59 protein-coding genes, 1 tRNA gene and 1 pseudogene (2 of these 61 running past the window's edge) are annotated in these 54,408 nt (G+C 64.2%); 25 read left to right on the forward strand and 36 right to left on the reverse strand.

Annotation, left to right across the window (positions count from 1 at the left end; genetic code table 11):
* Positions 1–284, forward strand: the final stretch of a protein-coding gene (locus AC1DQQ_RS07665) for a penicillin acylase family protein (RefSeq protein ID WP_478044764.1). Its footprint begins 2,110 nt before the window's first position; only the last 284 of its 2,394 coding nucleotides appear in the window; its start codon lies off the left edge, out of view; the stop codon is at positions 282–284.
* A 39-nt stretch (positions 285–323) separates the two neighbouring features.
* Here the strand turns inward: AC1DQQ_RS07665 and AC1DQQ_RS07670 are convergent, their stop codons facing one another.
* The 3 genes from AC1DQQ_RS07670 to pdxR all read right to left on the reverse strand — a co-directional run bounded on the left by AC1DQQ_RS07670 (position 324) and on the right by pdxR (position 5,047).
* Positions 324–2,393, reverse strand: coding sequence for a S9 family peptidase (locus tag AC1DQQ_RS07670; protein WP_478044765.1), 2,070 nt, complete (start codon positions 2,391–2,393; stop codon positions 324–326).
* Between the two features lie 165 nt (positions 2,394–2,558).
* On the reverse strand, positions 2,559–3,317 hold the full coding sequence (locus AC1DQQ_RS07675; protein WP_478044766.1) for a DUF3108 domain-containing protein: 759 nt from the start codon (positions 3,315–3,317) through the stop codon (positions 2,559–2,561).
* Positions 3,318–3,547: 230 nt separating this feature from the next.
* The gene (gene pdxR / locus AC1DQQ_RS07680; protein WP_478041626.1) at positions 3,548–5,047 is read right to left on the reverse strand and encodes a MocR-like pyridoxine biosynthesis transcription factor PdxR; all 1,500 of its coding nucleotides are present in this window, start codon (positions 5,045–5,047) and stop codon (positions 3,548–3,550) included.
* Positions 5,048–5,176: 129 nt separating this feature from the next.
* Here pdxR and AC1DQQ_RS07685 point away from each other — a divergent pair, with 129 nt between their 5' ends.
* On the forward strand, positions 5,177–5,965 hold the full coding sequence (locus tag AC1DQQ_RS07685) for a class I SAM-dependent methyltransferase (RefSeq protein ID WP_478044767.1): 789 nt from the start codon (positions 5,177–5,179) through the stop codon (positions 5,963–5,965).
* Between the two features lie 117 nt (positions 5,966–6,082).
* Positions 6,083–6,676, forward strand: coding sequence for a hypothetical protein (locus AC1DQQ_RS07690; RefSeq protein ID WP_478041624.1), 594 nt, complete (start codon positions 6,083–6,085; stop codon positions 6,674–6,676).
* 42 nt (positions 6,677–6,718) lie between these two features.
* On the opposite strand, the gene AC1DQQ_RS07695 is transcribed toward AC1DQQ_RS07690, so the two are convergent.
* The 5 genes from AC1DQQ_RS07695 to AC1DQQ_RS07715 all read right to left on the reverse strand — a co-directional run bounded on the left by AC1DQQ_RS07695 (position 6,719) and on the right by AC1DQQ_RS07715 (position 10,100).
* The gene (locus tag AC1DQQ_RS07695; RefSeq protein ID WP_478041623.1) at positions 6,719–7,303 is read right to left on the reverse strand and encodes a hypothetical protein; all 585 of its coding nucleotides are present in this window, start codon (positions 7,301–7,303) and stop codon (positions 6,719–6,721) included.
* Positions 7,304–7,449: 146 nt separating this feature from the next.
* A tRNA-Thr gene (locus AC1DQQ_RS07700) sits at positions 7,450–7,525 on the reverse strand.
* A 44-nt stretch (positions 7,526–7,569) separates the two neighbouring features.
* Positions 7,570–8,442, reverse strand: coding sequence for a hypothetical protein (locus AC1DQQ_RS07705; RefSeq protein ID WP_478044815.1), 873 nt, complete (start codon positions 8,440–8,442; stop codon positions 7,570–7,572).
* Entirely contained in the window at positions 8,432–8,785 is a 354-nt protein-coding gene (locus AC1DQQ_RS07710; protein WP_478044768.1) for an MmcQ/YjbR family DNA-binding protein, read from the reverse strand. The genes AC1DQQ_RS07705 and AC1DQQ_RS07710 overlap by 11 nt, the downstream gene beginning before the upstream one ends.
* Positions 8,778–10,100, reverse strand: coding sequence for a replication-associated recombination protein A (locus AC1DQQ_RS07715; RefSeq protein ID WP_478044769.1), 1,323 nt, complete (start codon positions 10,098–10,100; stop codon positions 8,778–8,780). Before AC1DQQ_RS07715 ends, AC1DQQ_RS07710 begins: the two co-directional genes overlap by 8 nt.
* A 195-nt stretch (positions 10,101–10,295) precedes the next feature.
* On the opposite strand from AC1DQQ_RS07715, the gene AC1DQQ_RS07720 reads away from it, so the two are divergent.
* The gene (locus AC1DQQ_RS07720) at positions 10,296–10,889 is read left to right on the forward strand and encodes a PadR family transcriptional regulator (protein ID WP_478044770.1); all 594 of its coding nucleotides are present in this window, start codon (positions 10,296–10,298) and stop codon (positions 10,887–10,889) included.
* Between the two features lie 85 nt (positions 10,890–10,974).
* Entirely contained in the window at positions 10,975–11,295 is a 321-nt protein-coding gene (locus AC1DQQ_RS07725) for a DUF2218 domain-containing protein (protein WP_478041618.1), read from the forward strand.
* A gap of 40 nt (positions 11,296–11,335) precedes the next feature.
* On the opposite strand, the gene AC1DQQ_RS07730 is transcribed toward AC1DQQ_RS07725, so the two are convergent.
* The 12 genes from AC1DQQ_RS07730 to AC1DQQ_RS07785 all read right to left on the reverse strand — a co-directional run bounded on the left by AC1DQQ_RS07730 (position 11,336) and on the right by AC1DQQ_RS07785 (position 15,426).
* A complete protein-coding gene (locus tag AC1DQQ_RS07730; RefSeq protein WP_478029112.1) occupies positions 11,336–11,509 on the reverse strand; it encodes a hypothetical protein in 174 nt (57 codons plus the stop codon).
* A 93-nt stretch (positions 11,510–11,602) separates the two neighbouring features.
* The gene (locus AC1DQQ_RS07735; protein WP_478041617.1) at positions 11,603–12,010 is read right to left on the reverse strand and encodes a SufE family protein; all 408 of its coding nucleotides are present in this window, start codon (positions 12,008–12,010) and stop codon (positions 11,603–11,605) included.
* 146 nt (positions 12,011–12,156) lie between these two features.
* Complete coding sequence (locus tag AC1DQQ_RS07740; protein WP_478029110.1) at positions 12,157–12,405, reverse strand: hypothetical protein; 249 nt, start codon at positions 12,403–12,405, stop codon at positions 12,157–12,159.
* Between the two features lie 34 nt (positions 12,406–12,439).
* Positions 12,440–12,730 carry a hypothetical protein gene (locus AC1DQQ_RS07745; protein WP_478029109.1) on the reverse strand — a complete coding sequence of 97 codons (291 nt, stop codon included), beginning with the start codon at positions 12,728–12,730 and terminating at the stop codon, positions 12,440–12,442.
* 27 nt (positions 12,731–12,757) lie between these two features.
* Positions 12,758–12,886 (reverse strand): hypothetical protein, encoded by a 129-nt coding sequence (locus tag AC1DQQ_RS07750; RefSeq protein ID WP_478029108.1) that lies wholly within the window; start codon positions 12,884–12,886, stop codon positions 12,758–12,760.
* 23 nt (positions 12,887–12,909) lie between these two features.
* The gene (locus AC1DQQ_RS07755; RefSeq protein ID WP_066806263.1) at positions 12,910–13,185 is read right to left on the reverse strand and encodes a hypothetical protein; all 276 of its coding nucleotides are present in this window, start codon (positions 13,183–13,185) and stop codon (positions 12,910–12,912) included.
* Between the two features lie 12 nt (positions 13,186–13,197).
* The gene (locus tag AC1DQQ_RS07760; protein ID WP_478043404.1) at positions 13,198–13,497 is read right to left on the reverse strand and encodes a hypothetical protein; all 300 of its coding nucleotides are present in this window, start codon (positions 13,495–13,497) and stop codon (positions 13,198–13,200) included.
* An 11-nt stretch (positions 13,498–13,508) separates the two neighbouring features.
* Entirely contained in the window at positions 13,509–13,826 is a 318-nt protein-coding gene (locus AC1DQQ_RS07765; protein WP_439646753.1) for a hypothetical protein, read from the reverse strand.
* Positions 13,827–13,854: 28 nt separating this feature from the next.
* Positions 13,855–14,232 (reverse strand): envelope stress response membrane protein PspC, encoded by a 378-nt coding sequence (gene pspC / locus AC1DQQ_RS07770; protein WP_478029107.1) that lies wholly within the window; start codon positions 14,230–14,232, stop codon positions 13,855–13,857.
* 1 nt (position 14,233) lies between these two features.
* Entirely contained in the window at positions 14,234–14,503 is a 270-nt protein-coding gene (pspB, locus tag AC1DQQ_RS07775; RefSeq protein ID WP_478029106.1) for an envelope stress response membrane protein PspB, read from the reverse strand.
* Positions 14,504–14,517: 14 nt separating this feature from the next.
* Positions 14,518–15,183: a phage shock protein PspA gene (pspA, locus tag AC1DQQ_RS07780; RefSeq protein WP_478029105.1), complete on the reverse strand. Its 666-nt coding sequence runs from the start codon at positions 15,181–15,183 to the stop codon at positions 14,518–14,520.
* 93 nt (positions 15,184–15,276) lie between these two features.
* Complete coding sequence (locus AC1DQQ_RS07785) at positions 15,277–15,426, reverse strand: hypothetical protein (RefSeq protein WP_157093879.1); 150 nt, start codon at positions 15,424–15,426, stop codon at positions 15,277–15,279.
* Positions 15,427–15,595: 169 nt separating this feature from the next.
* Here AC1DQQ_RS07785 and pspF point away from each other — a divergent pair, with 169 nt between their 5' ends.
* The gene (gene pspF / locus AC1DQQ_RS07790; protein WP_478029104.1) at positions 15,596–16,603 is read left to right on the forward strand and encodes a phage shock protein operon transcriptional activator; all 1,008 of its coding nucleotides are present in this window, start codon (positions 15,596–15,598) and stop codon (positions 16,601–16,603) included.
* 118 nt (positions 16,604–16,721) lie between these two features.
* On the forward strand, positions 16,722–17,333 hold the full coding sequence (locus AC1DQQ_RS07795; RefSeq protein WP_066806251.1) for a superoxide dismutase: 612 nt from the start codon (positions 16,722–16,724) through the stop codon (positions 17,331–17,333).
* A 64-nt stretch (positions 17,334–17,397) separates the two neighbouring features.
* Here the strand turns inward: AC1DQQ_RS07795 and AC1DQQ_RS07800 are convergent, their stop codons facing one another.
* The 6 genes from AC1DQQ_RS07800 to mtaB all read right to left on the reverse strand — a co-directional run bounded on the left by AC1DQQ_RS07800 (position 17,398) and on the right by mtaB (position 22,384).
* A complete protein-coding gene (locus AC1DQQ_RS07800; protein ID WP_478029103.1) occupies positions 17,398–17,991 on the reverse strand; it encodes a hypothetical protein in 594 nt (197 codons plus the stop codon).
* Positions 17,992–17,993: 2 nt separating this feature from the next.
* Positions 17,994–18,932: a cation diffusion facilitator family transporter gene (locus tag AC1DQQ_RS07805; protein WP_478029102.1), complete on the reverse strand. Its 939-nt coding sequence runs from the start codon at positions 18,930–18,932 to the stop codon at positions 17,994–17,996.
* A gap of 52 nt (positions 18,933–18,984) precedes the next feature.
* Positions 18,985–19,287 (reverse strand): hypothetical protein, encoded by a 303-nt coding sequence (locus tag AC1DQQ_RS07810; protein ID WP_478029101.1) that lies wholly within the window; start codon positions 19,285–19,287, stop codon positions 18,985–18,987.
* Positions 19,288–19,422: 135 nt separating this feature from the next.
* Positions 19,423–20,109 carry an inner membrane-spanning protein YciB gene (locus AC1DQQ_RS07815; protein ID WP_478029100.1) on the reverse strand — a complete coding sequence of 229 codons (687 nt, stop codon included), beginning with the start codon at positions 20,107–20,109 and terminating at the stop codon, positions 19,423–19,425.
* Positions 20,106–21,041 carry a signal recognition particle-docking protein FtsY gene (gene ftsY, locus AC1DQQ_RS07820; RefSeq protein WP_478041610.1) on the reverse strand — a complete coding sequence of 312 codons (936 nt, stop codon included), beginning with the start codon at positions 21,039–21,041 and terminating at the stop codon, positions 20,106–20,108. Before ftsY ends, AC1DQQ_RS07815 begins: the two co-directional genes overlap by 4 nt.
* Positions 21,038–22,384, reverse strand: a complete 1,347-nt coding sequence (gene mtaB, locus AC1DQQ_RS07825; RefSeq protein ID WP_478044771.1) for a tRNA (N(6)-L-threonylcarbamoyladenosine(37)-C(2))-methylthiotransferase MtaB — start codon at positions 22,382–22,384, stop codon at positions 21,038–21,040. The genes ftsY and mtaB overlap by 4 nt, the downstream gene beginning before the upstream one ends.
* On the opposite strand from mtaB, the gene AC1DQQ_RS07830 reads away from it, so the two are divergent.
* The gene (locus AC1DQQ_RS07830) at positions 22,383–22,961 is read left to right on the forward strand and encodes a DUF924 family protein (protein WP_478041608.1); all 579 of its coding nucleotides are present in this window, start codon (positions 22,383–22,385) and stop codon (positions 22,959–22,961) included. The genes mtaB and AC1DQQ_RS07830 overlap by 2 nt on opposite strands.
* Here the strand turns inward: AC1DQQ_RS07830 and AC1DQQ_RS07835 are convergent.
* A complete protein-coding gene (locus AC1DQQ_RS07835; RefSeq protein ID WP_478041607.1) occupies positions 22,936–24,546 on the reverse strand; it encodes a putative bifunctional diguanylate cyclase/phosphodiesterase in 1,611 nt (536 codons plus the stop codon). The two genes, AC1DQQ_RS07830 and AC1DQQ_RS07835, sit on opposite strands and share 26 nt — an antisense overlap.
* 245 nt (positions 24,547–24,791) lie before the next feature.
* Between AC1DQQ_RS07835 and ffh the strand changes: the two genes are divergently transcribed.
* From ffh to rimM, 3 genes and pseudogenes are all read left to right on the forward strand, one after another.
* Positions 24,792–26,297 (forward strand): signal recognition particle protein, encoded by a 1,506-nt coding sequence (gene ffh / locus AC1DQQ_RS07840; RefSeq protein ID WP_478029095.1) that lies wholly within the window; start codon positions 24,792–24,794, stop codon positions 26,295–26,297.
* 72 nt (positions 26,298–26,369) lie between these two features.
* Positions 26,370–27,023 (forward strand): 30S ribosomal protein S16, encoded by a 654-nt coding sequence (rpsP, locus tag AC1DQQ_RS07845; RefSeq protein ID WP_478041606.1) that lies wholly within the window; start codon positions 26,370–26,372, stop codon positions 27,021–27,023.
* Between the two features lie 110 nt (positions 27,024–27,133).
* Positions 27,134–27,625 (forward strand): annotated as a pseudogene (gene rimM / locus AC1DQQ_RS07850) (ribosome maturation factor RimM); the annotation flags it as partial.
* Between the two features lie 22 nt (positions 27,626–27,647).
* On the opposite strand, the gene AC1DQQ_RS07855 reads toward rimM, so the two are convergent.
* A complete protein-coding gene (locus tag AC1DQQ_RS07855) occupies positions 27,648–28,943 on the reverse strand; it encodes an Hsp70 family protein (protein WP_478044772.1) in 1,296 nt (431 codons plus the stop codon).
* Between the two features lie 197 nt (positions 28,944–29,140).
* On the opposite strand from AC1DQQ_RS07855, the gene AC1DQQ_RS07860 reads away from it, so the two are divergent.
* The 4 genes from AC1DQQ_RS07860 (at position 29,141) to AC1DQQ_RS07875 (ending at position 32,718) form a co-directional block, all read left to right on the forward strand.
* Positions 29,141–29,869 (forward strand): metallophosphoesterase family protein, encoded by a 729-nt coding sequence (locus AC1DQQ_RS07860; RefSeq protein WP_478041602.1) that lies wholly within the window; start codon positions 29,141–29,143, stop codon positions 29,867–29,869.
* Positions 29,866–30,597 (forward strand): tRNA (guanosine(37)-N1)-methyltransferase TrmD, encoded by a 732-nt coding sequence (gene trmD, locus AC1DQQ_RS07865; RefSeq protein WP_478041601.1) that lies wholly within the window; start codon positions 29,866–29,868, stop codon positions 30,595–30,597. Before AC1DQQ_RS07860 ends, trmD begins: the two co-directional genes overlap by 4 nt.
* A gap of 1 nt (position 30,598) precedes the next feature.
* Complete coding sequence (gene rplS, locus AC1DQQ_RS07870) at positions 30,599–30,979, forward strand: 50S ribosomal protein L19 (protein WP_066806226.1); 381 nt, start codon at positions 30,599–30,601, stop codon at positions 30,977–30,979.
* 191 nt (positions 30,980–31,170) lie between these two features.
* Positions 31,171–32,718, forward strand: a complete 1,548-nt coding sequence (locus tag AC1DQQ_RS07875; protein ID WP_478041600.1) for an N-acyl-D-amino-acid deacylase family protein — start codon at positions 31,171–31,173, stop codon at positions 32,716–32,718.
* A 143-nt stretch (positions 32,719–32,861) separates the two neighbouring features.
* Here AC1DQQ_RS07875 and AC1DQQ_RS07880 read toward each other — a convergent pair whose 3' ends face one another.
* The gene (locus tag AC1DQQ_RS07880) at positions 32,862–34,070 is read right to left on the reverse strand and encodes a serine hydrolase domain-containing protein (RefSeq protein WP_478044773.1); all 1,209 of its coding nucleotides are present in this window, start codon (positions 34,068–34,070) and stop codon (positions 32,862–32,864) included.
* Positions 34,071–34,204: 134 nt separating this feature from the next.
* Between AC1DQQ_RS07880 and AC1DQQ_RS07885 the strand changes: the two genes are divergently transcribed.
* Positions 34,205–34,756, forward strand: a complete 552-nt coding sequence (locus AC1DQQ_RS07885) for a DNA-3-methyladenine glycosylase I (RefSeq protein ID WP_478044774.1) — start codon at positions 34,205–34,207, stop codon at positions 34,754–34,756.
* A gap of 49 nt (positions 34,757–34,805) precedes the next feature.
* Here the strand turns inward: AC1DQQ_RS07885 and AC1DQQ_RS07890 are convergent, their stop codons facing one another.
* Positions 34,806–35,186: a VOC family protein gene (locus tag AC1DQQ_RS07890; protein WP_478044775.1), complete on the reverse strand. Its 381-nt coding sequence runs from the start codon at positions 35,184–35,186 to the stop codon at positions 34,806–34,808.
* A gap of 196 nt (positions 35,187–35,382) precedes the next feature.
* Here AC1DQQ_RS07890 and AC1DQQ_RS07895 point away from each other — a divergent pair, with 196 nt between their 5' ends.
* On the forward strand, positions 35,383–37,587 hold the full coding sequence (locus AC1DQQ_RS07895; protein ID WP_478044816.1) for a S9 family peptidase: 2,205 nt from the start codon (positions 35,383–35,385) through the stop codon (positions 37,585–37,587).
* Here the strand turns inward: AC1DQQ_RS07895 and AC1DQQ_RS07900 are convergent.
* The 6 genes from AC1DQQ_RS07900 to AC1DQQ_RS07925 all read right to left on the reverse strand — a co-directional run bounded on the left by AC1DQQ_RS07900 (position 37,548) and on the right by AC1DQQ_RS07925 (position 43,586).
* Complete coding sequence (locus AC1DQQ_RS07900) at positions 37,548–38,852, reverse strand: N-succinylarginine dihydrolase (protein ID WP_478044776.1); 1,305 nt, start codon at positions 38,850–38,852, stop codon at positions 37,548–37,550. The two genes, AC1DQQ_RS07895 and AC1DQQ_RS07900, sit on opposite strands and share 40 nt — an antisense overlap.
* Positions 38,852–39,868, reverse strand: coding sequence for an arginine N-succinyltransferase (locus AC1DQQ_RS07905; protein WP_478029085.1), 1,017 nt, complete (start codon positions 39,866–39,868; stop codon positions 38,852–38,854). The genes AC1DQQ_RS07900 and AC1DQQ_RS07905 overlap by 1 nt, the downstream gene beginning before the upstream one ends.
* On the reverse strand, positions 39,865–41,067 hold the full coding sequence (locus tag AC1DQQ_RS07910) for a hydrolase (protein ID WP_478029084.1): 1,203 nt from the start codon (positions 41,065–41,067) through the stop codon (positions 39,865–39,867). Before AC1DQQ_RS07910 ends, AC1DQQ_RS07905 begins: the two co-directional genes overlap by 4 nt.
* Positions 41,068–41,121: 54 nt before the next feature.
* Positions 41,122–42,018, reverse strand: a complete 897-nt coding sequence (locus tag AC1DQQ_RS07915) for a DUF481 domain-containing protein (RefSeq protein WP_478029083.1) — start codon at positions 42,016–42,018, stop codon at positions 41,122–41,124.
* A gap of 79 nt (positions 42,019–42,097) precedes the next feature.
* Positions 42,098–42,580 carry an RNA pyrophosphohydrolase gene (locus AC1DQQ_RS07920; protein ID WP_478044777.1) on the reverse strand — a complete coding sequence of 161 codons (483 nt, stop codon included), beginning with the start codon at positions 42,578–42,580 and terminating at the stop codon, positions 42,098–42,100.
* A 31-nt stretch (positions 42,581–42,611) separates the two neighbouring features.
* The gene (locus AC1DQQ_RS07925) at positions 42,612–43,586 is read right to left on the reverse strand and encodes an alpha/beta hydrolase (RefSeq protein ID WP_478044778.1); all 975 of its coding nucleotides are present in this window, start codon (positions 43,584–43,586) and stop codon (positions 42,612–42,614) included.
* Between the two features lie 52 nt (positions 43,587–43,638).
* On the opposite strand from AC1DQQ_RS07925, the gene AC1DQQ_RS07930 reads away from it, so the two are divergent.
* The 8 genes from AC1DQQ_RS07930 to AC1DQQ_RS07965 form a co-directional block, all read left to right on the forward strand.
* Positions 43,639–44,565: a histone deacetylase family protein gene (locus tag AC1DQQ_RS07930; RefSeq protein WP_478044779.1), complete on the forward strand. Its 927-nt coding sequence runs from the start codon at positions 43,639–43,641 to the stop codon at positions 44,563–44,565.
* Positions 44,566–44,763: 198 nt separating this feature from the next.
* Positions 44,764–47,082, forward strand: coding sequence for a TonB-dependent receptor (locus AC1DQQ_RS07935; protein ID WP_478041595.1), 2,319 nt, complete (start codon positions 44,764–44,766; stop codon positions 47,080–47,082).
* A 175-nt stretch (positions 47,083–47,257) separates the two neighbouring features.
* A complete protein-coding gene (locus AC1DQQ_RS07940; protein WP_478029078.1) occupies positions 47,258–49,126 on the forward strand; it encodes a 2-oxoacid:acceptor oxidoreductase subunit alpha in 1,869 nt (622 codons plus the stop codon).
* On the forward strand, positions 49,123–50,160 hold the full coding sequence (locus tag AC1DQQ_RS07945; protein WP_478029077.1) for a 2-oxoacid:ferredoxin oxidoreductase subunit beta: 1,038 nt from the start codon (positions 49,123–49,125) through the stop codon (positions 50,158–50,160). The genes AC1DQQ_RS07940 and AC1DQQ_RS07945 overlap by 4 nt, the downstream gene beginning before the upstream one ends.
* A gap of 173 nt (positions 50,161–50,333) precedes the next feature.
* Positions 50,334–51,707, forward strand: coding sequence for a cryptochrome/photolyase family protein (locus AC1DQQ_RS07950; protein WP_478044780.1), 1,374 nt, complete (start codon positions 50,334–50,336; stop codon positions 51,705–51,707).
* A 50-nt stretch (positions 51,708–51,757) separates the two neighbouring features.
* The gene (locus AC1DQQ_RS07955; RefSeq protein ID WP_478044781.1) at positions 51,758–52,984 is read left to right on the forward strand and encodes a class I SAM-dependent methyltransferase; all 1,227 of its coding nucleotides are present in this window, start codon (positions 51,758–51,760) and stop codon (positions 52,982–52,984) included.
* A complete protein-coding gene (locus AC1DQQ_RS07960; protein ID WP_478044782.1) occupies positions 52,984–54,141 on the forward strand; it encodes a serine hydrolase domain-containing protein in 1,158 nt (385 codons plus the stop codon). Before AC1DQQ_RS07955 ends, AC1DQQ_RS07960 begins: the two co-directional genes overlap by 1 nt.
* Positions 54,142–54,359: 218 nt before the next feature.
* Positions 54,360–54,408, forward strand: partial view of a hypothetical protein gene (locus AC1DQQ_RS07965; RefSeq protein WP_478029072.1) — the 5' end (the start) only. 254 nt of this gene lie beyond the right edge of the window; only the first 49 of its 303 coding nucleotides appear in the window; its start codon is at positions 54,360–54,362; its stop codon lies beyond the right edge, outside the window.

The raw sequence follows: 54,408 nt of genomic DNA on the forward strand, positions 1-54,408 counted from the left end.
CGGGCGGCGACGGCTACACCGTCATGGCGCGCGGCGTGAACCTGGGGCGCAAGACCTTCAACGTCATGCACGGCGCGAGCTATCTGCTCGTGGCGGACGTCGGCGCCTGGGACAATAGCCGCGTGTTGCTGCTCCCCGGTCAGTCCGGCGACCCACGCTCGCCACATTATCGCGACTGGTATCAGGACTGGCTGACCGCCAACACGCAGCCTCTATGGTTCAGCAAGGCCGCCGTCGATGCGCATGCGGTGACACGGACGACGATAGCGCCGGCGAAGCGATAAAAATCCTCCCCAGAACGGGAGGAGTTCTTGTCAGCCCCTCTACTTCCTGCCCTTCAGCGTCCGCGCGAAGAACGCCTCGGTCGTGCGATAGCTCGCCAGCCAGTCGCCATAACGGAAGAATTCGTGCCGCTCGTTGGGCAGGCTCAATTCCTCGAACGGCACGCCGCGCGCGGTCAGTTCGCGGGCGAGCAGCAGCGACTGGTCATGATCGACATTCTTGTCGTCGTCGCCATGGACGATGAGCACCGGCGAGCGCCAGCGCGAGATCGATCCCATCGGCGACGACTGCCATTGCAATTCGCGCGCCTTGATCTCGGCATTGGGCGACAGCGATGGATCGCCCGAACGGACTAGCGTGTGAACACCGTGAAAATCGGCACCCGCGGCGAACAGGTCGCTGTCGCGCGCCAGCGCCAGCGCGGTGAGATAGCCACCCCAGCTTCCGCCCCAGATGCCGATCCTCTTGGGATCGACGTCCGGTTGCTTCGCCAGCCAGCGCCCGCCGGCCAGCACGTCACGATATTCCGAGGCGCCGTCACGCCCGGTTTCGGGCGCTTCGCGGAACGCACGGCCATAATTGGTGCCGCTGCGATAATTGACCGACAGCACCGTATAGCCCAGCGCGGCGAACTGCTGATTGCGGACATAAGCGTTTGAATAATAATGCATCGGGTTGAATGCCGGCAGCATCTGGCGGCGCGGTCCGCCATGGACGAAGATCAGGGCAGGGTGGGGACCGGGGCCCTTGCCGCGAAACACTTGGCCATGGACCTTCATGCCGTCCGTGGCGGTGAAGACGATCGTCTCCGGCGTGGAATAGGAGGACGCGATCGCCACCGGGCCTAGCGGTTTCATGCCTTCGACGAGCACCACGTGCGCCGGACGCTGGGCATCGGTCGCTGTAGCCGCCAACCGGTCGCCGCCGAACACCGGGCGAAAAACGAAGGTGTCATCCTGCGTCAGCCGAGCCGGCTTGCCACCCTCAATTGCCGTGCGCCAGAGTTGGCGTGTGTCGAGATTGCCGGCATTGGCGGAATAGACGATCGCCTTGCCGTCCGGTGTCGGGGTGAAGGTCTCGACCTCGTTGGCGTCCGGCGTCAGGTCGCGCGGCGTGCCGCCGGTCGCAACCGGTAATGCATAGATGTGCATCCAGCCGGTGTGTTCCCATGGGAACAGCAGATGGCCAGACGCGGTCCAGAATAGATTGCGCCTGCGCGTCCCCGCGAATTGCCCACCTTCGCCGCCGGGCGCCGACCAGATCGTGCGGACGGCGCCGCTTGCCACGTCCGCTACGCGCACCGACCAGAACGAGGCGGTGCTGTCGGGCACGTCGGCAGGCGGATCGCGGAACTGCAGGAATGCGACTTGCCGGCCGTCGGGCGAGAAGATCGGATCGCTCGATTGACCCAAAGTCGGCCCGAGATAGCGGAGCGAGCGTCGCTCGACGTCGAGCAGGCCGATAAAGCTGTGGTCCTTGCGCTGTTCGGTGAACAGCACTTGCCCGCCGTCCGGTGACCATTGCAAATCCTCCACCGAGCCCGCAACAGTGGCGAGCCGACGCGCCGCGGCGTCGCCGCTCCACAGCCAGATCTCACCCTTGCGCGTAAAAGCGATGCGCGTGCCGTCCGGGTCGAACGCCGCACCATGGCCGAGCCCGATCTTGACCGGCGCCTGGCCTCCCGCGACGTCGGCGACGAACAGCGTCTGCTCGGGCGCTTCGAGCGCGATCCCGGTATTGGGGGCGTTCGCTTCGGGAAACTCGGCGTCGCCGCCGCGTACGAACAGCAGTCGGCGACCGTCCTGGCTCAGCTGCGGCTCGGAGAGTTCGACGCCGTCGTCGCCGGTAAAGGCGGTGCGCGCGTGAGCCGGGACACCCGGTCCGGCTACCCAGACATTGCGTGAACCGGCTTCATCCTCGATCCAGGCGAACACCCGGGCCTGGCGAGCGCCGGTAAGATCGCTGGCGAACGGCAGCGCGAGGTTGGCGGCCAGCGCGTCGGCCGGCCGGCTGTCGCCGGAGCTTGGAGAGGATGGCCCGCCAAGTGCCGGCGCACCGGCTAGGGAAAGAGCGAGCAGCGCGGAGGCCAGCCAGGCGGGATGCAGCGTCATGTGCACAGGCTAGAAACAGAAAAGCGCGCCGGGCAAGCATTCGATTCGGCGCTTATGCCAAGCGGTTATGGCTCTTCTTCCCCGACGCATACCCGCGATGTTGTCACCAAGCGGACTCGTTCAATCGACGAGCAGCTCGCCTCGATATCGCGGGTATTGGTGCGGTTAGGACTTTGCGTCTCCTGCCTCCTGCGGGAGCAATGTTTTGACCAGGGTCGCGCCGCCATCCATCGGCGCCTCTTCATGGATCAGCAGCTGGTTCGACTTGGCGAACCAGAAACGCGCGCCGATCTTGTCCTTGTTGTAATCGGCGGTGACCAGCCAGCAGTCGATCGGACGCCCATCGGGCCCGGGGATTGTCTCCGACCCCGCCACGACGAAATTATAGCGGCCGGGCTGACCGATACCGGCATCGTAGAAGGGCATGTTGAACGTCCGTCCGTTCGCCATCGGAAGGGTCTGAAACAACTCCATGTCGGTTTCGAAATTGTACGACGGCTCGGGCAGCGCCATGACGAAGTCCTTGCGGCTGTTATTGGCGAGGTCCGCCATGCCGACCACCTGAGCGGTGTCGAACCGGTACCCGGCATAGTCGTCCTTGCCGTCCTGTACGGTGTGACGGACGTGGGTGCTCGGCGTGAAGGTGCGTGCGTCGAACCAGCTGTCCTGGATCAATACCCTGCTGCCATCGGCCCGATCCCAGCGCTGCGCGATGTGCAGTGCGTTGGGCCGGCCTTGCGCGTCGGGGCCGAAGCTGACCGTGCGCTGCCAGATATCGATCGCTTTACGACTGCCATCCGCGCCGACCATATAGCGCACGTAGCGATGCACACCGGGACGCAGCTTGGCGAAACGGGCGAGCGGCTCGCCGACCTTGAGGCGCATCGTGTCGGCGTGCGCCGGCACCGAGAAGGCCGAGCTCATGACAAGGATGGTGAGAGCTTTCATCGCGCGCATATAGGCCTTTCCGCAGTTGGGAGGGGTGTTGTATAGAGGTGGTACACCACCAAGACATTGCGTCCGTGTCAAGATATTCGCGATGAAATCGAATGGGATGAGTGAAGGCTCGCGAGGCCCGCGCGACGATGCCCAGCGCGGGTTGCGGGAAAGTGCGCTGGGCCGCTTGTCGCGATCGGCCTTGTCGCTGCTCGCGCCTAGTGCGACCGGAGCAGCGCGTTATGCAGGAGCGACAGCCCGCGCTCGATCTCGGGAAGGTCGACCACGCCATAGCCAAGCACGATCCCGCGCCGCTTGGGCTGCCCAAGGTGATAGCGGTGGAGCGTGTGTATCTTGACGTCGCTCGTCAGCAGGCTGGCGGTCACCGCCTCCAGATCGGTGGTATCGCTCGCCAGTGCCGCGATGTGCATGCCGTAAGGTGGCGGGATGGGGTCGAGCCATTCGCCGAGATGCTGGGTCAGGAATGACATGATCAGTCGTCGCCGGCGGTCGTACACGCCGCGCATCTTGCGCACGTGGCGCGTCAGGTGCCCTTCGGCAATGAACCCTGAGACACCCAACTGGGTGGGTATCGGGCAATGCCAATCGAGACAGTTCTTGGCTGCGATGAGAGTCTGCATCGCCCAGGGCGGCGCGACGATGAAGCCCAGCCGCAGCGAGGGCAGCATGCATTTCGAAAAGGTGCCGACATAGAAGACGAGGTCGGCGGCATCGGCGGTCCTCAGCGCCTCGAGCGGGCTGCCTTCGTAGCGGAATTCGCCATCGTAATCGTCCTCGACAATTACCGCGCCATTGGCGCGTGCAAACGCCACCAGATCCGTGCGGCGCTGTGCCGACATCGTCACGCCGATCGGGAATTGATGCGACGGGCAGACGCAGATGATGTTGGTGTTCGCCGGCAGCTGATCGACGACCAGCCCTTCGTCATCGACCTCGACCGGAACGATCGTCGCGCCGGCCGCGGCAAACGCAACGCGCATCGGCGGATAGCCGGGATCTTCGATCGCCACGACGGTCTTGCCCGGCGTGACCAGCGTCCGGGCCAGGATATCGAACGCCTGTTGTGCGCCCGACGTGACGAGCGCGTCCTGCGGTCGGCATGGCACCGCCCGGGTCAGCGCGATGTGGCGGACGATGGCTTCGCGAAGCCGGAAGTTTCCCTGGTTGCCTTGCGCGCTCTTGAAGCTCGGCGGCTGGGTCTCGAGCTGCCGCAGTTGCTTGACGCTGATCTGTCGGAACAGATCCATCGGGAAGAGCCGTGTGTCGATCATCGCAGGACGAAAATCCACGGCGATGCCCTTGCTGGCACGCTTGCCGGTGGCGGGTTGGTCGCGCCAAAATCCGATTGCCGCGCGGGTCTCCTCGCTTAGCCAGAAGCCGTTGAGCCTCGGATCGTCGGTCGGGATATCCTCGTCCTGGTCGGAGGGGACCGCCTGCGGCAAGGCGTCGACGACATAGGTTCCCGAGCCCAGCCGGCTGATCGCATAGCCATCGTTGATCAGCCGTTCGTAAATGTCGGTCGCTGTATTGCGCGAAACACCGAAAAACTCGCTCGATTGCCGGGTGCCTGGCAGCCGCGCGCCCAGCGCGAGCCGGCCCTCGACGATCGCGGTCTTCAATTGCGCGTAGATGCTGCGGGCCGAATTGCGCGTGCCGTCACCGACACGTTCGAGCCGCAGCTCAAACAATGGATTCATTGCAGCCTTTTGCCGGACTTGGCCAAGTGGACCAACCAATTTTGTCCCGACCGGCCCTCAATTCCGATGCGCCGGCGGCATAGAGGCTTGGGCGAGATACTCGAAGACAATCGATCGGAGAATTTCCGGATGTTGGTGCAAGTTGTTCGGCGAATTGGATTCGCCGCCGGACTCGCGGTGATGATCGCTTCCGCTGCTGCGGTCGACGCACGTGAAGGTGGCGGGCCGCCGGCCTATATCGCTACAGCGGTCGCCGACCCTGCGCGCCCGGCGGCCGATGTCGACCGCGACGCGAACCGCAAGCCAGGAGAGGTGCTCGCCTTTGCCGGGGTCAAGCCTGGCGATCGGGTAGCGGACTATGCCGCGGGCAATGGCTATTTCACCCGGCTGTTTTGCGGGGTCGTGGGCGCGCAGGGGCATGTATATGCGAGCGTGCCGGCCAGCCTTTTCCAATATGAAAATATCGTCAAAGGGATTGCCGATATCCAGGCCTTTATCGTGACGCATCCCAACGTCTCGGTGACGGCGGGATCGGCGATCGACGTGGCGCGCTATCCAGAGAAGCTCGACCTGTTCTGGATTTCGCAAAACTATCACGATCTCCACGACTCCTTCATGGGCCCCGTCGACATGAAGGCGTTCAACCGCGCGGTGTATGCCGCGCTCAAGCCCGGCGGTGTCTATATCGTGCTCGATCATGTCGCCGCGACGGGATCGCCGGCCAATGTCACCGACACGCTGCATCGTATCGAGCCATCCACGGTGCGGCGTGAAGTCGAAGGCGCCGGCTTCGAATTCGTTGGGAGCAGCGACCTGCTCGCCAATCCCGCCGATCCGCATACCGCCGGCCCGTTCAACGCGGCCATCCGCGGGCACACCGATCAGTTCATCTTCAAGTTCAGGCGCCCACTGCGCTGACGGGAGCTGGTTTGGCAGCCATAGGCATCTGGGCATCCGGCATAATTTCTCCCATGATGTCAGGGATAAACGCCGAGCGAGAGCGGATTCGGTGGCGTGATCAGCGAGGAGAGGTCGATGTCGAAGCTTGGAATAGGTGTCGCCGCGATGCTCTGCGCCGCGACGCCGGGTTATGCGTCACCTGCCGATGCTACTGGCGAGTCCGATACGCGGCCGCCGGCGGTGACCGCGGCGGTGCTGACCGCGGGCGAACACGATTTCGACTTCGAAATTGGCGTGTGGAAGACGCATCTGACTCGCCGCCTTCGCCCGCTGACCGGGTCGCAGACCTGGGTCGATTATGACGGCACGACGACTGTCCGGCCGGTCTGGGGCGGCGCGGCCAATCTGGTCGAGCTGGTGGCCGATGGGCCGGCCGGCCATTTCGAGGGGCTGTCGTTGCGCCTCTACAACCCGCAGACCCGGCAATGGGGGTTGAACTTTTCCAACCGGGCCGACGGTCAGATGGTCGCACCGACAGTGGGTGGTTTCCGCGACGGTCGCGGCGAATTCTACCAGCAGGATACGCTGGGCGGCCGCGCGATTTTCGTGCGCTTCGTCATCACCATAAGATCGAAGGACGCGATCCATTTCGAACAGGCCTTTTCCGCCGACGGCGGCAAGACCTGGGAAGTGAACTGGATCGCCGACGACACGCGGACGGCTTCCTGACCTCGGCTCCGCTGGCGCGGTGGGCATTGTGCGGCCGCCGTGTCATTTGTCCGCCGGCGTCGCGCGGTCGAAGGTCATTATCCAGTTGGTTTCCCAGGTCTTGCCGCCATCGGCGGAAAAGGCCTGCTCGAAGCGCGACGAGTTCGCTTTGATGTCGTAAAAGCCGTTGCGCACGAGGATCGTCCGTCCGTTGAGCGTGTCCGGCCCGTAAAACTCGCCCCGGCCGTCGCGGAATTCGCCGACCATAGGGGCGTCGAGCTTTCCGGTACTACTGTTCGTCCAGTTGAGATTCCACTGACGAGCGGTCGGATCGTAAAGCCGCAAGCCGACGCCTTCGAGATGTCCGGCCGGCCCGCTGGCCTCGAGCTCGAACAGGCTGGCCTTGCCGTTCCACACCGACCGGACCGTCGACACGCCATCATAGGCCGTCCACTCCGACGACCCGCTCAACGGATGGATCAGCCGCGAGATATGCGTCTTCCACACGCCCATGTGGAAATCGAAGTCGCGCGTTCCGTCGTGCGGTGCAGGTGGCGCGACGACAATGTCGGCGGCGCGGCCGGCGTCGATCGGCAAACCGCCGAGCGTCAGGGCCAGGCCGAGGGCCAGCAGAGCGCGAATGTTCATGAAACCATCTCCCAAGTGCGAGCGCGATTACGCCGCGCCCGTCGGGATTTCGAAGAGCCGCTTGCGGGAAATCTGCCTGGGCCACCCATCGGAAGGCTCGCGCCCACGGGTACGCCGTGTCGGCTTGGTCGTGACGTAGATTGGGATGGTGCCGGTTGCAGGAATCGAACCCGCGACCTTCGGTTTACAAAACCGCTGCTCTACCAGCTGAGCTAAACCGGCCCTCGGGGCGCGACCCCGACAAATCAGCTGCGCGCTCCCATGCGTCAGGTGATGCCGAAGGTCCAGCCCTCTGTTCGCGCGATCTCGGGAGTCAGTCCGGCGGGCGACCATAATTCCGGGCGAGGCGCGTAGGCGCGCAGCCATGCCGCGGTCAGCAGCGCGTCGGCGCTATGGTCGTCGATCGCGCCGCTCCCCGCCACCGAAGCACTGCCGATTGCCTCCAGCGCGGTGTTGAGCGCCTCGATCGACGCCATCTTGGTACGTCCCTTCGCCCGCCCGGCGGCGATCGCGGCCAGGCTGGTGTAGATTTCGACGATCAGCGATCCTTGTGCCGGTGCCGCGTCGAACGGCCAGATCGGAAGCTTTCCTGCTAGCTGGTGCATCACGCGCATCCCCGTCAGGCTCGACTTCCCGACTTGCGCCGCGCCGACCAGGTTGAGGTTGCTGTACGGGTTCAGTCCCTGAAGCCGCTGCTCGACCTCGCTGAGGCGCAGCCGGCCACGGCCGCCGCCATATTGGTCGCCCTCGCGCCCGCCATGCCGGCGGAAATGGCGCGACGCCTGGGGGTGATCGACAAAGGTCGAGGCTGCCAGATGCGGGTCGTCGGCCGATATGCGGTCGACCAATGCCCACAAAGCCCGCGCATCCGCCGGGCTTTCCTCCCAACCGGGGAAAAACGCGCCGCGATCGGCGAACGGCAGCGACAGGCCGAGATCGAGCCCGACCAGTGTCCCGTCGGGCATCTCGCCGCGCAGCCAATGGAGGACGGCGGTTCGCGACCAGCCATCCGGCGCCGCGATCAGCTCCGGGGCACCGCCGTCAGGGGCGCAGATCGCCACCGCGATGCCGCGCTGCACCGGGCCGACCGCGCCCGACCAGTCGATCGCCGCATAATATTCGAAATGATCAGGGACGATCGCCAAACRCCGCTCGCTGCGCCTTGCTCGCGCGATCCCACCAGGCGCGGGTGATCACGGTGCGGACACGCTCGGGATCGTTCGACCCGTAGCGCACGAGCAAGCCCGGCCAGCCTTCGTAATGCGGTGTCTGCCAGAACGTGTCCGGGTCGGTGTCGAGCAACACCGCCTTTTCGTCGTGCGGACTCATCACGTGAAAGCTGTCCGCCTCGCGCGAAAGCGAGACGAACGCCTTCTTGTTCACCTTGGGGCTGGGAGTGCCGTAGAAGCTTTCCATGTAGCTGTCGGGCAGCGTCAGCGCGAAGGCGACGACCTCATCCCAGTTGTCGAGGCTCTCAGCCATCGTTCTTGCGCCTCAGGCTGTCCCAATAGTCGAGCCGCTCCTGAATCCGCTTTTCGAACCCACGATCGGTCGGCGTATAGAAGGTCTGCGGGCTCATTTCCTCGGGCCAATAGTTCGACCCCGAGAAACCTTCTTCGGTGTCATGGTCATAGGCATAGCCTTTGCCGTAGCCGATATCCTTCATCAGCTTCGTCGGCGCGTTGAGGATATTCTGTGGCGGCATCAGCGAGCCGGTTTCCTTCGCCGAGCGCCACGCCGCACCCATCGCCTTGTACGAGGCGTTCGACTTGGGCGCGGTCGCCAGATAGAGGCACGCCTGCACCAGCGCGAGTTCGCCCTCGGGCGAGCCGAGGAAATCGTAAGTATCCTTGGCGGCGATGCATTGGACCAGCGCTTGCGGATCGGCGAGGCCGATATCCTCGATCGCCATGCGCACCAGCCGGCGCAGCAGGTAGAGCGGTTCTTCGCCTGCAGTGAGCATCCGCGCGAGATAATAAAGCGACGCCTGGGGATCGCTGCCGCGCACCGCTTTGTGCAGTGCCGAGATCAGATTGTAATGGCCCTCGCGATCCTTGTCGTACACCGCGACGCGACGCTGCAGGAACGCCGACAGCCCGGCGGGACCGAGCGGTTCGGGAAGATCGACCGAATAGAGCGTCTCTGCCTGGTTGAGCAGGAAGCGCCCGTCGCCATCGGCGCTGGCGATCATCGCGGCGCGTGCATCGGGGGTGAGGGGTAGGGGGCGCTCCATCAGCTCGTCGGCGCGGTCGAGCAATTTGCCTAGTGCTGTGGCGTCGAGGCGATGGAGGATCAGCACCTGCGCCCGGCTGAGCACGGCGGCGTTGAGTTCGAAGCTGGGATTTTCGGTGGTCGCGCCGACGAGCGTAACGGTGCCGTCCTCGACATAAGGCAGGAAACCATCCTGCTGCGCGCGATTGAAGCGGTGGATCTCGTCAACGAACAGCAAGGTGCGCTTGCCGATCCGGGCATGCTCGCGCGCTTCGGCGAAGGCTTTCTTGAGGTCGGCGACGCCAGAGAATACCGCGGAGATCGCGACGAAGCGCAAGCCGACCGCGTCCGCCAGCAACCGCGCGATCGTCGTCTTGCCGGTGCCGGGTGGCCCCCACAGGATCATCGACGACAGTCGGCCGGCGGCGACCATTCGCCCGATCGCGCCTTCTGGCCCGGTCAGATGCTCCTGGCCGACGACATCCTCAAGGCGGCGCGGGCGCAGCCGGTCGGCGAGCGGCGCGTTCTCGCTCGGAATATCCTGGGAAGAGGCTTCGGGTTCGAAGCCAGCGAAGAGATCGGCCATAACGGGAACATAGGGCGGGACGGACGGAAATCCCAGTGCTTCGGCAAGCCAGCAGGGGGATGCGGCACGAGGCCGGCCTGACGATCGAGGGCGCATAAAGCCGTCGAGCAGAATAATTTCTAAGATATATCTTGACGTATTCTGCTTAAGATATATCTTGAGTTCATCATGAAACACCCGAGGAATCAAGAATCCATGTTTTTCCATCATCATCAAGGCGGCCGCGGCTGCCATCCCGGACATCACGCAATGCGCGGTGGCTGGGGGCATCGCGGCTGGCATGGCCGCGGTTTCGGCGGCGGTCGTGAGGGTCGCGGCGAAGGCCGCTCGCGGCGCATGTTCGACGGCGGCGAGCTTCGTCTCGTCCTGCTCAAGCTGATCGCCGACGAGCCGCGCCATGGCTATGACCTGATCCGCCAGATCGAAGAGTTGACCGGCGGTGCCTATGCGCCGAGCCCAGGCGTGGTCTATCCGACCATCACTCTGCTCGACGATATGGGTCTGATCGAGGCGCAACAGAGCGAGGGCGCCAAGAAGCTGTTCGCGGTCACCGAGGCCGGCACTGCCGAGCTCGAGGCCAATGCCGAGCAGGTTGCGGCGCTGATCGCCCGGCTGAGCGCGATCGGCGAAGAGCGGCAGAAGGTCGACGCCACCTCGATCCGCCGCGCCATGGGCAATCTTCGCGAGGTGCTGGTCAACCGCCTCGACTCTGGCGAGGTCGATGACGAGGTCTTGCACCAGGTCGTCGCCTTGCTCGACGAGGCGGCGCAGAAGATCGAGCGGCTGTAAGGCGTGAGCGGCATTACCCGCTTGCAGATCCTCCGCCGGCGGCTGGGCATCGACCCGGCCGCCGGCCCCTTATCGAAAGACTCCCATGACCGTTTCCGCGACCGTCAAGGTGCCGACCGCGAGCGCCAACAAATATCTCCAGCAATTGTGCAAACATTGGCAGCACAATCTGACGGTTGAATTCACTGCCGATCACGGCACCGTGACTTTTCCCAAAGATGCTCGCGGCGCCGACTGGCCGGGCGATGCGCTGGTCACGTTCGATGCATCGGCCGATGCGCTCGACGTCCGCATCGATGCCAGCGTCGATGGCCAGCTTGAAGGGTTGAAGGGCGCCGTCGCACGCCATCTCGATCGCTTCGCCTTCCGCGAAGCGCCGTTGAGTTTCGACTGGCAGGCGGCGTGAGGTTCCAAAAGTCCTCCCCGGGACGGGGAGGACTTTTTTATCAGCCCGCCAAGATCTTCTCCGCCACTTCCTCGATGCTGCCGACGACGAGTAGCGAGTCACCGCCGACCATGCCGACTTTGGTCTGGCCGTTCTCGTCGGCACGCAGATAGGCAATGTTGGCCGCGACCACGAGATAGTCGCCGCCGCGTGACTTGAGCAGAATGAATTTCACGATGGATCTCCCGGGTTCCCGGGCTCCCTAGATCGTCTTCATTGAAAATCCATCACGAGAATCCCGGCGTGAGCCGACGTCGGTCTGCCGCGTTCAACCCGCGTACCGCTCCGCCGTCGCCTTGATCAGCGCGATCATGTTCGGGATCCCTTGCGTGCGATTCGAGCTGAGCTGGTTGCGCAGATCGAACGGCGCCAGCGCGGCATCGATATCGATCGCCAGGATGTCGGCGGGCTGGCGGTCCTGCACGGTCAGCAGCACCAGCGCGATGATGCCCTTGGTGATCGCCGCGTTCGAATCCGCGAGGAAGTGCAGCGCGCCATCGTCGCGGATGGTAGGATAGACCCATACCGACGCCGAACATCCCCGCACCAGCGTAGCATCCGTCTTGAGCGGGTCGGGCATCGGTTCGAGCGCGCGGCCGAGATCGATCAGCAGGCGATAGCGATCGTCGGCGTCGAGGAATTCATATTCGTCGTGCAGGTCGGAAAGACTCGGCATGGTCCGCGCTATAGCGCTCCTGCCACTCAATCCAACCGTCGCCCTGAACTTGTTTCAAGGTCCGGGTCCTTCGCCGCGACCGCGCCGCGGCGATCTCCATCGGACCCGGGTCCTGAGACAAGCTCAGGGAGCCGGCGGGGCGGACCTCAGAGATCCACCCCGGACGCGATCGCCTCGAGCTTGCGGATCCGCTCCTTAAGGTCCGCGATCTCGATCCGCGCGCTGGCATTGGGAAGCGTGGGGCCGTCATGCCCGGCATGATCGGCATAAGCGTTGATCTCGCGCTCCTTGAGCGCCAGCCACCCGCGCCAACCGGCGAGCGAGGCCATGCAGATCATACCCAGACCGGCCAGGCCGGCACCCGCCATGGTGAAATAGAGATTGGGGTCGGTCATGATTGACGTCTCCATTCGATTATCCCGGCCGCCCTCAGCGGTCGCGGTTGCGCAGCGACTCGATCTCGCGGTCGAGGTTGGCACTGCTGCTGTTGGTGTCGGTGATCACCCGCTCGAGGACGGCGATGCGGTCCTTGAGGCCAGTGATCTCGTGGCGAAGCTGGCGATTTTCCTCGCCAAGGGCTGGATCACGCAGGGTGAATTCATTCCCCATCGTGTCGCGGCCGATGCCCATCCTGGCCCGGACGATGCTGCCGATCGTGACGACCAACACGATGCCGAAGACCATCAGGGCGAGGCCCAAGACCATATCAACGAAGACCATTTGAGGGGGCTCCCGTCAGACGTTGGGTTATTCGGCGGGCTGCAGGCCGGCCTCGCGCATGGCGCGGCGGCGTGGCCGGTCGACCCGCTCGGCGAGCCAGACACCGAGGCCGGTGGGGATCGCCAGGATCACGACGAAGATTGCTAAGCCGATCATTGTTCTTATCCTATCTCTTCTGTTCAGTTCAGCGGCTGGGGCTCGTCGCCCCGCAGCTTGTCGATTTCGTCGGCGACCGCGATGCCGCGGTCGGTCACGATCCGCTCCAGCACCCGCACCCGTTGTTCCAGGCGTTCGGTCTGGGCGGCATATTGTGCTGCCTTTTCGGCCACCTTGTCGGCTTCGAGTTCGAGCTGGCGTTCGCGCAGCTTGAGCCAGGGCTTGACGAAGACACCGCCGAAGATCGCGAGCAGGCCGCAGCTGATGCCCAGGATCGGAATGAGCAGAGGGTTGATCACCGCATTGGTTCCTTAGTTCAGCGGCTGCGACGGGGCGTCGCGCAGCTTTTCGATCTCTTCCGCGACATCCAGGCCGCGGTCGGTGACGATCCGCTCCATGACGCGCATCCGCTGCTCGAGTCGCTCGGTATGGGCGGCGTATTGCGCGGCCTTCTCGGCGGCCTGGGCATTCAGTGTCTCCGCCATTTTTTCGCGGTGCTGGGCCCAGGTCTTGAGCATCTCACTGCCGATGCCGAGCGCGGCGGGGATACCCACGACCACCAGGGCAAGCATGAAGATGGTGAAGCCGTTGGTGGCAAAAAACTCGGTCATCTCGTGCTTCCTCAGTCGCGGTTGCGAAGTTCGTCGATCTCGCGAGCGACACGCTCGCCGGGATCGGTTGCGATGCGTTCGAGGACGCGCAGGCGCTCCTCCAGGCGGCCGATCTGGCTGACGAGCTTGTCATTCTCGTTCGACAGCAGCTCGATCTTGCGCTGCGCTTCCAGGTCGCCGCTGGTATCCACGAAGCCCCGGCGCATGGCGCGGCGGTTATTGCGGTCTTCCAGCGGATAGCCGTGCTTTGCCTTGATCGACATCTTTATGATGCCGCCGATCGTCGCGATTGCGATGATCATCAGGACGAAGATCTGACCTTTATCCACGTAAATTCTCCCCTATCGTTCGGCCGGATCAGCGCAGTGCGTCGATCTCGTCGGCCAGGCGGGTGTTGCGGCTGGTGTAGAGCGTCTCGATGTCGGCGAGCCGGCGGTCGAGGTCGCGGAACTTCGAGCGGACCTCGGAAGCCGAGCGGCTCGGGTTCGATCGCACGCCTTGCCAGAACTTGGCATCCTCGGCGTCGTCATACAGGCCGAACGGCTTGCTCGGCGCCAGCCAGGCGGTGATGAAATAGGCGGGAATGACCCAGCCCGAGGTTATCAGCGCGAGGATTACCGTGCCGACCCGGACAACGGTGACGTCGATCCCGGTATAGTCGGCGACACCGGCACAGACACCCAGGAACTTCTTGTTCTGCTTGTCCAGGTAGAATTTGGTGCGGCTTGCGGACATGTCAGTTGCTCCGTGAAGCGATTTGGTCGGCCGGTTCGGCGAGCGGCATGCTCGCTTTCCAGTCTGGGTGGTCGGCAGCGACGATGCGCTCGACCGTCGAAACACGATCCTCGAGGCGGCGGGCGAGCGAGTAGAGCTCATCCAGCAGTTTCTCGTCCTCGTTGGTGATCTTGGGAGCCTGACGCCACCTGGTCACGTAGTGGAGGATGATCCACGGGAGCCCGATAAAGAGCATCCCCACGATCATGATAGGTACAAGGACGTCTTCCATGATTCAGTCCTTCCCTATTTCTTGCCGAGGCGGGCTTTGAGCGCTTCGAGTTCGGCGTCGACCTTTTCGGACGCTTTCAGTTCGGCGATCTCTTCCTCAAGCGTCTTGGGCTCGCCGCCCAGGTTAAGCGCCTCGGCGCGGCCCTCGGCCAGATCGACGCGACGTTCGAGCACGTCGAAGCGCGAGAAGGCGTCCTGGGTGCGGCCGGCCGAATAGACCTCGCGGATCTTAAACTTGTTGTTCGCGCTTTCCAGGCGGGTGGCGATCGAGGATTGGCGGTTGCGCGCCTCGCTCAGCTTCTTTTGAAGCTTGGCGATATCCTCTTCCGAACCCCGGAGCGCCTCGTCGAGCACGCTGATCTGCTGGCTCAGCTCGACGACCATGTCGGTCGCCTTCTGGCGCTCGACCAGGGCCGCTTTGGCCAAATCCTCGCGATCCTTCGACAGCGCCAGTTCCGCCTTCTCGGTCCAGCTTTCCTCGAGCTGGCTGAGCTTGGCGATATGGCGACGCATTTCCTTCTGGTCGGCGATGGTGCGCGCGGCGGAGGCACGAACCTCGACCAGCGTCTCTTCCATCTCTAGGATAATCATGCGGATCATCTTCGCCGGATCTTCCGCCTTGTCCAAAAGGTCGGTGAAGTTGGCGGCGATGATGTCGCGGGTGCGCGAAAAAATGCCCATGTTGAAATTACTCCTCGGATTTTACGCTTTACTCGGATTGGTGGGACCGCCGGGGCGGGAAGCAAGGGGGAAACCCGCCCCGGCGGTTGGCCGTCACGCCTTCAGCGCGACGGGAACCTGCGGAGCCGGATTGGCCTGCGCCAGGCCCGGGCCAACGGCCGCGAGCATCAGCGCCGAACCGCAAACGAAGGTGCTGGCGACCACCACCAAAGTGCGACCCAGACCATTTGAAACCGACTGCATTGTTCTTACTCCCTAGTATTTCGTGCCGGACATCCGGCGATGCCAACTCAACTGCAGATGCCGTGCCAATTCCTAAAAACGGCGGAAATCTGCCGTTTCTGCTCGGAAGTGGAGGTCGTTTGGCGATTTACACTTGCCAAACATTGGCAAAATACACCAAGTCGTGGGCATGGAACGGACGACGCAGGTCATCGGGCAATCGGGACCCTTTCTCGACGCGCTGGAACGCGCTAGCCGCGCCGCCGCGCTAGACCGTCCGGTGCTGGTGATCGGTGAGCGCGGGACCGGCAAGGAGCTGGTTGCGGAGCGTCTCCATCGCCTCAGTCCGCGCTGGGACCAGGCGCTGATCATCATGAATTGCGCGGCACTGCCCGAGACGCTGATCGAAGCGGAATTGTTTGGCCATGAAGCGGGCGCGTTCACCGGCGCGACCAAGGCGAGGGCGGGGCGGTTCGAGGAAGCCGATGGCGGCACCTTGTTCCTCGACGAACTCGGCACGCTCAGCATGGCGGCCCAGGAGCGATTGCTTCGCGCGGTCGAATATGGCGAAGTCACGAGGATCGGCTCGTCGCATCCGATCCGCGTCGACGTCCGCATCGTCGCGGCGACGAACGAACATCTTCCCGAAAAGGTCGAGCGGCACCAGTTTCGCGCCGACTTGCTCGACCGGTTGAGCTTCGAAGTGGTGACCTTGCCGCCGTTGCGCGCACGGCCAGGGGACGTCCCGGTGCTCGCCGACCATTTCGGACGGCGCATGGCGGCGGAAATGAACCGTGACTGGCATGGCTTCTCGCCCGAAGCGCTAGATTCGCTGATCGACTATCGTTGGCCCGGCAACGTTCGCGAACTCCGTAACGTGATCGAGCGCGCGGTCTATCGCTGGGAACAGGATGTGCCGATCGCGCATATCGAGTTCGATCCGTTCCAGTCACCCCATCGTCCGGGCGCCGGCGCGCAGCCCGCGCCGATGGTCGACCATGTCGCGGCTCCGCCACCGCCGCCCGGCGAGAGCGAACCTGGCGATTTTAAGAGCCGGGTCGCGCGCTTCGAGCGCGACGTGCTGACCAAGGCGCTCGCCGCCAACCGCTTCAACCAGCGCCAGACCGCGGACGCTTTGGGGTTGAGTTACGACCAGTTGCGCCACGCGCTCAGGCGTCACGACCTTTTGCCGGGATAGAAAGCGCCGCGAGAGCGATGGAATCGCTTGCGCAACGACAATCGCGGACCCATTTGGCGGGCATGGGCGTTCGCTTGGCGACGTTCCCCTATAGCCGCTCAAAAGACGGAGGATCCTTATGGCTTTCGAACTCCCCCCGCTGCCCTATGCCTATGACGCGCTGGAGCCGACCATCTCCAAGGAGACGATGACGTTCCACCACGACAAGCATCACGCGGCCTATACCGCCAAGCTCAATGAGGGCGTCGCCGCCGATCCCAAGCTGGAAGGCAAGACAATCGAGGAAATCCTCGGCGTGATCTCGTCGCAGCCGCCGCTCGTCCGCAACAATGGCGGCGGGTTCTGGAACCACGCCTTCTTCTGGCGGATCATGGCGCCGGCCGGCACCACGCAGCCGTCGGGCAAGCTGGCCGCGGCGATCGATGCTTATGGCGGTCTCGACAAGCTCAAGGAAGATTTCAACACCAAGGGCGCGGGCCAATTCGGTTCGGGCTGGGCCTGGGTGATCGCGGATTCGTCGGGCGCGCTGAAGGTCGTCTCGACCCCCAACCAGGACAATCCGCTGATGGACGATGCCAAGGACAAGGGCACGCCGATCCTGGGTAACGACGTGTGGGAACACGCTTATTACCTCACCTACAAGAACGACCGTCCCGGCTATCTCAAGGCCTGGTGGGACGTGGTGAACTGGGACGAAGCCGGGCGGATCTACGACAGCGTCGCCGGCTGATCCCCGCTACGATCGAATAACGAAGGGCTCCGCGTTGGCGGGGCCCTTTTTCGTTGGGAGAACCTCAACGCAACGCCGCGACTGGCACTCGACCAACCCCGCTGCACAGATTGCGCGCGATCTCGCGATAAAAAAGACAGACATCGTCGAGATCGCTGCGCGTCACGTGCAAATCCTGGCCCACCATCACGCGATCGAGCGCCGCGCCGTATCCGGCCCGTGCGGGCCATCCCACGGTCATCGCCAGCGCGTCGCGACGATCGCCGCGACGGACGCGCCCGCCGCAGTGGAAGAGGCAGTCGCGCGATCGCCCCAGCGCGCGCAACCGCGCGTCGTCATCGTTAGGGAGCGATTTTGCAGCGCGATATGCGGATAGCTTGTTCGCCGTGTTGCGTTGGCCGGGGTGGACGGGCAGCCCCTCCGCGGTCGAAGCGGCGTCAATCAACAGGTTGAGGAAGCGGTCGAGTTCGCGCAGCCCGTTGCCGATCACCTTCGCGCGGTGGCGGCCGACGATCGCGGGCAATCCGCTTTCGACATCGTGCGCGATCGGCGTCCGCAGGCACGCGCCAAGGAAGGTCGCGCCGCGGAACAGGGTCGAGGATGCGTGCCGCATCTCTTCGGTCATCGCTCGGCCGGAGCCGGCGCGATGGTCGTACACCGTCACGTCCTGATCAGCCCACGCGCGTCCAATTTCATCCCGGCATCCTCATGGGGCCGTACATAGACTCGATGGATGCTGGGAAACTCGGCCTGCAAATCGCGTTCGATCGCATCGACGATCCGCTCGACATCGCCCGCGCTCAGCCGATTGTCGAAATCCACATTGACCGCCGCGACGATCTGGGTCGGGGCATTGTGGATCGTCATGATCTCGCCCACGCCCATGATGCCCTCGCGCGTCGCCGCACGGCGAATGCCGGCGATGAGTTCGGGATCGGCGGCTTCGCCGATCAGCAGGCCCTTCGCCTCGCGCGCGAGGAAGATCGCGACGACGCCGAGCAACAGGCCGATCAGGACCGACGCGATGCCATCGAAGCGCGGGTCGCCGGTCACTTGCGACAGCGCCAGTCCAACCGCCGCGATCAAGATACCTGCCATCGCCGCGCCATTCTCCAGCAGCACGATCACGGTGGTCGCGTCCTTGGTCGAGGTCAGCGCCCGCAGCCACGACTGACCGCCGCGCGCTGTGTTGAATTCACGGAACGCTGCGATGGTCGATCCACCCTCGAGCGCAAAAGCGATCGCCAGCACGCCATAAGCGATCAGCGGCGACACCGCCGGCTCCGGCTCGAGGAAGTGCAGCACGCCTTCGTAGACCGACACGCCCGCGCCCAGCGCGAACACCAGCAGAGCGACGACGAAACTCCAGAAATAGAGTTCGCGGCCATATCCCGCGGGATGGAGCGCGTCGGCCGGTTTGGCGGCGCGCTTCTGCCCGTACATCAGCAACAATTGGTTGGTGGAATCGACCAGGCTGTGCACGCCTTCGGTCAGCATCGCCGACGATCCGGTGATCGCCGCCGCGACGAACTTGGCGACCGCGATGCCGACATTGGCGGCCAATGCGATGATCAAGACCCGGTTGTTATCGGCTTTCATGAACTGCGCCTAAGCATGAAGCGGTCGGTCGGGCTAGTCCTGGAGAGCGCTTCTATTTCCGCGCGGAGGCATTCAATCGGCGACGATTGGCCCGGACCTTTCGGCGGTAAAGTCGCACGGCACGTTCGGCGCCCTGCAACGGAGTCATGGTCAGCCCGCCGGCGACCAAGGACGCCTGCAGTTCGATCGCGGCGGCAATCTTTTCGGACGTCATCAGCGAGGCTTCCGCCAATGTGCCGTCGCCGCGTGCGATTTCTGCAAGACGCAAGCCGACCACGGCCGACGCTTCCCAGGCCAAAGCCCAGCTATCGAACGCCAGCCCGCTCCATGCCGCTATCGGCGACCGCGCACTCAAGAGGATTTAGTCGGCAGGTTGGGGTGTATCATATCGCGTCGCGCTCCAATGGGCATGATGGCGGCTCAAGGTCGTCCTAGAACGGCGCGACGCGCGCCAACGTTCCTGCCGAAAAACACTAAATCGCCGTGATATTCATTCCGGCGGCAGTTCTTTCGCCGCCGCGTCGCCGACCTCGCTCATCAGGCCGTGTTTCATCATCATCGGCACGTTGGCGAGCGCGAAGATGAAGGTCATCGGGATCGCGCCCCACAATTTGAACGCAGTCCAGAAATCGAAGCTGGTGTTGCGCCACACCAGTTCGTTGAGGATCGCCATGCCGAGGAAGAACAGCGCCCAGTTGCGCGTCACCTTCTGCCAGCCAAGCGGCGACAGACCGGGATAAGCGGTGCCGAGCAATTGCTCGAGCAGCGGTTTGCCGGTCAGCAAGCCGAACCCCAGGATCGCGGCGAACACCGCATAGACGAAGGTCGGCTTCATCTGGATGAATTTGGGATCGTGAAAATAGATGGTCAGCCCGCCGAACACGAGCACCAATGCGCCCGAAATCCATAGCATCGGCGAGATGCTGCCCAGCTTGATCCGCGACACCACCAGCGCGATCACCGTCGCCAGCATGAAGGCGGACGTCGCGACGATGGCGCGTGACACTACCAGCGCCGACATCTGGTCGAGGTCCGACAGCGAGTGGCTGAAGCTCGATACAAGCTTCATCGTCAGCGCCTGGGGCGCGAGGAAATTGACGAGGAAAAAGATCACCAGCGGCGCATAATCTATCGCCAGGCGCAGGCCGGCGGTTCCGTTCTTGCTCGTCGCGCTCATCGCACCAGCTCCTCGACGCCCGCGATGATCCGGGCAACTTCCTTGGGGTCGAACGGGCGCAAGTCGCTCAGCGTCTCGCCCACTCCGATGGCATGGATCGGCAGGCCGAATTGCTCGGCGGCCGCGACCAGCACGCCGCCGCGCGCGGTGCCGTCGAGCTTGGTCATCACCAACCCGGTCACGCCCGCGACTTCCTTGAATACCTCGATCTGGCTGAGCGCGTTCTGGCCAGTGGTGGCGTCGAGCACCAGGATCACGTCATGCGGCGACGCCGGGTTGATGCGCCCGAGCACGCGACGGATCTTGGCGAGCTCGTCCATCAGCTCGCGCTTGTTCTGCAGGCGCCCGGCAGTGTCGACGATCAGCGCATCGATACCCTTATCGGTCGCCTGCTTGACCCCTTCGAACACGATCCCCGCGGCGTCACCGCCCTCGGCACCTTTGACGATCGGTACCCCGACACGCTCGGCCCAGGTCGCGAGCTGGCCGATCGCCGCCGCGCGGAACGTATCGCCCGCCGCCAGCATGACGCCGTAATCCTGTTCGACCAGCCAATGCGCGAGCTTGGCGATGGTGGTGGTCTTGCCCGATCCGTTGACGCCGATCACCAGGATGACCTGTGGCCGGGGAAACGCTTCGATCTCGAGCGGCTTGGCGACCTTTTCGAGGACCTTCTCGATCTCCTCGGCGACGACCAGACGAATGCCGAGCTCCTCCATGCCGCGCTCGAAGCTGCCTTCGGCCAGCCGGTCGCGGATGCGTTTGGCGGTGGCGGGGCCAAGGTCGGACGCGATCAGCGCTTCCTCGATATCGTCGAGCGTCGCATCGTCGAGCCGCGCGGTGCCGAGACCGGCGAGGTTGCCGACCAGGCGGTCAGACGTCCGCTTGAACCCGCCGAGCAGGCGCTGATGCCAGGATGGTGTCGTGCTCATGCGGTAACGGCCATTTCTCTTTCTACTACGTCTGCTTCTTCGTCACCCCCGCGAAAGCGGGGGCCCATCTCCCGGCCCCCTCCACGGGTTGAAACGGCAGGAGCTGGGTCCCCGCTTTCGCGGGGATGACGGATATTGGCAGAGCGGACTGCGATTGGCACGATCGAGCCGACATTATGGCCAGCGTTTAGTTCAAACTCGGCGAAACTCGCGCTATGTCCGCGATTACCGGGCGCTTCGACCAGCACCTGTTGCGTCGTGCCGATCAGGCTATCGAGCCACCGCGCCTTGCGCTTCGCCGCCGCCTCTCGCAGCCCGGCGGCACGCTCGCGACGCAACTCCAGGTCGACCTGCGGCATCCGAGCGGCTGGGGTTCCGGCGCGCGGGCTGTAAGGAAAGATATGGGCGTGGACGATGTCGCAATCGTCGATCAGCGCAAGGCTGTTCGCCGCCATTGGTTCGTCCTCGGTCGGGAAGCCCGCGATCAGGTCGGCGCCGATCGCGATGTCGGGCCGTGCCGTCTTGAGCCGCTCGACCAGCCGTACCGCATCCGCGCGCGAGTGGCGGCGCTTCATCCGCTTGAGGATCATGTCGTCACCGGCCTGGAGCGAGAGATGGAGATGCGGCATCACGCGCGCTTCCTGCGTCAGCAACTCGAACAGGCGGTCATCAATCTCCGGCGCATCGATCGAGGACAGGCGCAGGCGGGGAAGGGCGGGAACACGCGTCAGGATACGCTCGACCAGGCTGCCCAGCGTCGGGCTGCCCGGCAGATCGTGGCCGTAACTGGTCAAGTCGACCCCGGTCAGCACGACCTCGTTCTTGCCTGCCGCGACGACGCGCTCAATCGCTTCGATCACGGCTCCGGCGGGCGCCGAGCGGCTCGGTCCGCGTCCGAACGGGATCGCGCAGAAGGTGCAGCGATGGTCGCATCCGTTTTGCACCTCGACGAACGCGCGCGCCTGATCGACCGCAATGGCGAGGTGCGGCGCGATTTCGGTCACGCGCGTCATGTCGCCGACGATCAGCGCGTCGTTTGATGCCCAGGCCTCGGGCAGCAATTTCTCGCCATTGCCGATCACACGATCGACTTCGGGCATGGCCGCGAAACTCGCCGGGTCGATCTGCGCAGCGCAGCCAGTCACCGCGAGCATCGCCCCGGGGCGGGCACGGCGGGCGCGGCGGATCGCGGTGCGGGTCTGCTTGACCGCGCTATTGGTTACGGCGCAGCTATTGATCACGACGACATCGCGGCCGTCCAGCATGCGCTGGATCGTCTCGCTCTCTGCGATGTTGAGGCGGCACCCGAGACTGATTACCTCGGGCTGCGGAAGGGATGACATGGGCGACGATCTAGGAGCGAAGCGCGGGGAAGTCCACGACGAGGCGGCGCGCGTGTTGCACTTCTGGTTCGAGGAGTTGAGCGAGGAGCAGCATTGGGTCAAGTCGATCACGCTCGACGAGGCGATCGCCGAACGGTTCGGACCGCTAAGGCTGAAAGTGGTCGAGAGCGCGGCCTGGGGGTGGCGCAGCACGCCCGACACCTTGCTTGCAGCTACCATCCTGATCGACCAATTCTCGCGCAATATGTTCCGCGACGAGGGCGCGGCATTCGAACATGACGGGCTGGCGCGCGAACTGACTTTGTATGGATTGTTACGCGGGTTCGACCGCAAGCTGCCGGCGGAGCGCTGCGCGTTCCTCTATATGCCGTTGATGCATGCCGAGGATCCGGAGCTGCAGCAACTCAGCGTCGAGCGCTTCACCGCGCTCGGCGACGAGCAGAATCTGGGGTTCGCGCACGATCACGCAGCGGTGATCGAGCGATTCGGACGGTTCCCGTCGCGTAATCGTGCATTGGGTCGGCGCTCTACCGTGATCGAGCGCGAATATCTCAGCCAGCCAGGCGTCGGCTGGTAGCGGGATCGGAATCTGATAGGGCGTCAACCGCGTCGGGCGCGATCAGCAAGCGGCGCTCGGCGAGCAGGCGGCGAGCATTGCCGGCGGTCAGCGGGCGGCCATAGACATAGCCCTGGCCGCGCGCGCAACCCAGGCCACGCAGGCGCTCTTCAATTGCCTTGTCCTCGATCCCTTCCGCGGTGATCGGCAGATTGAGGCTTTCGCCAAGGCCGACGATCGCGTTGACGATCGCGGCGCTCTCCGGATTCTGGTTGACCGACATGACGAAGCTGCGGTCGATCTTGATACGGTCGAACGGCAGCGCGCGAAGGTGGGCGAGGCTGGAATAGCCGGTGCCGAAATCGTCTAGCGCAAGCTTGATACCCTGGTTCTTCAGGCTGGCGACGATCGACTGCGCCATCGCCAGATTGTCGAACAGCGAGCTTTCGGTGATCTCGATTTCGAGCCGGCTCGGCGCAAAGCCGGTTTCGGTGAGCAGCTTGATGATCTTTTGCGCCAGCCAGGGATCCTTGAGCTGCCATGGCGAGATGTTGACCGACAATTGCAGCTGCGGATGCCAGTCGCGTGCCGACAGGAAGGCCTGGCGCATCAACGATAGCGACAAATCCGCGATCATGCCGGTTTCCTCGGCGATCGGGATGAACTGGTCGGGGATCATTACGCCGCGTTGCGGGTGTTCCCAGCGCGCCAGTACCTCGAACCCGGTCAGACGCCCGGTGACCAGGTCGATCTGCTGTTCGAAATAAGGAACGATCTCGCCGCGCGGGATGGCGACGCGCAAGCTGCTTTCGAGCTCGTTGCGCGACTGGAGCTCGCGCTCCATCGATACGTCGAACCAGGCGTGGCGATTACGCCCGGCATTCTTGGCCGCGTACATCGCGATGTCGCCCGAGCGCAGCAAAGCGTCGATCGTCGCCGCGTCGCGATCGCTGCGGGCGATGCCGATCGAGCAGGTGACATGAAGGTTGAGCCCTTCGACGTGAAAGGGCTGGCTCATCCGCGACACCAGCCGTTCGGCGACGCGCTCGACGCTGTCGGGATTTTCCGGATCGAACAGCATCGCGCAGGCGAATTCGTCGCCGCCGAACCGCGCGAGCAGCGCACTTTCGGGCAATGCGGTCGCCATTTCGTCAGCCACGGCGCGCAACAGCGCGTCACCGACGGTATGGCCATGCATGTCGTTGATCGTCTTGAAATGGTCGAGATCGAGCATCATCAGCGCCATCGCCTTATGGCGGCGGTCGGCGCGAACCAGCATCGCGGCGCCTTCCTCGGCCAGGCTGCGGCGATTGAGGAAGCCGGTGAGCGGGTCCCTGGAGGCGAGGACGTTGGCACGTTCCTCGGCCGCGGTGCGCACCGTGACTTCGTTGGCCAGATCGCGATGACGACGCCAGCCGAACAGAATCAGGGCGACATTGAGGAGCAGGGCGATGATCAGCGTCTGGTCGGTGCCACCGTCATGGTGCATCCAGTTGCTCAGGACCATCGACAGCACCTGGCTGCCGGTGCCGATGAACATCAGGATCGCGGCGACCGTGATCGCGCCGCTCAACAGATCGCGCCGGGCTGCGGCCGGTTCGCTCATGCCCCGTATCCCCTTCTTCGAAACCGCGCGTCCGCGGCTCTGTCCAGCCCTGCTGATCGCACCGCGAGGTCAAGAAGATGTTAAGGGCCGGCGCCGGGTTGCGTTTTTCGCGAGGTGTCGCTATCGGGCCGGCACCGTTCCCTTTGCGAACGCGACAAGGAGCACCCATGTGGTGACGCCGGCCGACGAGGTTTCGTCCGCCGGCGCTTTGTGCGTTTTAGGGTTCGGATGGGAGTGATTTGTTTATGTTCGACAGCCTGAGCGATCGTCTTGGCGGTGTATTCGACCGGTTGCGTGGCCGTGGCGCGCTGACCGAGGCGGATGTGCGCGCGGCGATGCGCGAAGTGCGCGTTGCGCTGCTCGAGGCGGACGTCGCTCTGCCGGTTGCGCGCGATTTCGTCGACAAGATCACCGAGCAGGCGGTCGGCCAGCAAGTGCTGCGGTCGATCACGCCAGGCCAGCAGGTCGTCAAGATCGTCCATGACGGCCTGGTCGAAATGCTCGGCGCGGACGAGAGCGAGCTCAATCTCGGCGTCACGCCGCCCGCCGTCGTGATGATGGTCGGCCTGCAAGGCTCGGGCAAGACTACGACGACCGCCAAGATCGCCAAGCGCCTGACCAGCGGTCAGGGCGGGCGCGATCGCAAGAAGGTGTTGATGGCGTCGCTCGACGTCAATCGCCCAGCCGCGCAGGAACAGCTGGCGATCCTGGGCGAGCAGACCGAGGTTGCGACTCTGCCGATCGTCCAGGGGCAGCAGCCGGTCGATATCGCCCGGCGCGCGATCCAGGCGGCGAAACTCCAGGGCTTCGACGTACTGATGCTCGACACGGCGGGCCGTCTGCACGTCGATCAGGGCCTGATGGACGAGATGAAGGCGGTCGCCGACATCGCAAAGCCGCAGGAAATCCTGCTCGTCGTCGACAGTCTGACCGGTCAGGACGCAGTCAACGTCGCGCGCGCCTTCTCCGACCAGGTGCCGCTGACTGGTGTCGTGCTGACCCGGATGGACGGCGATGCCCGTGGTGGCGCGGCGCTGTCGATGCGCGCGGTCACCGGCAAGCCGATCAAGTTCGCCGGTACCGGCGAAAAGCTCGACGCGATCGAGGGTTTCCACCCCAGCCGCGTCGCCGGCCGCATTCTCGGCATGGGCGACGTCGTCAGCCTGGTCGAGCGTGCCGCCGAATCGATCCAGCAGGAAGACGCCGAGCGCATGGCGCAGCGGCTGTCCAAGGGTCAGTTCGACATGAACGACCTGCGCAGCCAGTTGCAGCAGATGAAGAAGATGGGCGGCATCGGCGCGCTGGCGGGAATGATCCCCGGCATGAAGAAAGCGCAAGCGGCGATGTCGCAATCGGGGATGGACGACCGCATCCTGCTGAGGATGGACGCGATCATCACCTCGATGACTCCCAAGGAGCGGACCAAGCCCGAACTGCTCAACGCCAAGCGCAAGATCCGCGTCGCCAACGGATCGGGGACGACCGTTCAGGACGTCAACAAGCTGATCAAGATGCACCAGGAAATGGCCACCGCCATGAAGCGCATCAAGAAGATGGGCGGGCTGAAGGGCATGATGGCGATGCTCGGCAAAGGCGGCCCGGGCGGCGGCCTCGGCGGGCTCGGCAACGCGATGGGCGGGCCCGAGCTCGGTGATGCGATGAACCAGATGGGCGGGCTTCCCGGCCTGCCCGGCACGGGGGCCAAGCTGCCGCCCGGGTTCCAGAATTTCATGAACGTGAAAAAGAAGTGACGGCGAAGCCGTCATCCCGGTGCAGGCCGGGATCCAGTTATCAAAGAATCTGAAGAAGGAAGTTGAACTAAAATGGCACTGAGCATTCGTCTTTCGCGCGGCGGTTCGAAGAAGCGTCCGTATTACCGTATCGTCGTTGCCGACGCGCGCAGCCCGCGTGACGGCAAGTTCATCGAGAAGATCGGCAACTACAATCCGCTGCTGGCCAAGGACGATGAGAAGCGCGTCGTCCTCGACGCCGATCGCGCCAAGCATTGGTTGGGCGTCGGTGCGCAGCCGACCGACCGCGTCGCCCGTTTCCTCGACGTCGCCGGCGTCAAGGAGCGTGCGGCCCGCAACAATCCGAAGAAGGGTGAGCCGGGCGAGAAGGCCAAGGAGCGCGTCGAAGAGCGTGCGTCGAAGGCTGCCGAAGCTGCCGAGGCCGCGGAAACCGCCAAGCAGAACGAAGCCGAGGCCGTGATTGCCGCCGAGGTCGAAGCCGCGACCGAAGAGCCGACGCCCGAGGCCGAAGCCGTTGCCGAGGCGGTCGCCGAAGAAACRCCGCCGGTTGAAGCGCCGGTTGCCGAAGAGGCTCCTGCCGCTGAGGAAGCTCCCGCGGCGGAGGAGGCTCCCGCGGTCGAAGCCGCTGCCGAGGAAGCGCCCGCCAACGAAGCGACACCCGACAGCGACGCCGGCGATACCGGCGCCGACGAGGCCAAGAGCGCTCAGGCTCCCGCCGAGGGCTGATGCCGAAAACTCCCTCTCCCCATCGGGGAGAGGGTCGGGGAGAGGGGGAGTCGCAGGCGGCGTCCTCTCGCACTGCCCCTCTCCCAAAGCCTCTCCCCAGCGGGGAGAGGGCTTCTCAGCCCGTCACGCTCGCCGTCATCACCGGCGCGCATGGCGTGACAGGAGAAGTTCGCCTGAAGGTCTTCGCCGAGGATCTGAAGCCGCACAAAAGCTTCAACGCCGGCGCGTTGACGCTGAAGGCGCTGCGCATCACGCCGCAGGGTGCGATCGCGCGTTTCGCCGAAATCCCTGACCGCACTGCCGCCGAGAAACTGCGCGGCACCGAGCTCACCGTACCGCGGTCGGCGCTGCCGCCGCTGGGCGAGGGCGAATATTACCACGCCGATCTGCTCGGCCTGGCGGTGGTGTCCGATGCCGGAGAGCCGCTAGGGCACGTCGTGCTGATCGAGAATTTCGGTGCCGGCGATGTGATCGAGATCGAGCGGCCGGCCGAGGGCGGCAAACCCGGCAAGCGCTTCATGGTGCCGATGCGCCCCGAGGCGGTTCCCGAATGGGATAGCGAGCGGCTGGTCGTCGCCGCGGCGTTCGTCGATCAGGGCTGACGCCGGCTTGGCATTCCACGGCTCACGCTGCCCAGGCGGCGAGATCCTCCTGTTGCCCGATCAACGCCAATCCATGCGCGATCGAGGTCAGCTCGCCGCCTGACGCGATCCGCTCCTCGCCGAAACGGTCTGCGAACAAGCGCCGGATGCGCGGGGTCAATGAGGTGCCGCCGGTCAGGAAGACGCGATCGACATCGGCCGGGGCGATATCGGCGGCCGCTAGCGCGCGATCGGCGGCGGCTTCGATCCGCGCGATATCGGGTGCGATCCAGGTCTCGAACGCGTCGCGCGTGACGTCGGCCTCGATCGCAAGACCGGCGCCGGCAAAATGGAAATGGGCATGGTCGGATGCCGACAGCGCGCGCTTGAGCTGGCCGACGGCGTCGTACAATTGATAGCCGAGCTCCTGGTCGATCACGGCGATCATCCTGCCGATCGCGGCGGGGTCGAGCGCGGCGCGGCGAAGCTTTTCGAGATCCGCCAAGGTACGCCGATTGCGCATCAGCGCCAGTTTCGACCAATCCGCGAAGTCGCTGAAATAACCACCGGGAATATCGAGGATTTTGTCGAACGATCGGTAGGACCCGCCCTTGCCGAGTAATGGCATCACCAGATTGTCGATGATCCGCGCATCGAACCGGTCGCCGGCGATGCCGACACCAGCATGACCCAGCGGGGTGCAGCGGCGCGGCGCGCCCGGCGCCTCTATCCGCACTACCGAGAAATCGCTGGTGCCGCCGCCGAAATCGGCGACCAGAATCGTGGCTGGGTCGGTGACCCGCGATGCATAACTGAATGCGGCGCCGAGCGGCTCGTAGACATAATGAATGTCGGTGCCGAGGGCGGCGAACATCAGGTCGTAACGTTGCCTGGCGAGTGCCTCATCGGGTCGGCTGCCGGCGAATTCGACCGGCCGTCCCACGACGACGCGCGATGCGGTCTGCGCCAATCGCCTGTCCGATCGCGCGGCCAGCTTGCGCAGGAACAACTGGCCGAGATTCTCGAACCGCATGCGGCGTTCGAAGATGGTGGCGTGCTCGAAGCTCGTACTCGCCGCGACCGACTTGAACGATTGGATGAAGCGGCTGCCTTGCGGGAAATCGAGATAGTCGCGGATCGCCCAAGGGCCGGCATCGGCACCGAGTGCGACCCGAGCATCGCCCTCTTCCCAGAAGCACAAGGCCGAACGGAACACCGCATCGCGGCCTTCGGGCCCGTCGAGCATCACCAGCTCGGCGGTATCGGCCTGTGCTGCGGCGATTACAGTATTGGTGGTGCCGAAATCGAATCCCAGCGCGGAGAAGGCAGCGTCACTCATGGCGGGCGCGCCTCTAGCCGGGATGACGGCGAGCGGCAAAAGGGAAGACGTGATCACGCATTTCTGTACGCAGCCCTTTTCGTGCCGGCGGATGAGGCGCCCCTTGCCGTCTCGGACGGCGCAGGCAATGGTCGATAGATGACGCTCGCCGATTTTCCTCTCTTTACGCCTGCTACCTTCGGTTACGCGAGGTGCGCATGACCCGGCTGGCGGTGCTGACTGATATCCATGGCAATCTGGCCGCATTGGAGGCTGTGATCGCCGATGCCGAGGCGCAAGGCTGCACCGGATTCGTCAATCTCGGCGACTCTCTGTCCGGGCCGCTCTGGCCAGCGGAAACCGCCGATCTCCTGATCGAGCGTGTCTGGCCGACGATCGCAGGCAATCATGAGCGCCAATTGCTGACCATCGACCGCGCGCGGATGGGCGCGAGCGACGCTTTTGCCAGCGATGCCCTGAACGACCGGCACCTCCAATGGCTGGCAAGCCTGCCGCCGACGCTGCAATTGTCGCCGGATGTGCTGCTGTGCCACGGCACACCGACCGATGACGTCGAACATTTCCTCCATACCGTCGATGGCGGCGCGGCCCGCGAAGCGACCGAGGCAGAGACATCGGAGCGAGCGGCGGATCGCGGCGAAGCGTTGATCCTGTGCGGGCATACCCACGTGCCACGTATCGTGACGTTGGAAGACGGCCGGACCATCGCCAATCCCGGCTCGGTCGGGCTGCAGGCCTATGATGATGATCATCCGGTCGCCTATCGCGTGGAGGTAGGCGATCCTTGCGCGCGCTATGCCATTGTCGATCGAACGGCGGTAACGCTCCGGGCGATTGACTATGATCACGAGGGCGCCGCCCGGCGCGCGGAAATGAACGGCAGCTACGATTGGGCCATCGCGCTCAGAACGGGGCGGATGGCATGACGTTCGCCGCCACCGTCCTCACTCTCTATCCTGACATGTTCCCGGGCCCGCTCGGCACGTCGCTGGCGGGACGCGCGCTGGGCGAGGGAAAATGGAGCCTCGACGCGGTCAACATTCGCGACTTCGCAATCGACAAGCATCGTACGGTGGACGAAACGCCGGCCGGTGGCGGTGCGGGGATGGTGCTCCGCGTCGATGTGGTGGCGAGCGCGTTGGACAGCGTGGCGGACGGGCGGCCGATCCTGGCGATGACGCCGCGGGGGAGGCCGCTCACTCAAGAGCGTGTTCGCGATCTTGCGGCCGGTCCCGGCGCCATCGTGCTGTGCGGGCGGTTCGAGGGATTCGACGAACGATTGTTCGACGCACGGCCAGTCGAACAGGTGTCGATCGGCGACTATGTCCTGTCGGGCGGAGAGATGGCGGCGCTGGTGCTGCTGGACGCTTGCATTCGGCTGCTTCCCGGCGTAATGGGCGCGCCTTCCAGCGGAGATGAAGAGAGCTTCGAAAGCGGCCTTCTCGAATATCCGCATTATACCCGACCTGTTGAATGGGAAGGGCGCACGATCCCCGAAGTGCTGCGATCGGGGGATCATGCGAAGATCGCGGCCTGGCGAAAGTCGATGGCCGAGGCAGATACACGGTTACGGAGACCGGATCTTTGGGAGCGCCACGAGGGCGCTCGGGTCCAGCCTCCCTCTGGCGCGCGGCGACGAAAGAAGGACGACTGAGATGAACATCATCCAGCAACTCGAGGCCGAGAACATTGCGAAGTTCGTAGAGGCCAAGAAGATTCCGGAATTCCGCCCCGGCGACACGCTGCGGGTCGGCGTGAAGGTGGTCGAAGGCGAACGCACCCGCGTCCAGAATTACGAAGGCGTGTGCATCGCGCGTTCGAACAAGGGCATGGGCAGCAACTTCACCGTGCGCAAGATTTCGTTCGGTGAGGGCGTCGAGCGCGTCTTCCCGCTCTATTCGCCGAACATCGACAGCATCGAAGTGGTCCGCAAGGGCGCGGTGCGTCGTGCCAAGCTCTATTATCTGCGCGGTCGTACCGGCAAGTCGGCGCGTATCGCCGAGCGCCGCGACACGCGTGGCGACAACGCCGCGTAAGCGACGAAGTCTCGCGAGAAACAGAAAGGGCGCGGAGGTCATCCTCCGCGCCTTTTTTGCGCTGACGCGCGGCGAGGCGGTCTAACGCCTATGCCGGCGGGCTATGGCTGCTCCCTTTCAATCTATGGCGGAAACGAGGAGATCGCGATTAGTCTGCCCTCTCGGGATCGAGAATGAGAGAGGGAGAGCCCATGTCCCAGCGCCTGACGCGGCGGCAGCTGATCGGCGGAGCGGTCGCGGCCGGAGGATTGGCGAACTGGGCGGTTTGCGCCGCAGCTCTGGATGAACCAGCGACGCTGTTTCGCGAGGTCATGCTGGTCGATGGGACCGGGGCACCGGGGCGTCTCGCCAATGTGCTCGTAACCGGCGACCGGATCGCGCGGATCCTGCCGGCGAGCGGTAAAGCGCTTGGGTCGAAAGCGCAGGTTGTCGCGGGCGAGGGCAGGGTGCTCGCCCCCGGGTTTATCGACATGCACAGCCATGGCGATCCGCTGCACGATTCCTACGAGACGTTCCTGGCGATGGGCGTCACCACCGTTACCCTCGGCCAAGACGGCGAAGGCCCCAGGGTCGGCAAGGACCTCGACCCTAGAAGCTGGATGCAGGCCGTCGATAGCGCTCGGATCGATATCAACGTCGCGCTGCTGGCCGGCCATGGCACATTACGACGCGCGGCCGGTGTGGCGGATTCGGTGCGCCGTCCCGATGCGGCCGGACTCGATCGGATGGCGGCGCAACTCGATTCCGAACTGCGGATGGGCGCGTTCGGAATTTCCTACGGCCTTGAATATGTGCCCGGAATCTATTCGGAGACGCCCGAGCTAAGCAATCTCGGCAAGGTCGTCGCGCGCTATGGCGGCGTCTGCATGAGCCATATGCGGTCGGAGAATGATGACGAGATCGAGGCGTCGATCAACGAACTGGTTGCCTCGTCGCTGCCCGCGCGGCCGCATATCTCGCACTTCAAGTCGGTGTTCGGCAAAGGCGAGAAGCGCGGCCGCGAGTTGCTCGCGTTCGTCGCCGATTTCCGCCGCCGCGGGATCGATCTCACCGCCGACGAATATCCTTATGAGGCCGGCTATACCGGGATCGCGATCCTGTTTCCGAAATGGGCGCTGCCGCCGACCGATTATGCCGCTGTTCTGGCACGGCGACGGCAGGAATTGCGTGATTATCTGATCGCTCGGATGACGCGGCGCGGCGGACCGGAGGCGTTGCTGATCGGCACCGCGCCATATGCCGGCAGGACCCTGGCCCAGGCGGCGCAGCGGGAGGGGATGCACTACGCCGACCTGCTCATCAAACTCGGGCCGGACGGCGGATCAGGCGCGCATTTCACGATGGACAAGGTGTTGCAGGATACCTTGCTGGTCGATCCTAACGTCTCGTTCTCGACCGATGGCGGCCCTGGCATGCGGCACCCGCGCGCGACCGGCACCTACGCCAAATTGGTCGAGGAATATGTCGTTCGCGACAAGAAACTGACGATCGAGGAAATGGTCCGCAAGGCAACCGGCTTTCCCGCCCAGACGCTGCGCCTGTCAGATCGCGGCGTGGTGCGGGCTGGGGCGAAGGCCGATCTCGTCCTGTTCGATCCGAATAAGGTCAAAGCGCGATCGACCTATGTCGATCCCTTCGCGATGGCCGAGGGGTTCGACCTGGTGATGGTGAACGGCCAGCGGGCGTTCGAGGGCGGGAAAAGGGTTGGGTTTTCGGGGAAGCTGTTGAGGGCGCGATAGGCAAAATCCTCCCCGGCACGGGGAGGGGGACCGCCGCCGAAGGCGGTGGTGGAGGGGGCCCTCCGCACCTATATCGCTTGTGGCGCGCCCGCTCCACCAAGCCGCTGCGCGTCTTGGTCCCCCTCCCCGTAAACGGGGAGGATTTAACGACCCGCCGCTGCCACAGCCTTGCACAGACTGTCCGTCGCCAGCGCAATCCGCGATTCCGGCATGTCGCGATTGCCGGGATCGTTCTCCACCTCGCGCGTTTCGGTATTGAACGTGAGCAAGCTTCCCATGTGCTGGTCGGGGCACAGGCTCAGATAAGCGCGAAACCCATTCTGGTCGCCATTATGGCCGACGATGCGGATACCGTCGGTCTGGTCGAGAAAGAAGGACAGCCCGCTCCAGGTCGTCTTGGCCATCCGCCCCTGGGTATAATCCTCGCCCGCCGAGATTTGCGGCTTCCACATTTCCTCGAGCGAGGACCGCTTGAGCACCACATCATATTCGCCCTGGCGCGCCGGATCGCCGAGCAGGAAGGCGACATATTTCGCCATATCGGGCAGCGACGAATTGAGCCCGCCATTGGATACGGTCACGCCGGTATCGACGTCGAACGGCGCCTCGACCCGCTTGCCATTGCGGATGTAATAACTGTGCGTCCGGTGCGGCAGCAGATAAAGCGGCGTGCGGTCGAAATAGCTCGAAAACATGCCGAGCGGCCGGAGGATGTTCTTGTCGATATAGACTTCGAAATCCTCCCCCGACAGGCGCTCGATCACCTGGCCGAGATAGACGATGCCGGGATTGGAATAGCTGAACCGGCTGCCGGGTTTGAACTTGACCTCGGTATAGGGGATCATCGCCTTGAGCTGCTCCCAGCGCGGCGGCTCGAACGGCTGCCAGTCGCGGTCGCGCCAGCGCCAGGTCGCGCCGCCAAAGCCGGCGCTGTGGCTCATCAGCTGCCGAATGGTGATCGCGCCGGTATCGCCGAACGGATTGTGCACGCCGGCAAGCTCGGGGACGTAGCGGACGATCGGGTCGTCGAGCCTGAGCAAGCCGCGATCGCGCAATTGCATGATCGCGATTCCGGTCATCGTTTTGGTGATCGACGCCCAATGATAGATGGTCTGCGCGTCCACCGGTACCTTGGCATCGGCGTCCTGATCGCCGAGATGATCGGCAACGACGACACGACCGTCGCGCACGACGTAGAAGCTGCTGCCGACGATGCCCGCGCGCTTGATTTCGGCTCGGTGGAGCGCACCAAAGTCGGTCAACGCCTTGTCGAACGCGCGCTCGCTAGCCGCCGCCGGGCTGACGGCCGCGGCGATGGCGAGCAGTAGACAAGCGGGGATCCAGCGGGACATGGCGATCTTCCTTGCTCTTTCGCGCGAACGACGCCGATCCTGCTGGCCGGTTTTCGATAGCGCAATGCAAATGGGTTGCGGCCGGTATAGCTTGCGGGATCGCTAAGCGCGTCGCCGCGCGCTATCTCGCGTGAATGACCAACCGTTGTCCCTGGGCGGGCGCCGATCCGCAGATGCAAGCGTATCACGACACCGAATGGGGCGTGCCCGAACGCGACGGACGGGCCTTATGGGAAAAGCTGCAACTCGACGGCTTTCAGGCGGGCCTGTCCTGGTCGACCATCCTCAAGAAGCGTGACGCGTTTCGCGAGGTATTCGCGGGCTTCGACCCGGAAAAGGTCGCCCGGTTCGACGCGTCCGATGTCGAGCGGCTGCTCGGCGACGCGCGGATCATCCGCTCGCGCGCCAAGATCGAGGCGACGATCGGCAATGCGCGTGCCTATCTGGCGATGCGCGATGCCGGCGAGGATTTCGCCGACTTCTGCTGGTCGTTCGTCGATGGCGAACCGCTCAAGGGCGACGGTGTACACCTGCCGGCGAAAACCGAATTGTCCGAGGAAGTCTCGAAACAACTCCGCAAACGCGGGTTCAAGTTCGTCGGCCCGGTGATCGTCTATGCCTGGATGCAAGCCTGTGGGCTGGTCGACGACCATTTGAAGGGCTGTTTCCGCTGGAGCGCTTCGTAATTTTCCCACCTCCGCGGCGAAGGTCGGGGAGGCGGGAGGCGCGTCGGCGTCAGCGGTAACTGACCAGCTCGAACTCGGTGCCGTCATAGTCGTAGAAGTAGAACCGCCGGCCCGGCTCGTAATCGCCATGACTGAACGGCTCGAGCCCCGCGGCGACGACGCGGCGTTCGGCATCGTCGAGATCGTCGACGACGATGCCGACATGGTTGAGCGGGCGGCCCTTGCGAAAGGCGTCGTCGGGCGTTTCCGCGCCCTGGCTGGTGTATAGCGCCAGGTAGAATTGGTCGTCGCCGACATGGATCGTGTGGCCGCCATTGAGCGACGGGCCCTGCCAGCGAATGGTCCATCCGAACAGATCGTGCATCAGCTTCGCGCTGAGCGCCGGATCGCGAACGGTGATGTTGACGTGCTCGATGAAAGCGCCGGGCATGGATATATCCTTTCGACTGAATCTGCTCGTGCGCGGTGAGATAGTTCCTCAACTATAGTTGAGGTCAAGAGGGATATCGATCGACGCGCAGCCCTTTACGGAACGTTCCGGTCCCGCGATAAGCCGCGGCAACGCCGGCGATCAGCCGGGCGATGCGGGAGTCGCGAAGGACATGCGGACATGGTTGACCGGTGGAATGATCGGGCTGGCGGCGGCGCTCGCGATCGGGACGCATGCCATGGCTGCTGACGATGCGCAGCGCACGCTGACGCTCGATCGGGTGTTCGCTAGCCCCGATCTGTCCGGATCGCAGCCGCGTGCGATGAAGCTCTCGCCCGACGGCAAATTGCTGACGTTGCTCAAGCCCAGGGCCGACGAGAAGAACCGTTTCGACCTCTGGGCGCGTGATACCACGACCGGCGAGGAACGGATGCTGGTCGATTCGAAGAAAGTCGGCACCGGTGCGGAATTGTCCGAGGCGGAGAAGATGCAGCGCGAACGCGCGCGCATCGCCGGCGACAAGGGCATCGTCGCTTATGACTGGGCGCCCGACGGCAAGTCGATCCTGGTCCCGCTCGACGGCGACCTCTATCTCGCGCACCTGGATGGCAAGGTCGAGCGCCTGACCAACACCCCGGGCGGCGAGCTCAACCCGGTGATCAGCCCCGCGGGCGGTTTCGTCAGCTTCGTTCGCGACCAGAATCTGTTCGTTCAGCCACTCGGGGGCGGTGCGGCCAAGGCGCTGACGACGGATGGCGGCGGTACCGTGCATTGGGGCGAGGCTGAATTCGTCGCGCAAGAGGAAATGGATCGCGACACCGGCTATTGGTGGGCGCCGGGCGACCGATTGGTCGCGGTCGAACGCTTCGATGAGGCGCCGGTCGGCGTCGTTACCCGTGCCGCGATCGGCGCCGAGGGCACCAAGGTGTTCGACCAGCGCTATCCCTCGGCCGGCACGCCCAACGTCCAGGTCGCGCTCTACGTCGTCGACCCGGCGACAGGCGGCAAGGTCAAGGTCGACCTGGGGAACGACCCCGATATCTATCTCACTCGGGTCGACTGGACGCCCGACGGCAAGACATTGCTCGTCCAGCGCCAAAATCGCGCCCAGTCCGAACTCGACATGCTCGCGGTCGATCCGGCGACGGGTAAGGCCAAAACCTGGTTCAGCGAGAAGTCGGGGCCCGACAGCTGGGTCAATCTCAGCGACAATTACCACGCGATGAAGGACGGCAGCCTGATCTGGTGGTCCGAACGCGACGGCTTCGGGCACCTCTATCGCTTCGCCAAGGGCAAGTGGACGCAGCTGACCAAGGGGGCGTGGCAAGTCACCGACCTGGTCGGCGTCGATGAGGCGCGTGGCCGGCTTTATTTCATGGCGAACAAGGACGATGTGCTGGAGCAACAGCTCTATGCGGTCGATATCGCCCATCCCAATGCGGTGACACGGCTGACCGAACGCGGCTGGACCAACAAGGCGGTGATGGATGACGCCGCGACGCGACTGATCGTCACGCGCTCGAACCCGAACCAGCCGCCGCAGACCTATCTCGCCGATACCGGCGGCAAGAAACTTGGCTGGATCAATGAGAATGCGGTCAAGCCGGGGCATCCTTATTACCCGTATCTCGGGCAGCATCGGCAGCGGACGTTCGGCACGATCAAGGCGGCCGACGGCACCGATCTCTATTACGAGATGATCACCCCGCAGATGGAGCCGGGCAAACGCTACCCGGTGTTCTTCCAGCATTATGGCGGCCCGCACAGCCAGACCGTGACGCGCGGCTGGGAAAGCCCGCTCGAGCAATTGATCGTGAGCAAGGGCTATATCTTCTTCCAGCTCGACAATCGCGGCTCGCCCAATCGCGGCAAGACGTTCGAGGACAAGATTTATCGCGCGATGGGATCGATCGAGGTCCAGGACCAACTGGCCGGCGCCAAGTGGCTCAAGCAGCAGGCCTATGTCGATCCCGATCGGATCGGCATCTATGGCTGGTCGTATGGCGGCTACATGACCTTGAAGATGCTCGAGGCCAATCCGGGCGTCTATGCCGGTGGCGTCGCCGGCGCACCGGTGACCAAGTGGGAACTCTACGACACGCACTATACCGAGCGTTACATGGGTAACCCCAAGGCGGACGCCAAAGCCTATGCGACCTCGGACGCGATCGACGATGCGCCGAAGATCAACGACCCGCTGTTGCTGGTCCACGGAATGTCCGACGATAATGTCGTGTTCGAAAACTCGACTGCGTTCGCCGCGAGGATGCAGGCGACCAATCGCCCGTTCGAAATGATGTTCTACCCCGGCAAGACCCATGCCGCGGGCAAGGATATCCATGTCTGGACGACGATTTTCAATTATTTCGATCGCGTGGTGAAGAACCGGCCGGCCCAGTAGGCGGCCGGTTTACCGTCGATAAGCTCGATCAGGCCGAGCGCATCGAGCAAGGCGCGGCGCGCGGTGCGAATGCGATCGAGCAATGCCGGCTCGCCAATTTCGGCGATCGCGATCTCCTCGGGCCAATGCGCCTCGATCACCGCGGCGATGCGATCGAGCTTCGCCTCGTCGACCAAGAAACGGGGATCGACCGTCGCGGGATCGCAGACCACGCGCAGCCTGAGGCAGGCCGGGCCACCGCCGTTGCGCATCGACTGGCGGACGTCGACTACTTCGAGGCGCCGGATCGGCCCGTTGCCGGCAATCATCTCGCCGAGCCAGGACCAGACCGCGGCATTGCCACGCGCCTCGCCGGGCAGGATCAGCGCCATCGTGCCGTCCGGTAACGTCACCAGCTGCGCGTTGAACAGATAGGATTGGATCGCGTCGGACAGGCTGACTCGATGCGCCGGCACCTCGACGATCTCGGCCCAGGGCGCTTTTGAGGCGATCTCCGCGTACAGCCCGGCTTTGTCCTCGAACGCGAGTTCGTGCGCGAACAGCACGCGTTGATTGGCGACCGCGACGACGTCGTTGTGAAAGGCGCCGGCGGCGATCGCTTCGACCGATTGCTGGGCGAAGATGGTCCGCGCCGGATCGAGGCGATGCGCGCGCGCAACCGCCTCCGACGCTTCGCGGCGCTGGCGAGCGGGAAAAGGGCCGCCGCTTTCGCCATAGACGAAGATCTCGACGCCGGGCTCACCGTGGCGTTCGCACAGCCGCATATGGTTGGCCGCGCCTTCGTCACCGAACGGGGCGGGGACGGGCGGGTGCACCAGGAACGCCGGATCTGCGAAGGCGAGGCGAAGCTGCACCAGCGTTTCGGGCCATTCGTGGCTGCGATGCGCCATCGTCACCAGATTGGCGACGGTCAGATGGCATAGGCCATCAGCCGCGTCGGGGGCAGGGGACACGGTTGCCGCATTCGCCGCCCACATCGGCGAGGCCGATAAGGCCTGCGCCTTCAAATGGGTTGCCGCCGCGGCATAATCGGTCGCCAGCGCGGCTAGCCAGCGATCGTCGGGCCGGTCGTGCGGCGGCAGAAGCCCCTGGGTCAAACCGAGCCGGAGATTGGCGCGCATTTTCTCCACGCCTTCTAGCGCCGCCTCGCGCGGGCGCGAAGTCAGGCCGGCATTGCCGGTCGCGGCGAGATTGCCCAGGCTCAAGCCGGCATAATTGTGGCTCGGGCCGACCACGCCATCGAAATTGATCTCGACCAGCGGCATCAGAAGCGGCCGATATGCGTGACGTTGTCGCCCTCGCCGACGCCGAGCGCGGCGGCCCCGGCGCGGTCGATCACGATTCCGCCGGCGGCGGTGCGCAATTGAGCGAAGGCGCAGCGGAAGCTCGACAAATGCCCGGCGGCCGCGAGCGCGCGTTCGCCGCCATCGTCATCGATCGCGACCACCTTGCTCGTCACCGCTTCGGCGATGCTTCGCACCTTGTCGGTACGCGCGGTCATGGTCGGCCCTCCATCGAAGATGTCGATGTAATTCTCGAATGCAAACCCTTCATTTTCCAGCATTCGCATCGCCGCACGGCCCGACGGGTGGGGCAGCCCGATCACGCTTCGCGCGCTCTCGGTCAGCATCGCGACATAGATCGGATGCTTGGGGAAGAGGTCGGCGATGAATTGGTGACCATGGGTGGCGTTGAAGCGGTCGGCATCCTGGAAATTCATTCCGAAGAAACGACCCGCCAGCCCGTCCCAGAAGGGCGATCCGCCGGCTTCGTCGATGATCCCGCGCAATTCGGCCAGGATGCGGTCGGCGAAGCGCGGGCGGTGCATCGCGATGAACAGATAACGGCTGCGTGCGAGCAGCATGCCCAGGCCCCCGGCACGTTCGCCGGGATGAAGGAACAGCCCGCCAACTTCGCTTGCACCTTCCAGGTCGGTCGACAGCGTCAGCATCTCGGCGCGGAAGGTGCGGTCGAGCTCCTCGCTCTTCTGCGACAGCGTGCCGATACGATAGCTGTAAAAGGGGTGATGCTGCCCGACTTGGCTGAACATCTGGCACGTGCCACGGACCTCGCCGGTCTCGACATTTTCGAGCATCAACACGAAGATATCGTCGCCTAGCGTCTCATCGGCGCGGCCAAAAGCGGTGCTGCTCTGGGCAAGGCGGCGGCGCAGCGCGCGGCGGTCGGCGGGCAGGTTGGTGAACCCGCCGCCGGTCAGTTTCGCCATCTCATAGAGATGGTCGAGATCCTCGTCGTTCGCGGCTCGGATACGGAAATTCACAATCCCCCCTTTTCGGCGATGCGCATGATGGTGAGCGCGGACAAGGCCGCGCGTTCGGCCAGGCTGTCGACCAGCAGGAATTCGTCCGCCGAATGGATCGCGCCGCCGCGTGCGCCCATCGTATCGACCACGGGCACGCCGGCGGCGGCGATGTTATTGCCGTCGCACACGCCACCGGTCGCTTTCCAACCGATCGCGAGCCCGAGCCCGGCGCCGACCTGCTTGACCAGGTCGAACAATTTGGCGGCGCCGTCGTCGATCGGTTTGGGCGGGCGGTTGAAGCTGCCATGCGCCTCGATCCTCACGTCGCGCGCAGTGCCGACCTCGGCGACGGCGGCGTCGATCGCGGCCTGCGCGCGGGCGATCGCCTCGGGCGAGGACGGCCGGAAATTGATCCGCAGGATGGCGAGGTCGGGAACGACATTGTTGGGGCCGCCGCCCTCGATCCGCGCGGGATTGACCGCCAACCCTTCTTCCTTCGCCGCAAATAGGCGCACCGCGAGGTCGCTCGCCGCGACGATCGCATTGCGGCCATCGTCGGGATTGCGCCCGGCATGCGCGCTCTTGCCATGGACGACGAGCGAGAAATTGCCGGTGCCACCGCGCGCGCCGGCCAGCGTGCCGTCAGCCAGCGCGGGCTCATAGGTCAAGGCGGCGACCTTGCCGTGCGCCAGATCGGCGATCAGCGCGGAGGACGAGAACGACCCGGTCTCCTCGTCCGAATTGATCATCACGTCATAGCCGATCCGGCTCGCCAGCGGCGATATCTCGACCGCCTTCAACGCCGCGAGCAGCAACGCCAACCCACCCTTCATATCGGCGACGCCGGGGCCGTTGAGCGTATTGGGATCGAGGAACGTCTGATTCTGGAATGGGTGATCGACCGGATAGACCGTATCCATATGCCCGGTGAACAGCATCCTGACCGGGGCGTCAGGCCGTACGCGGACGACGAGATGCCGGCCATGGTCGAGCGTGCTGACATTGCCGTCCGAAGCGACGCTGGTGGCGGGAGCGGGGTCGATCAACGCCACCTCTCCGGGCAGCGCCGAATATGCATCAGCCAGCGTCGCTGCCATCGTCTTCAGGCCTGCGAGATTGCGCGTCCCGCTATTGATCGCGGCCCAGGCACTTGTGTGATCGAGCATCGGCTCGTCGCGCACGCGCTCGAGGATCGCGGCCTCTGTCGTCTCCGTCATGCCACCGCTCTAGGCGGTCGCGATCGATTGGTGAAGCCGTGACCCGGGAACGGATCAGAAAGCGTAGACCAATCCGGCCCGGCTGATCTGGTCGGTCGTCACGCGGCCTTCCGGCGGCATGCTTTCATATTGGACGTTGTAGGAAAACTGCGCCGATAGCGGGCCCAGCACCTTGGCATTGAGCGCGGTCGTCCCAGTAACCGTCGAATTGTAGCGCTCGACATAGGCCGACGCATTCTGCGTCAATTGCAGCCCGTGCGAGAGTTTCCAGGCGAAATCGACACTGCCGCGGGCGGCGATGCTGCGTTCGGTTTCGCCGTCGGTGAAGCTGGTCGAGCGATAGGCCGGGCCGAGTTCGAGATCGAGCTTCAGCCTGTTGCCCTTGAGCGCGCTATAGCCCGCTCCGGTCGATACGGAATAGCGAGTAGTGTAACCGAGGAAGCGGTCACTTTCGAACTGTGCCGATCCGTAAATGTATGACCGGTCGTCGAGTTTCCAATTGGGCTCCCACGCCGCCAGATAATGTTCGCGCGAGGTGACGCCCAGGCTGCGCTGATAGTCGAGCTGAGCCTTGAATTTCTGACGCCAATCGAGCCCATCGCGGGTCAGCGCAAGCGAAGCCGAAATGCCTTCGCTATTGCTGTTGCCGGTGGAGATGTACCCGCCAAGCTCGGCGCGCCCCGACCATAAGTCGAAGAAGCTGGCATTTTGCAGTTTCGCAGTCTTTTCGTCGCTACGCTTTCTTTTCCAGTCATCGACCAGCTTGGCGATCGCTTCCTTGCTGTCGGGCGCGGCGGTGCCGGCATATTTGACGATCGTCGCCACTTCGCTTTCGTTGCCAGACGCGATCGCCGCGTCGATCATCGTCTTGATCTGCGGGGGTATAGAGGCCGGGTCGGTGTTGGCGAGCAGCATCGGCGCTGCTGTGGCGAGAAGCAGGGGGAGGCGCATGGCGCGCCCCATAATACAGCGATCCTGCCATTAAAACCGTTACGCGACGATCCGTTGAGGGATTGTTGCGAAACGGTTCCTAGCGCTTCAGATGGGGCGAGAATGCGGCGATTACGTCCTCGTACAGCTTGCGCTTGAACGGCACGATCAGCGCGGGAAGCTCGTGCGGGTCGACCCAGCGCCAGGTGCTGAACTCGGGGTGCTCGGTCGCTAGGTTGATATCCAGATCCTCGCCCAGGAAGCGATACAGGAACCAGGTCTGGCGTTGCCCGCGCCATTTGCCTTTCCATACCTTGCCGACCAGATCGTCGGGCAGATCGTAATAGAATTCGCCTGGCGCCTGGGCGATCAGCTCGACCTTGTCGTGCCCGACGCCGATCTCTTCGCCGAGTTCGCGAATCGCTGCCTGTCCCGCGGTCTCGCCGGGATCGATCCCGCCCTGCGGCATCTGCCAGGCTTCCATCGTCGTATCGATCCGTTGCCCCGCAAACGCCAGCCCGTCGCGGTTGAGCAGCATGACACCCGCGCAGGGGCGGTAGGGGAGGTCGGCCTTGGCGCTCATAAGAAATTGCTCAACGCACGGTCTCGACCATTCATTCCGCCGCCTGCGCCATCGTGCGTTCGCCTTCAGCTTCCGTGATAATGTCCTTCAGTGCTGCGAACGCGCCCATCACGTCGCCGACGCTCGACGGAATCGCTTTCCTCAGGGTGATGAAGCCGTGGATATTGCCCTTGGCCTCGCGGAACACCACCGGCACCCCGGCCCGCGCCAGTGCGGCGGCATAAGCGCGGCCCTGGTCGCGGATCGGATCGAGGCTGGCAGTCACCACCACAGCGGGCGGCATGCCGGCCAGGTCGCCGAGCAACGGCGAGCTGCGGATATGGTCGGCCTCGCTCTTATAGGCCGCCATGAACCATTCCATACTGTCCCGCGTCAGCAGATAGCCTTCGGAGAATTCGGAATAGGACGGATATTCCTTGCTGGCGTCGGTCGCGGGATAGAAGGGCAATTGCGCGATTGCCGGGACCTTGGCGGCCTGGTCGCGCAGCGCGGCGGCGGTGACGATCGTCAGATTGCCGCCGGCGCTGTCGCCAGACAAGATCAGCGACGTGATCGAGCGGCCCAGCTCGGTTGGGCTGCTCGCGACCCATCGCGCCGCCGCTTCGCAATCGTCCGGCGCGGCGGGCCAGGGGAATTCGGGGGCGAGGCGATAGTCGACCGCGATCACCGGCAAATCGAGCATACGCGCCATTTCGGCCGTAAAGCTGCCATGGCTATCGAGATCGCCGATCACGAACCCTCCACCATGGAAGAACACCACCGCCGGCCCCGGCTCGCGGCTGGCGCGCGGGTCATAGAGGCGCGCCGGGATATCGCCGGCCGGGCCGGGGATGGAGAGGTCGAGCAGCGTGCCGAGTTCGCCCACGGCCGGATCGCCGACATCCTTCATTGCCAGGAACATCTGGCGCGCGGTCGCCGCGTCGAGCTCGTGCATCTTCGGCCCGGGCATATTGTTGAGAAAATCGAGGAATCCGCGAACGTCGGGGCGGACGAAAGGCTCGGTCATTCAGTTATTCCTCTCACTGGTCTCTGTCGATTTCAGTCCTTAACTAAAACCTATGATCGCGGTCGTCCATCATCCCGACTATGTTGCGCCGGGACAGCCCAAATCGGGCTATCAGTGGAACAAGAACGGCGCGATCCGCGACTTGCTCCATCAAGCTGGCGATGCGATCGCCTGGTTCGAGCCCGAAGCGATGCCGCGGCACTGGATCGAGGCGGCGCACGATCCCGATTATGTCGCCGAGGTGATCGAGGCACGCGTACCGCGCGCCAAGGAGCGGCGGATCGGGTTCCCGGTCAATGCGACTGTCGCACGTCGCGCCCAGATCGTGCCCGGCGGCACCTATCTTGCGGCGCAACTCGCGCTAGAGCGCGGGTTCGCCGCCAACAGCGCGGGCGGCAGCCATCATGCGCTGGCGGATACCGGCGCGGGCTATTGCGTGTTCAACGATCTCGCCATTGCGGCGATCAGGCTGGCGGACGAGGGTCGCCGCGTGCTGATCGTCGATTGCGACGTGCACCAGGGCGACGGCACCGCCGCGCTGACCGCCGGTCACCCGGATATCGCGACCTATTCGATCCATGCCGAGAAGAATTTTCCGGCACGCAAAGCGCGCTCGACGCTCGACCTGGCACTGCCCGACGGCGTGGGCGACGATGCCTATCTCGCGGCGCTGGAGGAAACGCTGGCGCCGATGCTCGATACCGAGCGGCCCGATATGATCCTTTATCAGGCAGGCGTCGATCCGTTCGGTGGCGACCGGCTCGGCCGGCTCGACCTAAGCGATGAGGGCCTGATGCGTCGCGAACAGCTCGTCGCGCGACTGGCGATCGAGCGCGGCCTGCCGCTCGCGAGCACGGTCGGCGGCGGCTATGGCGACGATGTGCTGGCGATCGCGCGCCGCCACGTCGCCGCGATTATCACCTTGGGCAGGGCGTTTGCGGGCGCGGCCCGTGAGAGTGAGGCTTTCGGGCAACGCTGAGCGGCTTTTCGACCGGCGCCGCGATTACGCGACCGGCAGGGGGTGCTTTCGTCACAAAGGCGAAATAATGCGCCCGTACCGGCGCGGGAGTCGGACACTCAGCCCGCACCAATAATCACCCTCGGCACGGCCTCCACTGCGAGCGCCGCGTGTTGCCGTGCGTCCGACGGGGAGGAATCCAATTTTCAGCATGGGGATATGCTCGTGAATCGATTGACCAAGACCACAATGTTGCTGGCCGGCGTTGCGCTGGGCGCGATGTGGAGCGGCGCCGCCGCGGCACAGGAAACGCCCGCCGCGCCGACCGCGGCGAGCGCTTCCCAGGATGACGGGCTCGGCGAGATCGTCGTCACCGCCAACCGCCGCCAGGAAAACCAGCTCAAGGTCCCGGTCTCGGTCGCCGTGGTCGATGGCGATGCGTTCCGCTCGGTCCAGGCTGGCGGCGACGACATCCTGTCGATCTCTGGCCGTGTGCCCGGCGTCTACGCCGAAAGCACGACGGGCCGCATCTTCCCGCGTTTCTATATCCGCGGTCTCGGCAATATCGATTTCTATCTCGGCGCGTCGCAGCCGGTGTCGATCATCCAGGACGACATCGTGCTCGAGCATGTCGTGATGAAGTCGAACCCGGTGTTCGACAACGCGCAGATCGAAGTGCTGCGCGGTCCGCAGGGCACCTTGTTCGGACGTAATACCCCGGCGGGTATCATCAAGTTCGACTCGATCAAGCCGTCGTTCGATTTCAACGGCCGCGCCTCGGCGTCATATGGCAGCTACAACACCGTCACGTTCGACGGCGGCGTGGGCGGTCCGCTGATCGGTGACAAGGTCGCGTTCCGCTTGTCGGCGCTGTACCAGCACCGCGACGATTGGGTCGACAATACCTTTGCCGGCACCAGCGCCGACGGCACGATCACGCCCAAGAAGAAGGCGATGGGTGGCTTTAACGAGCGCGACGTCCGCGCGCAGTTGCTGTTCCAGCCGTCGAGCAACTTCTCGATCCTGACCTCGGCTCATGTCCGCGCCTATGACGGCACCGCGACCCTGTTCCGCCGCGCCGCTCTGGTGAAGGGATCGAACCAGATCATCGACAGCGTGAAGCGCAGCCAGGTTGCGTATGACGAGGGCGCCAACAACCCGCAGGAATACACCACCTATGGCGGGTCGGTGAACATGGCCTATGATTTCGGGGGCGTCACGCTGACCTCGATCTCCGGCTATGAATCGCTGTTCGGCTATAGCAGGGGCGAAACCGACGGCGGCGCCGCGGCCAATTTCCCGGTCAACGGCGTTCCCAACGGATTCGGCGAATCGCAGGGTCAGGTCCGCGATCTCGACCAGTTCACCGAGGAGCTTCGCCTGGCCAGCGCCAATAGCGGCGATTTCAAGTGGCAGGTCGGTGGCCTCTATTTCAACTCGGCCGATACGACCGATTTCTACCAGCGCGCCTTCTTCTTGAAGACCGCGGCGCAGAACCCGAACAACTGGGTCCGCTTGCGCAATCTCAACACGTCCTGGGGCGTGTTCGGCCAGGTCAGCTACAAGGTCGCGCCGAAGTTGACCTTCACGCTGGGCGGCCGACTGAGCAACGATACCAAGACGACCCGTCTGCTCAAGACCGCCAACACGATCGCGAATGTGAGCACCTATACCGGTCGCCGCCGCGTCCGCCTGGCGGACACGCAGCCGAGCTTCGATGTGTCGGCTCTATACGAAGCCAGCAACGACGTGAGCTTCTACGCCCGCGTCGCGACCGGCTTCCGTGGCCCGACCATCCAGGGCCGCTCAGCGGTGTTCAACTCGGACTTCACCACGGCGAACTCGGAGAAGATCCTTTCGGGCGAAGTCGGCTTCAAGACCAGCCTGTTCAACGACACTTTGCGCTTCAACGGCTCGGTGTTCGCCTGGCGGATGCATGACATCCAGCTCAACGGCAACGACTCGAACGGCAACGGCGTGCTGTTCAACGCTGACAAGGCGGTCGCCTATGGCGCCGAGTTCGAGGCCGATTGGCGCCCGGTGCGCAACCTGACGCTCTCGGCGGGCCTCAGCCTGCTGCACAGCGAGATCAAGGACAAGCGCGTCTATGCACAGGTCTGCGCGCTCAACGGCGTGGTGGTCTGCACGGTCGAGGATCCGCTGACCAAGATCGGAGCGAACTATTTCGCGCAGATCAACGGTGAGCCGCTGCCGAACGCCCCGCAGTACAATATCAACCTGACCGCGCGCTACGACCAGCCGGTCGGCGACGGCAAGGTGTTTCTGGCGGGCGATTTCAACATCCAGGGCTACACTCAGTATGTGCTCTATCGGACCAAGGAATTCACTTCGAACGGTAATTTCGAACTTGGCGCCAAGCTCGGCTATGCCGCGCCCGGCGACAAATGGGAGATTGCGGTGTTCGCGCGCAACCTGACCGACGAGCGTAATCTGAAGGGCGTGATCGAGAACTATATGGCGGCGGTGTTCAACGAACCGCGCATCGTCGGCATCCAGCTGAGCGGCAAATTCCGTTAAGCCATTCCCGATCCGATACGATACGACCCGGCTGCCAAGGGCACGCCGGGCCGTTTTCGCATCGCGGGTATGCTAAAGAACGGTTTTCACGGAAGCGTAACCGATCTACGTTGGCCATAAGGGGTCCCCGAGCCTAGAGAGACCTCCGAACAAGACCGCAGGATTTAGTGCTGACATGGCGACCGCCGTCCACGAAGTGACGCCCACCGAGGCGTCGGCCCACCCACAAGCAGAATCGATCGTTGTCCGTTTCGCCGGGGATTCCGGCGACGGCATGCAGCTGACCGGGGGACAGTTCACGCTGTCGACCGCGCTGGCCGGCAACGATCTGTCGACTTTTCCCGATTTCCCGGCTGAGATCCGCGCGCCCTTGGGCACGCTGTTCGGCGTGTCGGCGTTCCAGATCAATTTCGGGTCGACCTCGATCGAGACCGCGGGCGACGCGCTCGACGTGCTGGTCGCGATGAACCCGGCGGCGCTCAAGACCAATGTCAACGAGCTCAAGACCGGCGGGCTGATCATAGCTGACACCGGCGAATTCACCGAGCGCAACCTCGCCAAGGCGAAGTACGAGTCCAACCCGATCGAGGATGGCAGCCTCGCCAAATGGCAAGTGCTGGCCTTCGACATTTCCGCGCTGACAGTGGCGGCGGTGAAACCGTTCGGGCTGGGCAACAAGGAAGCTTTGCGCTGCAAGAACATGTGGACCCTGGGCCTCGCGCTCTGGATGTTCGACCGCGACCGCCAGCCGCTGGTCGATTGGCTCAAGAACAAGTTCGCCAAGGCTCCGGCACTGGCGGAAGCCAATATCGCCGCGCTCAACGCGGGGCATGCTTACGGCGAGACCGCGGAGATTTCGGGTCCGCTCAAGCAGCATCATGTCCCCGCAGCCCCAGCCGAACCGGGCCTGTACCGCACCGTGACAGGTGCGGAGGCGATTTCGATGGGCCTGGTCGCGGGTGCGCAGCTCGCCAACATTCCGATGTTCTTCGGCGGCTATCCGATCACGCCCGCCTCGGCGATCCTGCACCATCTCAGTCGGCTCAAGGAGTTCGGCATCACCACCTTCCAGGCCGAGGATGAGATCGCCGCGATCGCCAGCGCGATCGGCGCGTCTTATGCCGGCCAGCTTGGTGTCACTTCCTCGTCGGGGCCGGGCATCGCGCTCAAGGGAGAGGCGATGGGGCTTGCGATCATGACCGAGCTGCCGCTGGTGATCATCAATTCTCAGCGCGGCGGACCCTCGACCGGACTGCCGACCAAAACCGAGCAATCGGACCTCTATCAGGCGGTCTATGGCCGCAATGGCGACGCGCCGATGCCGGTGATCGCCGCGCGCAGCCCGTCGGACGCGTTCGAGGTCGCGATCGAGGCGGTGCGGATCGCCACGCAATATATGACGCCGGTGATGGTGCTGACCGACGGCTATATCGCCAATGCCGCCGAGCCGTGGAAAGTGCCCGAGGTCAGCGACTATGCGCCGTTCCCGGTCGAATATCTCGATACGGTGCCGGAGGGCGGGTTCCAGGCCTATGCCCGCGACGAAAAGCTCGCGCGTCCCTGGGTCAAGCCGGGCACGCCGGGCTTGCTCCACCGCATCGGCGGGATCGAGAAGCAGCAGGGCACCGGCAATATCGATTACGGCCCCGCCAACCACCAGGCGATGACCGACATCCGCAAGGCCAAGGTCGACGGGATTAAAATCCCCGACCAGGCGATCGAGCTGGGCAATCCGGGCGGCAAGCTGGTCGTGGTCGGCTGGGGATCGACCTTTGGCCCGATCCACCAGGCGGTGAGGCGCGCGCGCCGCAAGGGGCTCGACGTCAGCCACATTCATCTGCGCCACATCTGGCCGATGCCAGCAAATCTTGGTGCGTTGCTCAAGGGTTACGAAAAGATCCTCGTACCAGAGATGAACACCGGCCAGCTCAAGACGGTGCTGCGCGACCAGTATCTGGTCGATGCCAAGCCGCTCAACAAAGTGTCGGGCCAGCCCTTCCGTATCGCGGAGATCGAGGCGGCGATCGAAGGAATTCTCGCATGAACGACATGACGCCCCCAGTGGTGAAGAGCTCGCCCAAAGACTGGGAAACCGACCAGGAAGTGCGCTGGTGCCCAGGCTGCGGCGACTATGCGATCCTCAAAGCCGTGCAGCGGACCATGCCGGAAATCGGCGCGCGGCCCGAAAACACCGTGTTCGTCAGTGGCATCGGCTGCTCGTCGCGTTTTCCCTATTACATGGAAACCTATGGCTTCCACACGATCCACGGCCGTGCGCCGGCGGTGGCGACAGGGGTCAAGCTCGCCAATCCCGAGCTCGACGTGTGGATCATCACCGGCGACGGTGATGCGCTGTCGATCGGCGGCAACCACACGATGCACTTGCTGCGCCGTAACCTGAATTGCCAGGTGCTGCTGTTCAACAACGAGATCTACGGCCTGACCAAGGGCCAATATTCGCCGACCAGCCGAGTCGGGACGCGCAGCCCCTCGACGCCGTTCGGCTCGGTCGACCGCCCGGCGCAGCCGTGCGCCTTCGCGCTGGGATCGGGCGCGCGGTTCGTTGCGCGCGGGATCGACGTGCACAAGAACCTGCCGTCGGTGTTCAAGGCGGCTTATGCGCATCAGGGCGCGGCATTCGTCGAAATCTTCCAGAATTGCATCGTCTACAATGACGACGTGTTCGCGTCGTTCACCGAAAAGGCCAACGCCTCGGGCAACCAATTGTGGGTCGAGCACGGCCAGCCGCTACTGTTCGCGGGCGGGACCAAGGGCCTGACCATGGATATCGACCGGCTGGTGCTCAAGGTGGTCGATGTCGTCGATGGCGACTGGCAAGGTGCGCATGTCGCGGTCCATGATCAGACCAATCGCGGCCTGGCTCACATGTTGGTCGAGATGCCGTTCGGCCCGTTCCCGATGGCGCTTGGCGTGCTCTACGACGATCCCGCCCCGACCTTCGACAGCGCGGTGATCGCGCAGAACAAGCAAGCGAGCGAGGGCAAGAAGCCTGACCTGCAGAAGCTGCTCAGCCAGGGGCAAACCTGGCAGGTCGAGAAAGAGCCGCGACCGGAGTGATTTGTTGATTCGCGCGGAGGTGCGGAGGCGCGAAGAAGGGGTGCGGTCGCGCGCTCCTAGTTGGTTACTTCGGCACGGCTGGAACGATGGCGTTGTTGGATCATGCTACGCCGTAAAACGCACTTCGCGCCTCCGCGCCTCCGCGTGAACAACCACATCCTGACTTGGCTGCGGTGACCACGCCAACGATCCTTTGGTTTCGCCGGGACCTCAGGCTCACAGATCAGCCAGCGCTGTTAGCTGCGGTGCGCGATGGGCCGGTCATCCCCGTCTATGTGCTCGATGATGAAACCCCCAAGCATCGCAGGATGGGCGCGGCCTCGCGCTGGTGGCTGCATCACAGTTTGAAGTCGCTTGACGAAGCGTTGCGCGAGAAGGGGTCGCGACTGATCCTGCGGCGCGGGAAATGCGATGAGGAGCTGGCCAAGGTCGCGCAAGAAGTCGGCGCCGGCACCGTCCATGCTATTCGCCATTACGAGCCATGGTGGCGCAACGCCGAGCGCGCGGTGGCGAAGCGGCTCGATCTCGTCTGCCACGACGGCAATTATCTCGCGCCGCCCGGATCGATCACGAGCGGGAGCGGCGCGCCTTACAAGATCTACACGCCGTTCTGGCGCGCATTGCGTGACGTCATGCCGCCACCACATCCGCTGCCCCGACCGCATGAGATTCCGGCGCCTGCTTCCTGGCCGGCAAGCGAGGCGCTGGCCGACTGGGATTTGCTGCCGACCAAGCCCGATTGGGCAACGGGTTTTGCGAAGGAATGGACTCCGGGCGAGGCTGGCGCGCACGATCGGGTCGACGATTTCGCCGATGACGTCGCGCGCTATGGCGACACGCGCAACCTGCCGTCGATTGAGGGCAGTTCGCGGCTGTCGCCGTACCTGCATTTCGGCGAGGTGTCGCCGGGCTATGTCTGGCATCGTATGGCAGGGAAGGGTGGGTCGACCCAGGTCTTCCTCAGCGAGCTTGCCTGGCGCGATTATGCCCAGAACGTGATCCTGCAATTGCCCGATTACGGTGCCAGGAACGGGCGTGAGCGGTTCGATGACCTTCCCTGGCGCTCGGGAAGGGCGGCCAAGGAGGACCTGCGGGCATGGCAGCGCGGCGAAACCGGCTATCCGATCGTCGATGCCGGGACGCGTCAGCTTTGGGCAACTGGGTGGATGCACAATCGCGTGCGGATGATCGCGGCCTCATTCCTGATCAAACATCTGCTGGTCGACTGGCGGGAGGGCGAGCGCTGGTTCTGGGACACGCTGGTCGACGCCGATTACGGCAACAATTCGGTCAATTGGCAATGGGTCGCCGGCACCGGAATCGACGCCAATATGTGGGGCCGGATCGTGGCGCCGCTCGTACAATCGGAGAAGTTCGACGCGGGTGCCTATATCCGGCATTGGGTGCCCGAATTGACCGGCATCCCCGATCCTGCGATCCACGATCCTGAGGCGGCGGGCTGCCGCCCCAACGGCTATCCCCTAAAGCTGATCGGTCATCGCGAGGCGCGCGATCGGGCCCTGGCGGCGGGAAAAAAGGTGCGATGATCTGCCCGAATCGCTTGGCGAACCGCGCATGACGTGCTTTGAGATAGCCTATGGATGCGCCGACAATTGACCGGGGGCAGCGCAGCCGCAGGGAGCCGTTCTCTTTGATCGGACGGCCCTTGCTGGCGCATATCGACAAGTGCCTCGATCAGGGCGCGATCACCGTTTCGCTGCCCGAAGGCGGGGCGCCCACGCGGCTTGGCGGCCGCAGGCCGGGGCCTGAGGCGGTCGTCATCCTCACGAGCTGGCGGGCGCTGTGGCGGCTGGTGACCGGCGGGTCGTCGGGCTGGTACGAGGCCTGGGCGGCCGGCGAATGGGAAAGCTCCGACCCGGTGGCGCTATTCGAGGTCTTTTCGCTCAATCGCCATGGCCTTGCCGGCACAGGGCGCGCGCACGGCCTGTCGCGGCTGCTCCGCCGGTTGTGGCATAAGGCGCATCGCAACGATCGCGCCGGCGCGCGGCGCAACATCCACGAGCATTACGATCTGGGCAACGAGTTCTACGAATTATGGCTCGACCCGACGATGACCTATTCGAGCGCGATGTTCGACGCGCCTGGCCAAAGCCTCGAGGACGCACAACACGTCAAGCTCAAGGCGATTCTCGATCGCACCGCGACCAATCCCGGCGACCGCATCCTCGAGATCGGGTGCGGCTGGGGATCGTTCGCCGAGACCGCGGCGAAAGCGGGTATCGGCGTCCACGGCATCACGCTGTCAACCGAGCAGAAGACCTATGCCGAGGCGCGGATGGCGCAGCAGAAACTCGACGGGGTCGAGATCGAACTGATCGACTATCGCGACGTCAGCGGCACGTTCGACGGGGTTGCGAGCATCGAGATGGTCGAGGCGGTCGGCGAGGAATATTGGCCCGACTATCTCGCCGCGATCGCGCGTGCGTTGAAGACCGGTGGCCGGGCCGCGATCCAGTATATCGCGATCGACGATGCGATGTACGAAGGCTATGCGCGCAACGTCGATTTCATCCAGCGCTACATCTTCCCAGGCGGGATGTTGCTGTCGGAGAGCCGGTTTCGCGCCGCAGCGGAGAAGCTCGGGCTGGCATGGCGCGACCGCCATGCGTTTCGGCTGGATTATGCCGAGACCTTGAAGCGCTGGCGTGAAGCGTTCGATGCGGTCGTCGCGGCGGGCAAATTGCCGGACAGGTTCGATAAGCATTTCATCAGCTTGTGGCGTTTTTATCTGATGTACTGTGAGGGAGGGTTCCGCGGCGGTGGGATTGATGTAGCGCAGGTGACATTGATCAAGGAGGGGTGATGAGAGGATTCGGTCTGTTTGCTGCGTTCGCACTGGCGGGGGTGGCGTCGGCGCAATCGGTCATCGTCACTCCCGACAATAATGCGAAACTCCGCCAGGTCGGTGCCGCGGTGCTGTTCTGGAGCCAGCAGCAGCGCGACCAGAATTTCCGCGAGATGGAGAAGATCTTTCCCGGCCACGTGGTCAAGGCCGGTACCAAGGTCCGTCCGCTTCCCAACGGCAAGTCGCTGCCAATCGCGGAGGCGGACGTCAAAGCAGGCATGGCCGATTTGAATATCTCTGGGCTGATTGTCGTGCAGGACGGCAAGGTCCGGCTCGAACGCTATGGCCTCGGATTTGGCCCCCAGGGACGCTGGACGAGCTTCTCGGTCGCCAAGTCGTTCACTTCGACCCTGGTCGGTGCGGCGATCCGCGACGGTTATATCAAGTCGATCGACGACCCGGTCACGAGATACATTCCCGACCTGGCCGTCGGTGGCTATGACGGCGTGACGGTGCGTCAGCTGCTGACCATGACCTCGGGCGTGAAATGGAACGAGGATTATACCGACCCCAAGTCCGACGTGGCGCGGATGTTCTCCGATGCGGTGCCGGCGGGGCAGGACCCCACAATCTGGTACATGAAGAAGCTGCCGCGCGAGAGCTCGCCGGGCTCCAAATGGGTCTACAAGACCGGCGAAACCAATTTGATCGGCGTGCTGGTCGAACGCGCCACCAAGAAGAGCCTGGCGGAATATCTGACCGAAAAGGTCTGGAAGCCATGGGGAATGGAGCGCGACGCCTTCTGGATGACCAACCCGGCCGGTAGCGAGGTCAGCGGGTGCTGCCTGTCGGTGAGCTTGCGCGACTATGCCCGGATGGGAATGTTCGCGCTGTCGGGCGGCAAGGGCGTCGTCCCCGACGACTGGTTCGCGCATGCGACGAGTAACCAGGTGCCGATCCCCAAGGACGAAGGTGGTTTCGGCTATGGCTATCAATGGTGGACATTGCCCGGCGGCCGTTTCGCCGCGATCGGCATTTTTGGACAGAGCATCCTGGTCGATCCGGCGAAGAAGCTGGTCGTCGTCATGTCGGGATCGTGGCCGACCGCTACCGGCGAGAAATTGTCGGCGGCGCGTGCTGCGTTTTGGAAGAAGATCGAGGCGGCGGCAGGCTAGTTCGTCGTGAAGTCAAAACGAGGCGTTTTGGCGACCCTGGTAGGATTACGGAGGTCGGTTAACAGGCGGTTTTAAAGGCCGTCGGCGCAGTCCTGGGCGATGGCTGCCAGTCACTCCATCGATGTCGATCCGCGCCACGTGGTTCCAACTATGCCCAACGTCCGCTGGTTTGGCGATTTGCCGAGCGCCGAGGCGTGGCTGGAGGAAGCGGATTCGGCATGACCGGCTATCCAAGCAGTTACGGAACGCGCGGCGATCGCTCTCAGG

Source organism: Sphingomonas sp. P4_G3 (assembly GCF_056401105.1).

Excerpts from the sequence above, each read along its gene's own strand:
- AC1DQQ_RS07670 (WP_478044765.1), bottom strand. The coding sequence starts at position 2,393 with ATGACGCTGCATCCCGCCTGGCTGGCCTCCGCGCTGCTCGCTCTTTCC.
- AC1DQQ_RS07675 (WP_478044766.1), bottom strand. The coding sequence starts at position 3,317 with ATGAGCTCGGCCTTCTCGGTGCCGGCGCACGCCGACACGATGCGCCTC.
- pdxR (WP_478041626.1), bottom strand. The coding sequence starts at position 5,047 with ATGAATCCATTGTTTGAGCTGCGGCTCGAACGTGTCGGTGACGGCACG.
- AC1DQQ_RS07685 (WP_478044767.1), top strand. The coding sequence starts at position 5,177 with ATGTTGGTGCAAGTTGTTCGGCGAATTGGATTCGCCGCCGGACTCGCG.
- AC1DQQ_RS07690 (WP_478041624.1), top strand. The coding sequence starts at position 6,083 with ATGTCGAAGCTTGGAATAGGTGTCGCCGCGATGCTCTGCGCCGCGACG.
- AC1DQQ_RS07695 (WP_478041623.1), bottom strand. The coding sequence starts at position 7,303 with ATGAACATTCGCGCTCTGCTGGCCCTCGGCCTGGCCCTGACGCTCGGC.
- AC1DQQ_RS07715 (WP_478044769.1), bottom strand. The coding sequence starts at position 10,100 with ATGGCCGATCTCTTCGCTGGCTTCGAACCCGAAGCCTCTTCCCAGGAT.
- AC1DQQ_RS07720 (WP_478044770.1), top strand. The coding sequence starts at position 10,296 with ATGTTTTTCCATCATCATCAAGGCGGCCGCGGCTGCCATCCCGGACAT.
- AC1DQQ_RS07725 (WP_478041618.1), top strand. The coding sequence starts at position 10,975 with ATGACCGTTTCCGCGACCGTCAAGGTGCCGACCGCGAGCGCCAACAAA.
- AC1DQQ_RS07735 (WP_478041617.1), bottom strand. The coding sequence starts at position 12,010 with ATGCCGAGTCTTTCCGACCTGCACGACGAATATGAATTCCTCGACGCC.
- AC1DQQ_RS07740 (WP_478029110.1), bottom strand. The coding sequence starts at position 12,405 with ATGACCGACCCCAATCTCTATTTCACCATGGCGGGTGCCGGCCTGGCC.
- AC1DQQ_RS07745 (WP_478029109.1), bottom strand. The coding sequence starts at position 12,730 with ATGGTCTTCGTTGATATGGTCTTGGGCCTCGCCCTGATGGTCTTCGGC.
- AC1DQQ_RS07750 (WP_478029108.1), bottom strand. The coding sequence starts at position 12,886 with ATGATCGGCTTAGCAATCTTCGTCGTGATCCTGGCGATCCCCACCGGC.
- AC1DQQ_RS07760 (WP_478043404.1), bottom strand. The coding sequence starts at position 13,497 with ATGACCGAGTTTTTTGCCACCAACGGCTTCACCATCTTCATGCTTGCC.
- pspC (WP_478029107.1), bottom strand. The coding sequence starts at position 14,232 with ATGTCCGCAAGCCGCACCAAATTCTACCTGGACAAGCAGAACAAGAAG.
- pspB (WP_478029106.1), bottom strand. The coding sequence starts at position 14,503 with ATGGAAGACGTCCTTGTACCTATCATGATCGTGGGGATGCTCTTTATC.
- pspA (WP_478029105.1), bottom strand. The coding sequence starts at position 15,183 with ATGGGCATTTTTTCGCGCACCCGCGACATCATCGCCGCCAACTTCACC.
- AC1DQQ_RS07785 (WP_157093879.1), bottom strand. The coding sequence starts at position 15,426 with ATGCAGTCGGTTTCAAATGGTCTGGGTCGCACTTTGGTGGTGGTCGCC.
- pspF (WP_478029104.1), top strand. The coding sequence starts at position 15,596 with ATGGAACGGACGACGCAGGTCATCGGGCAATCGGGACCCTTTCTCGAC.
- AC1DQQ_RS07795 (WP_066806251.1), top strand. The coding sequence starts at position 16,722 with ATGGCTTTCGAACTCCCCCCGCTGCCCTATGCCTATGACGCGCTGGAG.
- AC1DQQ_RS07805 (WP_478029102.1), bottom strand. The coding sequence starts at position 18,932 with ATGAAAGCCGATAACAACCGGGTCTTGATCATCGCATTGGCCGCCAAT.
- AC1DQQ_RS07815 (WP_478029100.1), bottom strand. The coding sequence starts at position 20,109 with ATGAGCGCGACGAGCAAGAACGGAACCGCCGGCCTGCGCCTGGCGATA.
- ftsY (WP_478041610.1), bottom strand. The coding sequence starts at position 21,041 with ATGAGCACGACACCATCCTGGCATCAGCGCCTGCTCGGCGGGTTCAAG.
- AC1DQQ_RS07830 (WP_478041608.1), top strand. The coding sequence starts at position 22,383 with ATGGGCGACGATCTAGGAGCGAAGCGCGGGGAAGTCCACGACGAGGCG.
- mtaB (WP_478044771.1), bottom strand. The coding sequence starts at position 22,384 with ATGTCATCCCTTCCGCAGCCCGAGGTAATCAGTCTCGGGTGCCGCCTC.
- AC1DQQ_RS07835 (WP_478041607.1), bottom strand. The coding sequence starts at position 24,546 with ATGAGCGAACCGGCCGCAGCCCGGCGCGATCTGTTGAGCGGCGCGATC.
- ffh (WP_478029095.1), top strand. The coding sequence starts at position 24,792 with ATGTTCGACAGCCTGAGCGATCGTCTTGGCGGTGTATTCGACCGGTTG.
- AC1DQQ_RS07855 (WP_478044772.1), bottom strand. The coding sequence starts at position 28,943 with ATGAGTGACGCTGCCTTCTCCGCGCTGGGATTCGATTTCGGCACCACC.
- AC1DQQ_RS07860 (WP_478041602.1), top strand. The coding sequence starts at position 29,141 with ATGACCCGGCTGGCGGTGCTGACTGATATCCATGGCAATCTGGCCGCA.
- trmD (WP_478041601.1), top strand. The coding sequence starts at position 29,866 with ATGACGTTCGCCGCCACCGTCCTCACTCTCTATCCTGACATGTTCCCG.
- rplS (WP_066806226.1), top strand. The coding sequence starts at position 30,599 with ATGAACATCATCCAGCAACTCGAGGCCGAGAACATTGCGAAGTTCGTA.
- AC1DQQ_RS07875 (WP_478041600.1), top strand. The coding sequence starts at position 31,171 with ATGTCCCAGCGCCTGACGCGGCGGCAGCTGATCGGCGGAGCGGTCGCG.
- AC1DQQ_RS07880 (WP_478044773.1), bottom strand. The coding sequence starts at position 34,070 with ATGTCCCGCTGGATCCCCGCTTGTCTACTGCTCGCCATCGCCGCGGCC.
- AC1DQQ_RS07885 (WP_478044774.1), top strand. The coding sequence starts at position 34,205 with ATGACCAACCGTTGTCCCTGGGCGGGCGCCGATCCGCAGATGCAAGCG.
- AC1DQQ_RS07890 (WP_478044775.1), bottom strand. The coding sequence starts at position 35,186 with ATGCCCGGCGCTTTCATCGAGCACGTCAACATCACCGTTCGCGATCCG.
- AC1DQQ_RS07895 (WP_478044816.1), top strand. The coding sequence starts at position 35,383 with ATGATCGGGCTGGCGGCGGCGCTCGCGATCGGGACGCATGCCATGGCT.
- AC1DQQ_RS07900 (WP_478044776.1), bottom strand. The coding sequence starts at position 38,852 with ATGCCGCTGGTCGAGATCAATTTCGATGGCGTGGTCGGCCCGAGCCAC.
- AC1DQQ_RS07910 (WP_478029084.1), bottom strand. The coding sequence starts at position 41,067 with ATGACGGAGACGACAGAGGCCGCGATCCTCGAGCGCGTGCGCGACGAG.
- AC1DQQ_RS07915 (WP_478029083.1), bottom strand. The coding sequence starts at position 42,018 with ATGCGCCTCCCCCTGCTTCTCGCCACAGCAGCGCCGATGCTGCTCGCC.
- AC1DQQ_RS07920 (WP_478044777.1), bottom strand. The coding sequence starts at position 42,580 with ATGAGCGCCAAGGCCGACCTCCCCTACCGCCCCTGCGCGGGTGTCATG.
- AC1DQQ_RS07925 (WP_478044778.1), bottom strand. The coding sequence starts at position 43,586 with ATGACCGAGCCTTTCGTCCGCCCCGACGTTCGCGGATTCCTCGATTTT.
- AC1DQQ_RS07930 (WP_478044779.1), top strand. The coding sequence starts at position 43,639 with ATGATCGCGGTCGTCCATCATCCCGACTATGTTGCGCCGGGACAGCCC.
- AC1DQQ_RS07935 (WP_478041595.1), top strand. The coding sequence starts at position 44,764 with ATGCTCGTGAATCGATTGACCAAGACCACAATGTTGCTGGCCGGCGTT.
- AC1DQQ_RS07940 (WP_478029078.1), top strand. The coding sequence starts at position 47,258 with ATGGCGACCGCCGTCCACGAAGTGACGCCCACCGAGGCGTCGGCCCAC.
- AC1DQQ_RS07945 (WP_478029077.1), top strand. The coding sequence starts at position 49,123 with ATGAACGACATGACGCCCCCAGTGGTGAAGAGCTCGCCCAAAGACTGG.
- AC1DQQ_RS07955 (WP_478044781.1), top strand. The coding sequence starts at position 51,758 with ATGGATGCGCCGACAATTGACCGGGGGCAGCGCAGCCGCAGGGAGCCG.
- AC1DQQ_RS07960 (WP_478044782.1), top strand. The coding sequence starts at position 52,984 with ATGAGAGGATTCGGTCTGTTTGCTGCGTTCGCACTGGCGGGGGTGGCG.